Source organism: Pseudomonas sp. 18173 (genome assembly GCF_050432945.1).
Taxonomy (GTDB): Bacteria; Pseudomonadota; Gammaproteobacteria; order Pseudomonadales; family Pseudomonadaceae; genus Aquipseudomonas.
In genome coordinates this window covers 122,844-179,338 of sequence record NZ_JBKFTN010000009.1, presented here as the reverse complement: position 1 = coordinate 179,338, position 56,495 = coordinate 122,844, and the positions used below count along the sequence as shown (strand labels likewise).

Here is a 56,495-nt window from a genome sequence, read left to right as displayed (position 1 = left end):
ACAATCAGCGCCGAGTAGGGCTGGTCAAACAGTACCGGGCAATCGAAAAACTCCTCGTACTGCGCCAGCGTCGTGTCGGCGGGGCATGCATGTTCCAGCCAGACGGCGGCCGGCGACATTTGCGTGTCGGCGATCCAGCGCGCGTACTGCAGCCAGGAGCCGAGCACGTTTTCCACCAGGTGCCGGCGAATTCGCGGGCGTTGGTGGCGGCATGTCCAGATCAGGTGCACGCCATTGTCCTGCACCTCGGCACGGCTGACGCCCATGTCTCCCACCAGCTTCTCGAACGGCATGATGCGGCTCATGGCGTCGCCCAGTGTCGCGCAATTCATGGTGATGTAGCCCAGCACGCTCCAGGAGTTGGGCAACACGAAACGCGCGGCGTTGAGACCGAACAGCGCATCGCCCGAGTGTTCGCAGAAATAATCGAGCAGCCGTTCGTGGGCTTCACCCGGCAACCGCAGGCTGTTGTCGCTCAACTGCTGTGCCTGCAACCCGGCAGCCGCCAACGCAGGCTCGATGGCCATGCCCAGTTGTTCGGCATGACGCAGGTATTTGAGCAGCGGCGGAACTGAAGTGAAGCCCAGCGATTGCATGATCGTTTCCTTTGATCAGGGCCCGCGTGCGCGGATGAATGCCCTGAAAGGTAATTTGAAACCACGGCTAAAGTAAATGGCTGGTGCCTGCGCGACGTTTGACTCAATTGGCTACTCGAACTGGCCGGATGCGACCGTGACACTTTCGGGCGGCGCACTAGTATGGGGGCCTGAAATATCACTGATCAGAACCGCAAAAGGACACACGCATGCGACGCTGGAACGGCTGGGGAGATGCAACCACGGTGGTCGAGCTGCCGGCCCAGGGCGCGAGTTTTCTCGCCCAACGGCTGGGTGACGGTCGAGCGTTGCCCGATGCGACGCTTGAGACGGCATTGGCCCGCGTGCCGGCCTCGCGGTTGCAGCAACACCCCTTGTACAGCGTGGATGCCCATGATCGTTTGCTGCATGCCCGGGGGCAAAGCCTGCCGGACTGGCTGGCGTTGCGTGAAGGCGCGCTGGGCAATTATCCCGACGCCGTGGCGTTTCCCGAGAGCGCCGAGCAGATTCGCCAGTTGCTGGCGCTCGCTCATGAGCAGGACCTGTGCCTGATTCCTTATGGTGGCGGCACTTCGGTGGCCGGTCACATCAACCCGCCGAGTTCCGCGCGGCCGGTGGTCACGGTTTCCCTGGCCCGGATGAACCGCCTGCTGGACCTCGACGAAGAGAGCCTGCTGGCCACCTTCGGTCCCGGCACCAGCGGGCCGCAGGTTGAAAGCCAGTTGCGCGCCCGTGGCTACACCCTGGGACATTTCCCGCAGTCGTGGGAACTGTCGACCCTGGGCGGCTGGGTCGCCAGCCGCTCCAGTGGCCAGCAGTCATTGCGTTATGGGCGAATCGAGCAATTGTTCGCCGGCGGGACCCTGGAAACCTTCGCCGGCCCATTGGAAATTCCCTCCTTCCCGGCCTCGGCGGCCGGCCCTGATCTGCGCGAGGTGGTGTTGGGCTGCGAGGGCCGTTTCGGGATCATTTCCGAGGTCAAGGTGCGGGTCAGCGCATTGCCTGCCGATGAACGTTTCTACGGTGTGTTTCTGCCCGATTGGCCCAAGGCGCTGCAAGCCATCCGCCAGTTGGCCCAGGCGCGCGTGCCGCTGTCGATGCTGCGCCTGTCCAACGCGGTCGAGACCGAAACCCAGCTGGCGCTGGCCGGTCACCCGCAGCAGATCGCCTGGCTGGAAAAGTACCTGGCCCTGCGCGGCGCCGGTGCGGGCAAATGCCTGCTGACGTTCGGCGTGACCGGCAATCGTCGGCAAAATGCGCTGTCCCTGCGTCAGGCCCGGCAGCACCTCAAGGCGTTCGGCGGGGTATTTACCGGCACCTTGCTCGGCAAGAAGTGGGCGCAGAACCGTTTTCGTTTTCCCTACCTGCGCGAAAACCTGTGGAACGCCGGTTACGTGGTGGACACCCTGGAAACGGCCACTGACTGGAGCAACGTCGATAACCTGCTCACGCTTGTCGAAAACAGCCTGCGCGACGCCTTGGCTGCCGAGGGCGAACGGGTGCATGTCTTCACTCACCTTTCCCATGTCTACGGCGAAGGATCGAGCATCTACACCACCTATGTGTTTCGCCCGGCGGCGGACTACCCCGCCACCCTGGCGCGCTGGCAGGCACTCAAGCAGGCGGCCAGCCAGACCATCGTCGACAACCACGGCACCGTCAGTCACCAGCATGGCGTGGGCAAGGACCACGCGCCGTACCTGCGCCGGGAAAAGGGCGCGCTGGCGATGGACACCCTGCAGGCACTGAGCCGGCATTTTGATCCGGCCGGGCGCCTGAACCCTGGCACGCTGTTGCAGGAGTGACGGCCATGAGCCTGGACTGGAACGCGGCGTGGCGACAGCAGGTGCTGCCGACGCTGGCGGATGAAACCTGGGACCTGATCGTCATCGGCGGTGGCATCAGCGGCGCCGGTATCCTGCGCGAAGCCGCGCGTCGAGGTTGGCGTTGCCTGTTGCTGGAACAGCGCGATTTCGCCTGGGGCACCTCCAGCCGCTCCTCGAAAATGGTCCATGGCGGCCTGCGCTACATCGCCAAGGGCCAGTGGCGCCTGACCCGCGATTCGGTGCGCGAGCGCCAGCGCCTGCTCGACGAAGCGCCGGGGCTGGTGGAGCCGATGAGTTTCATGATGCCGCATTACCGTGGCGGTTTTCCCGGGCCGCGGGTGCTGGGTGGTTTGCTGTCCGTCTATGACGCATTGGCCGGGCGGCGCAGCCATTGTTTCCATGACGCGCAACAACTGCGTTATCTGGCGCCCGGGGTGAAGGAAGATGACCTGCTGGGCGGCACCTGTTTTGTCGATGCGCTGACCGATGACGCGCGCCTGGTGATGCGTGTATTGGGCGAGGCCCGGGCCGACGGCGCCATGGTGCTCAACGGTGTGCGCGTGCAGCAATTGCTGCGTGAAGAGGGGCGCGTTTGCGGCGTTCAGGTCGAGGACTGCGAGGGTGGCGCATTACTGACATTGCGTTGTGCTGTGCTGGCCGTGGCCACCGGCGCATGGGCCGAGCGCCTGCGTCCGCCCGATGCGTCTCGCCAGTTGCGCCCGTTGCGTGGCAGTCATTTGTTGTTGCCGGGTTGGCGGCTGCCAGTGGCGCAAGCCTTCACCTTTCTGCACGAGCGCGACCGTCGCCCGGTGTTCGTGTTCCCGTGGGAGGGGGGCACGGTGATCGGCACTACGGACCTCGATCATCACGGCGATCTCGACCAGAGTGCGAGCATCAGCCTTGATGAACTCGACTATCTGCTGGCCGCGTGCAACCAACAGTTCCCCCAGGCCGAGGTGGTCGCCGCCGATGTGCTGTCGACCTGGTCGGGAGTACGCCCGGTGGTGGGCAGCGCAGCAGGTGAACTCAAGCCATCGAATGAAACCCGTGAGCATGTGCTGTGGCAGGAGCCGGGTTGCGTGACCCTGGCTGGCGGCAAGCTGACCACCTTTCGCCCGCAGGCGATCGAAGTGCTCAAGGCCTGCGCGAGCATGCTCGACCGGCCCTTCAATGATGACGCCGCGCCGGTGTTCGCCGTCGTGCCGCCGCTGGCGATCCCGGGGCTCAGCGCCAACCGCTGGCGGCGCCTGGCCGGGCGGCATGGCCGTGACCTGCCGAGGCTGGCGAAGCTGATCGTCGAACTGGGCCATGACACCGTCGGCGGCACTGACACCTTGTGGGCAGAGCTGGCCGTTGCCTGCGAGGCGGAAATGGTCCTGCACCTGGATGACCTGTTGCTGCGCCGCACCCGCCTGGGCCTGTTGCTGCCTCGAGGCGCCGAAGATTACTGGCCGGCGATTCGCCGACTCTGCCAGCCGCGGCTGGGCTGGGACGATGAGCGTTGGCAGCAGGAGCAGCAGCGCTACCTGGCGTTGTGGCAACGCCATCATGGTTTGCCGGATGGCGTGCATTGATGCCCACTCAAGAGAGCTCCATGGATAACCACCCGAACAAGCGTTACCTGTTGGCCATCGACAATGGGACCCAGAGCGTACGCGCACTGCTCTTCGACCTGCAGGGCAATCTGCTGGGCAAAGGCAAGGTCGAGTTGCAGGCCTACTATTCGACACAACCGGGGTGGGCCGAGCAGGACCCGGAGTATTACTGGGCAAAACTGGGTGAGGCCTGCCAGCAGGTGTGGCAGCAAACCGGCATCGATCGTTCGCAGATTGCCGGAGTGTCCCTGACCACCCAGCGCGGCACGGTGATCAACGTCGATGCCCAGGGCAAGCCGCTGCGCCCGGCAATCCTGTGGCTCGATCAACGCCAGGCCGAAGTCGAAGGCGGTATCAAGGGACCGTGGGGCTGGCTGTTCAAACTGGTCGGTGCGCAAGCCACGGTGGACTACTTTCGTGCCCAGGCCGAGGCCAACTGGATCGCCCGCCACCAGCCGGATGTGTGGGCGGCGACCGACAAGTTCTTGCTGCTCTCGGGGTTCCTCACCCACCGCCTGTGCGGGCGCTTTGTCGATTCCGTGGGGTGTTGCGTCGGCTACTTGCCCTTCGACTTCAAACGCCTGAAATGGGCCGCACCCGCCGACTGGAAATGGCAGGCGCTGGCGGTGCGTCCCGAGCAACTGCCGAGCCTGCACAAGCCCGGTGAAACCCTCGGCTACATCAGCGCCGAGGCCAGCCGCCACACCGGCATTCCCAAGGGGCTGCCGCTGATCGCCGCCGGTGCCGACAAGGCCTGCGAAGTCGTGGGTTCCGGAGTCGTCGACGCCGGCACCGTGTGCCTTTCCTACGGCACCACGGCGACGATCACCAGTACCCGGTCGCGCTACCTGGAAATCGTCCCGTTGATTCCGCCTTACCCGTCGGCGGTGCCGGATCAATACAACTGCGAGGTGATGATCTATCGCGGCTACTGGATGGTCAGCTGGTTCAAGAACGAGTTCGGCCTGCGCGAGATGCAACAGGCCAAAGCCCAGGGTGTGGAGCCCGAGCAACTCTTCGATGCGCTGGTCGACGCCGTGCCGCCGGGCTCCATGGGCCTGATGCTGCAACCCTACTGGTCGCCCGGGATTCGCGAGCCGGGTGTGGAAGCCAAGGGCGCGATGATCGGCTTTGGTGACGTGCACACCCGCGCGCACATTTACCGGGCGATCCTCGAAGGCCTGGCGTATGCCTTGCGCCAGGGCATGGAGAAGATCGAGAAACGTTCGAAGGTCTCCGTCACGCGCTTGCGCGTCGCTGGTGGCGGCTCCCAGAGTGATGCGGCGATGCAACTCACGGCGAACATTTTCGGCCTGCCCGCCGAGCGTCCGCATGTCTACGAAGCGTCCGGCCTGGGGGCGGCCATTTGCTGCGCGGTGGGGCTGGGGCTGCACGCGGATTTTCCCACGGCGACGGCCGCCATGACCCGGGTCGGAGCGGTATTCATGCCGCAACCCGAGGCGCAGCAGATCTATGAGCGACTGTACAAGGAGGTCTACCTGCGCATGTATCGACAGCTCAAGCCGTTGTACCAAAGCATCCGCAAAATCACCGGTTACCCCGCCTGAAAAAACAGCGTAGATCCCCCCTGTGGGAGCGGGCTAGCTCGCGAAGGCGGAGTGTCAGTCAACATTGATTTCACTGACACACCGCCTTCGCGAGCAAGCCCGCTCCCACATTGGTCCGTGGTGTTCTTTGCACCCTGCATGTGGCGCTATCGGAGAACTTTTCTGGTGAGATCGGACAGTGTCAGGGGCAGGGTCGGTTGTTAGGCTCAACCCCCATGGCACATCCAATAAGAACCAGGCAATGAAACTGACTTTCCTTCTGTTGCTGCTCTGTGCAACGGCCCCGACAGCGTGGGGCTGGTCCAACCATACGGTGGGCAGCTATCTGGCGTTGCAGGACCTGCCGGCCTTGCGCGATGCACCACAGGTCGAAGTCGAACCGCTGGAACAGTTTCTCTCGCAACAATACGCGGCCGTGAGTGCGTTGCTCGACGAGCAGGAACGCTTCGCCCGCGAGCACTTCGCCCACTACCCGCCACGCCCCGACAACCTGCGCCTGCCCGCAGTGCCCGGGGACAATTTGCGGCATGACTTCCTCACCGCGTTGCGGATCAATCCGCAGATTCACCTGGCGATGGTCATCCAGCCGCTGCCCGGCAAGGATCTGCCCGAGCGTGAACACCTCAAGGCCGAGCAGGTCATGGTTGAGCAGACCCTGTCGCCGTGGAATCGCCAGCGCTTTATCCGCGTAGCTGATCACGAACAAGTCGCGCCCCTGGCCGTGTTGGCCAGTGCCGCCGATGAGCCTGATTACGGCCACGACATCAACCTGTTCAGCGACAACCCCGGCGAAGTTGGCGCGCTGTACGGCTTCGGCCCGCAGCCCTTTGGTGACGCACGGTTTCAGTACAGCTCCCAGGCACCGTTCCATATGGGCTTCTTCCATGAAAGCCCGGTGGTGTACGCCGCTGCCGGGTTTCTCGAACGCAGCTGGCCTGACTGGCGCGCCTACCAATACATGGGTCTGGCGCGACTGGCCTTTGCCACCGGTCATTCCTACTGGGGCTATCGCTTTCTCGGCTGGGGCCTGCACCACATCCAGGACCTGACCCAGCCTTATCACGCCAAGCCATTGCCCGGCGTCGACCTTGCCAGTCTTCTTCTGCTGGAAGGCAAGGCGCTGGCCGGTTTCGCTGCCGACAAGCAGGCATCCATCGAACGCGTTGCGACGCGGCACATGGAAGTGGAGAAGTATCAGTCGACATGGCTGCGTCGTTTGCTGCGCGCCGGTCAGCCCCATCCGATGCTCGACGCGTATGCCGATTCTGCCCGGGACGCCCATTACCCGCCGTACTCGGTGGACTACCTGCGCGAAGTGGTGAGTGCCGAGTCCGTCGACGAATCCGCAGCGTTCGATGAAGCCATCGGCCAGTGGCTGGACACAGCACCGATCACCAGCGATTTCAGCAGCGGCAATCAGCTGCAGCGCGAAGATTTCAACCATCCGGCACTCAACCGGCAGTTGTTCGAACTGCTGGGGCATTTCGGTGCGCACAGCCGGATTTATGCCACTGCGGGATTGGCGCCCTAGCCATCGCGGCCACATTGCCAGACCACAAAAACAATAAAACCAGGGAAAGGGGAACACATCATGAGCACTCGATTTCGCCTGTCTGGCGCAGCGCTACCCGGTGTAGGCCTGGCAGGGCTGCTGCAACTGTGCGCGGTCGACGGCGTGCAGGCCGGGGAGTTCAGTGTGCTGGACAACCAGGTCACCGGTTCATTCGACAGTACCTTGTCCTATGGTCGCCTGTGGCGGGTGCAGGGCCGGGACAAGACCAACGATGACGTCAACACCAACGACGGCAATCGCAACTTCGACACCGGGCTGGTTTCCGAGGTGTACAAGATCACCTCGGAGCTCGAGGCCAACTATCAGAACTACGGGATGTTCGTGCGCGGCACCGCGTTCTATGACACCCAACTGATGGACAAGCGCAACGATTACTTGCGCAACAACAACCCGTCGCAACCCAGTCAGAGTTTCCCGCAGGACGACCACTTCACCGACCAGACCCGCGATATCGCCGGCAGCCGGGTGGAGATGCTCGACGCCTACCTCTATGGCAACTGGGATGTAGCGCAGATGCCGCTCACGGCGCGTATAGGGCGTCAGGTGTTCAACTGGGGCGAGGGGATTTTCTACCGTGGCGGGATCAACACCACCAACCCGGTGGATGCGGCCAAGTACCGTCTGCCCGGGGCCGAAGTCAAGGAAGTGCTGGTGCCGGTGGAAGCGCTGAGCTTCAACATCGGCCTGACCGACAGCCTGACCATGGAAGGCTTTTACCAGACCAACTGGAAGGAAACCCGCATCGACCCGGTCGGCACGTTCTACTCGCAGACGGACCTGTTCGCCGACGGTGGCAACACCGGCTACAACAACTTCAGCGGTACCGCGCTGGACACCCCGGTGCCGGGGTTCGGCAACGTGATCGACCTGTACGGCGCACTGGGCAACAACCCGCTGCTCAACCAGGCCCTGAGGACTACCGGCCTGTACGCCGGCGGGGTTACCCCTGCCTTTGGCAACACCGTCAAGGTGGCCTCGGTCGGCAAGGATTTCAACGCGCGCAACGACGGCCAGTTCGGTTTCGCGTTTCGCTACATCGCGGAAGCACTCAACAGCACCGAATTCGGCTTGTACATGGTCAACTACCACGCCAAGGAACCGACCATTTCCGCCGATCTGGGAGGGTACAAGGGCATCGACATGAATGCCCTGACCAACCTGTTGGCCGGTGTCGCCGGCAGTCAGGCGGGGCAACTGGCCAACGGCCTGGCGACCGTGGATGTGCTGGGCAACATTCAGGCGCATCGGCGCTACGCCGAAGACATCCGCATGTACGGCTTCAGTTTCAACACCACCCTGGGCCAGGCGTCGGTGTTCGGTGAAGTGGCTTATCGACCGAACCTGCCCATCGGGGTCGCCGCCACCAACGACCTGATCGGCGACCTGGCCAACGGCGCTGCCGACGCGGCGGCCGGCCAGACCATCAACATTGGCGGGCAGCAGGTCACGCTCGCCAGCCAGATCAATAACGCCCAGCGGGTGGAGGCGTTCAACACCTCCGTTGGCACCATTTACAACTTCGGTCCGAGCCTGTCGTTCGATTCGATGTTTGGCGTATTCGAGCTGGCGTCCGAACACCTGCGCGGCAGCAGCCTGCAATACACCGCTTTTGACGGCAGTACCCGTTACTTCGCTGGCACCGGTAACTTTTCCTATGTGTCCGGCGGCGAGCGCGACGACCAGGTCAACCGCAACTCCTACAGCTACACAGCGATGCTCAACGGCACCTGGAACGACGTGTATGCCGGGGTCAACGTCTCGCCCTATGTCGTCTACAAGGATGACTTCGAGGGCAACAGCTATCAGGCGGGCAACATCATCGAAGGTCGCAAGGCCTACACCCTGGGGATCAAGGCCAACTACCAGAACAAGCTGGAGGCCGAGCTGCAATACACCGAGTTCTATGGCGGCGGGCAGGACAACGGCCTGCGTGACCGCGACAACGTTGGCTTCAACCTCAAGTACTTCCTTTGATTGCTACACGCCGACCCTGTGTGGGAGCGGGCTTGCTCGCGAAAGCGGTGTATCAGGCGACATCTGTGCTGGATGTGCCGCCCTATTCGCGAGCAAGCCTGCTCCCACAGGGGATCCGCTGTGTGCTGCAGGCCTGCTGCCTTTAATTCGGAGAACGATCATGTTTCACACGTCAAGACTGACCAAGACCACACTGGCACTGTTCCTGAGCCTGGCCGCCGGCAGTGCGCTGGCGGCAGTTACGCCCCAGCTGGCCGAGCAATTGAAAACCACGCTGACGCCGCTGGGCGCCGAGCGTGCCGGCAACGCCGCCGGGACCATACCGGCCTGGACCGGCGGCATCACCCAGGCGCCGGCGGGCTACAAGCCAGGCCAGCATCACCTGGACCCGTATGCGGCGGACAAGCCGTTGTTCACCATCACCAAGGCCAACCTCGACCAGTACAAGGCCCACCTCAGCCCGGGTCAGATCGCACTCTTCAACAGCTACCCCGACACCTTCCAGATGCCGGTCTATCCCTCCCGTCGCTCTGGTTCGGCGCCGCAGTGGCTGTATGACAACACCCTGAAAAATGCGACCTCGGCCAAGCTGCTCGATGGCGGCACCGGTTTTGCCGATGCCTATGGCGGTGTGCCGTTCCCGGTGCCCAAGGACGGGATCGAGGTGCTGTGGAACCACATCACCCGCTATCGCGGTATCTATGTGGTCCGGCGTGCCTCCGAAGCGCCGGTACAACGCAACGGCAGCTTCGCGCTGGTGACCTCGCAGCAAGAGGGACTCTTCAACTATTACCGCCAGGGCGGGCAGTTTGCCGACCTGAAAAACATCCTGTTTTATTACCTGGCGTTCGTGAAGAGTCCGGCCCGGCTGGCTGGCGGTGCGGCGTTGGTGCACGAGACCCTGGACCAGCTCAAGGACCCGCGCCAAGCCTGGGTCTACGACGCGGGCCAGCGCCGCGTGCGCCGGGCGCCGAACCTCGCGTATGACACCCCCATCGCCTCCTCCGACGGCCTGCGCACGGCGGACGATACCGACCTGTTCAACGGCTCGCCAGACCGCTACGACTGGAAGCTCAAGGGCAAGCAAGAGGTCTACATTCCCTATAACAATTACAAGGTCGGTAGCCCTGAGGTGAAGTACGCGCAGTTGCTCACACCGGGCCACCTCAACCCGCAATTCACCCGTTATGAGCTGCATCGGGTCTGGGTGGTCGAAGGCACGCTCAAGCCGGGCGCACGGCACATCTACTCCAAGCGCGTGCTGTTTCTGGACGAGGACAGCTGGGGCGCCGCACTGGTGGACCAATATGACGGGCGAGGGGAGTTGTGGCGGGTGTCGATGGCCTACCTGAAAAACTTCTACGACCTGCCCACCACCTGGAGTGCGCTGGACGTCTTCCATGACTTGCAGGCGCGTCGCTACTACGTGCAGAACCTGGACAACGAAGAGCCAGCCACCGTGGACTTCGCCCAACCGGTGCCGGAAGACGCGTACTTCATGCCGTCGGCGTTGCGCCAGCGCGGTACGCGGTGAGGGCGTAAGCCTTGGAAGGTTGTAGTCAGTCAGACCACGATCGCGGAAAACCGGTCCTGTAGGAGCGAGCTCGCTCGCGAAGTACCTGCCAGCGCCGCGATCATTCAGAATGCACGCGTTATCGTTGACCACCATCGCGAGCAAGCTCGCTCCTACAGGACGAGCCTGTTCGCGATTGGATGGTCGATTCAGCGAGCGCTGAAGGTCAGACGCGGAAGTGGCTCACCAGCTGCTGCAATTGACCACCCAGCCGTGCCAGTTCAACGCTGGACCTGGCGGTTTCATCGCTGGCGACCGCGGTCTGTTCAGACACGTCGCGCACGTTGATGATGCTGCGGCTGATCTCTTCGGCCACGGCGCTTTGCTGTTCGGCAGCGGCGGCGATCTGCTGGTTCATCGACTGGATATTGGACACCGTGCGGGTGATGTTCTCCAGTGACTCGCCGGCCTTGCGGGTCAGGGCCACGCTGCTGTCGGTGAGGGTGCGGCTGTTGTTCATCACGGCCGACACTTGTTGCGTGCCGTTCTGCAGGCCGGCCACCAGGCCTTCGATTTCCTCGGTGGATTTCTGCGTGCGCTGGGCCAGGCCGCGGACCTCGTCGGCCACTACCGCAAAACCACGACCGGCTTCCCCGGCGCGGGCCGCTTCGATGGCAGCGTTGAGCGCCAGCAGGTTGGTCTGCTCGGCCACGGCCTTGATCACGTCCATGACGCTGCCGATCTTGTCGCTTTCCTGTTGCAGCACACTCATGGCTTCGGTGGAACGCACCACTTCGCTGGCCAGGCGCTCGATCTGGGCAATGGCTTCGTTGACCACCTTGTCGCCTTCACGGGCTTCGCCATCCGCCGCCGCAGCGGCTTGCGAGGCTTCTTCGGCATTGCGCGCGACTTCCTGCACGGTGGCGGTCATCTCGTGCATGGCGGTCGCGACCTGATCGGTCTCGACTTTCTGACTGTTGACCCCGGCGCTGGTCTGCTCGGTCACGGCCGACAGCTCTTCGGCGGCGCTGGCGATCTGGGTCACGCCGTCGCGGATGCCGCTGATCAAGTCGCGCAGGGTCACGCCCATGCGTGCGATGCCTTGCTGCAATACGCCGAGTTCGTCGCGGCGGGTGACCAGCACGTTCTGGGTCAGGTCACCGCTGGCGATGCGGTCGACCACCGCCAGGGTTTCGCGCAATGGGCGGGTGATCTGGCGAGTGATGAGCACGGCGGCGATGACGCCCACCAGCAACGCCAACAAGGTGCTGACCAGTTGCAAGGTGCGCGCCCGGGCGCTTTCGGCGTCACGACGGTCGAGCTGGATCTGATACAGCTGATCGCTCTGGGACACGATCGCAGCGCCCTGGTCGGTCATTTCCTTGCGCGCTTGCACCGCGTCATTGCTGGCGGCCTTGTAGGCCTGCAAGGCGCTGCGGTAGTTGCCCAGTGCAGTTTCCAGCTGACGCAGGGCGTCTTGCCGGGTGTCGGAGAAATGCACGTTCAGCGGTTTCAGGCTGGCGATGGCGGCATCCAGTTGGCCGACCGCTTTTTGCTCGGTCTCGGCATTGGTACTGGCGGTGTAGCCGCGCACTTCGTAGCGGGCCAGCAGAAACGCCTCCCTGGCCGCCGTGATGGCCTGGAATTGATCGAAGCGCTGGTCGCTCGGCGGCATTTGCTGCACGCGGGTATTGATGTCATTGATCAGCGTGTTGGCGGTTTCGGCGTTGGCACTCATGGCGTCGCGGGCGCTGTTGCCGGCGCGGTAGGCGTTGCGCATTTTGTCCAGGGACGTCCTGTAGGCCTCGATGACGGCACCCTGTTCCCGGAGCAGCTTGAGGTTTTCCGGGCTCTTGAACTTCACCAGCAGGGCCTGTTGCTGGGCCGAGAAGGCATCAAGGGTGGTCTGCACGCTCTGTGCGGCGGTTTCGTCGCCGTTGGTGAGCATGTATTGCAGGCGAACCACGCGCAGCTTGGTCAGGCCGGCATTGAGCTGGGTGATGTCGCTCATCCAGTTGCTGCGGTCGATCAACCCGCCCAGGCTGGTCCAGCCGGTCAGGGCAAGGACGCAGGTCAGGGCCAGGACCAGGCCGAATCCCAGGCCCAGTTTCAGGTTCACGCTGATGTTGCCGAACCAGCTATTCATCAAATTCCTCCAGGAACGTAGTGCTTCTATTTCGTCGGTTGGCTGGAAGATTGTTTTTTTTGGGGGCCGCCAAGCTGTGTAAGCAGGATGTATCGGCAGCAATCCCGAGAGCTGAAAGGATTTTGTACGGAGAATTCTGTAACAAGGCTTTTGCAGAGTTTTAAGCTTTTTTTCACATGTCTTTCACCCGACGGCAACGCACGATTCTTTAACGTTTGCGGATCTAATGAGGTGGTCCGTGCCGGCGAGGCGGCTTGATGTGGAATTAAGACTGAGTCTTTTCGGGGTAAAACGCTCGATCGATCTGAGCCGCTTCGCCCGTTATCGCAACGCTGCGGTGGTATTGGCCTCGGCGCTGCTGGTCATCCCGCTGACCGTGTTTCTGCTGCGTCCTGCCACCGCGCCGGACCTGGCGCACGGCAACGTGGCCGGTGCACAGGCTTTGATGACGGGATGGGCCAAGGGCGACGTGATCGTGCTGGTGCGCCACGTCGAGCGCTGCGATCACTCCTCGGCGCCTTGCCTGATTGGCAACGATGGCATTACTGCGCGCTCTCGCAGTGTTGCCGAGAGCCTCGGGGCACAGTACAAGCATCTTGGCCTGGACAAGGCCGATATCTACAACAGCCCGATCCTGCGCACGGCACAGACTGCCAATTTCATGTTCAACAAGGTTGGCACGGGGGAAGACTGGCTGATCAGTTGCAAGGGCACCATGCTGCGCGACGCGCTTGCGCATAAGGTGGCCGGGCGTAACCTGGTGCTGGTGACCCATAGCGAGTGCATGGAGCAACTGGAAAAAGACCTCGACTTGCCGCCTTCGACACTGGGTTATGGCGCTTCGCTGTTTATTTCCGTCGAAACCCCGCAAACTCCGCGCATGCTTGGCTTCATCGATGCTTCCGACTGGAGCACGTTGAGCACTCATTGAGTTGTTCCCTCCTCTTTTTGAATCAGGATTCACAATGCAGACCGCTTCTCGCTACCGCTTTTACTGGGTGAATTTCGGTATTCCGCTGGCCTGCGCGGTCGCGGTGTTTCTGATGTTCGACATGACGAAAATCGACATCGCCTTCAACAATTACTTTTTTGATCCGGTGACGCAGACGTACCCGTTGGACCAATCCCATCTGTTCGAGAAAATTACCCATAAATGGGCGCGGATCATTCCGAACTGGACCGGCGAAATTGCGATTATCGGTGCCTTGCTGTCGTTTCTCTGGCCGCGCCTGAAGGCTGAAAAGCACTCGAAAATCATCGCGTTCCTGGAAAAAATCAAAGTCGCACCGGTACTGCGCTTTGCCACCCGCCACCGTCGGGACTTTCTCTACGTGGTGTTCGCGTTCTCCATCAGCACCGGGGTCATTCACTACCTCAAGGGCCACACCAGCGTGTATTGCCCGATCGAGACCACCCAGTACGGCGGCAAAATGGAGCACGTCGAGTGGTATGAAAATTTCGACCTGCTGAAAGTCGCCGGTGAAGGTCGCTGCTGGCCGGGCGGACATGCGTCGGGTGGTTTCACCATGCTGGCGTTGTACTTCGTGGCTCGCCGTTATCGCTGGCGCTATTCCAAGGCGATCATGTACGGCTCGCTGACCCTCGGCTTCATCTACGGCACAACGCGGGTGCTGCAAGGCTGGCACTACATGTCCCACACCCTCTGGGCCGGGATCTTTGTGTGGCTGGCGTGCCTGCTGACGGCGCTGGCGTTTTACGGACGGGCGAGGCTGGAACAGCCGGTACTCTCCAAAGCGCAACAAGCAGTGCCGGCTGCCCAGACTCAGCAAGTGAATTGAGCCCGCCTTGAACAGCAAAACCCGCAACCCGAAAGGGCTGCGGGTTTTTTATTGCCTGGGGAAATGTCAGCGGGTCATGTCTCACTGCGCAACGAAGTAGTAGGCCTGACGCCCCACCATCATTGTCTTGAGCACCTTCAATGGGGCGGCAGGTTCCGTGTCGCCGGAGAGCACCGCGATGTGATCGGGCGATGCGCCCAGGAATTCATGCAGCTGCGCCTCGGTATAGAGCCCTTTGAGCAGGCTGCGGGTATAGAACACGCTGGCGCCGCCCAATCGCTCATTGGCCTGGTACAGGGCCACTTGTTGCCCATTGGCCTGCATCGACTGGATCTGCTCGGTCAGCGGCAGGAAGGACAGCGTCCGGTCGGCATGGGGCATCGCCCATTGCGCTGCGGCGAAGTAACCGCAAATGACCACGGTCAGGGTGGCAACCGCCAGACCGTTGCGATACCCGGCCACGCGACCGATCCAGGTCGGTGAACCTGCCCGGGACTTCAGGCGCTCGAGCAGCACGCTCGCGTATTCGGCAGCGATCACCGCGGCTGCGGGCGTCAGCGACATCAGGTACACCGTACGTTTGCTCGACGCCAGCGTCAGCATCAAAAATTGCGCCAGCAACCACAGGCTGAAGAACAGCAAGTAACGGTTGGCCACCAGCTTTTTACGAAAATGCCACAGGCCCAGGTACACCAGAATGTTCCAGGGCAGGAAGGCCTGGGGCAGCTTGACCAGGTAGTAATAGTACGGCTCGTGATGCCCCGCTTCGACGAAGGAACCGCTGAAGCGACCGACACTGTTGGTCAACAGCAACTCGGTCACGGCATGAACACCGTCGCGCTGGTACAGCATCGCCAGCCAGATCATCAGCGGGACCAGCCCCAGCAGTGTCAGCAGGCCTGGCCGCAGCCAGCGCTCGACATCCAGGCGCTTGTCCATCAGGCTGGTGGCCAGCAGATACGCGAAGATCACCACACCCGGCATGGCCAGGCCCAGCACGCCCTTGCTCAGGGTCGCGATGGCGATCCCCGCCACAAATAGCAATCCGTTGCCGATGCCGGCTTGTCGTTGCCCTGCAAGGAACGCCAGCAGCGCTGTGCTCACGCCGAGGGCGAGCAACGCATCCTCACCGACACCACGCACGTTGCTCCAGTAGCTGGCCATGGTCGCCAGCAGAATCGCCGCCGTCCACGCGACACTGACAGGCCGGCCGAGTCGGCGCAGCATGGCGTACAGCAGCATCTCACTGAACAGCCCGGCGAATGCAGACGTCAGGCGCACAGCCCACGGTGTAGCGCCAAAGGCGCGAATTGCCCCGGCGCCGAGCCACAGGCTCAGGGGTGGTTTTTCCAGAAAGGGTTCGCTGAAAAGTCGCGGCGTCACCCAGTCATTATCCAGGTGCATTTCCATGGCGATTCCGGCGACCCGCGCTTCGGTGGAGCCTTGCAGCTGGTGGTTGCCAAGGGCGAAGAAAAACAGCAGGCAACACAGTGCAAACAGCAGTGGGACAGGGCGCGACATGACTTCTGGCTACCGCAAAAGGAAGGCCGAAAAAAGGCTGGAAAAAAAGTATACGGAACGCTTTCTTAACAAAGCGTGAACAACTGCTGTGATTTATTAGGGGTGAAGGTCGACCTTCATTTCGCCAACCAGTCTGGCATTCGATGCCCGGTGAGCCCCTGATTGAATCGCACAAATTCCCCCTCCAGATTTGCAAAACATCCGGTGCTCAGAAGGCTTGTGCCGGGCTCAGGCATTGCCTTCGCGCTACTGCTGATCGCGGGTGGTTACTGGCTGTTCATGCCACCGTCACCCTATGTTCCGTTGAGCGGCCTGGACCCCGCGTCGGTGTCGTTGATTGCGGTGGGCGATCAAGGCAGCGGTGACCTGCAACAGTGGCGAGTGGGGCAAGCCATGGAGCGTGTCGCGACCCGCGAGGGGCGCCTGGACATGGTGGTTTTCCTTGGCGACAACTTCTACGGCAAGCCATTGAGCGGTACTCGCGACTATCGTTGGGGAACCCGATTCGAGCGTGTCTATTGGGGGCACTGGCTCAGCCATGTGCCGTTCTACGCCGTGCTGGGCAATCACGATTATCCGCTGTCGCAAAAATACGAGATCGAGTACGGCCAGCAGCACCGGGGGTCGGGTCGCTGGCAGATGCCGGCCAATTACTACGTCAAGGATTTCGGCGAAGTCGACGGGCGGCCATTGATGCGGATGGTGTTCCTCGACACTTCGGCGCCACGTGAAAGTCTGCAGCAGCAAATCGACTTGATCGATCAGGCGTTCCAGGCGCCCGGACCGGCTCCGGTTTGGCGAATAGCCGCGTCCCATCACCCGGTGCGCAATGAAGGCGAGAATGGCGAGGAGCCGGACCTGGTCACACGGCTGTTGCCGGTGCTGCAACGCAACCACGTCGATCTGCTTTTGTCGGGCCATGATCACAACCAGCAATTGCTGCTGCGTGCAGGTGAGCCTGCGTGGGTGATATCCGGAGCGGGTGGCCAGAAGCTGGATGTCCTGCCAACGCCAGTACCGGACAGCACCTTTACCGCCTCGCGGGCGGGTTTCGCCAAGCTCGACCTGAGTGCCACCCAGCTCAGGCTGGGGTATTACAACGACCGGGGCGATCTGGAATCCGGTTATCGCTGGGCCAGAGACTGCCAGTGGATGGCCAAAGGCTGTTTGCTGCCCGAGCAACCGCAAGCGGCGCAGTGATAGACGGTCGGGGCGAGATAAAACCAACGGTGCCGCGAGACAAAATCGCAGGCAAAAAAAAGCCCGCGGGAGGGCGGGCAAACCGTAGTTTCTTGAATGAGCCAGGGCACTGTACAGGCAGGAACGCAACGGTGGGGTGAAGAAAAATTCATCTCGATCAAAGCCCCGTACCAGAGCTTGCGACACCGCTACGGCAAATGATCGGCGGCAAAGTCGGCTTCCGACCGTGCACGCAAACGGCCCTTGCGGCAGGCCTGCTGGAACTGCTCGAAATCGCGCTCGTTCTGCTCGGTATAACCCCGGGCATATTTGTAGAGCGCGTCGGCCAGTGCCTCGCTCTTGCCGATGTAGCCGCTGATCACCGCCGCGTGCCCGGACGACTTGGCATGGGCGCGAGCCAGGGCCCGCCCGCAGAGCCGGCCGTAGGCTGCGAATGCTTCACCGTCGAAGGTTTCGAGTTCGGCGGAGATTTTCATGTCGCGCAATTGCCGCACATAGAAATGCCGCCCGCTGGGGCCGGTGGTCCAGCCGAGGAACAGGTCGCTGGCCGATTGCATCAGCCGCTGACCGTCGACCACCCGCTGCCCTTCATGCCGCACCCGCGACTTGGCCTTCACGTAACCGGCGAGCACCGAGCGCCGCGCTTCCTTGAATTGCAGGAACAACGGAAACTCCTGATCGTCGGTCAACAGTGCCACCAGGCAACGGGTGCCGACACTGCCGACACCCACCACTTTGAACGCCATGTCCTGAACGTGAAACCGCGACACCAGATCACGACGGTCCGCTTGCAGGGTGCCACGATAGTCGCGCATGAAGGTGTCGTAGAGCGGACGCCAGTCCGAGAGACGCAACCAGTCATCATCGGCGTCCAGCAGCGTAGTGTTCTTGTGCAGGTGGAAAATTTCCGGCAAGTCATCACGAATGACCAGACGACCCTGGGCGTCGCGTTCGCTGATTTTTGGCAACAGTTCGGCATGGGTGCGACGCTCGGCTTTTTCGATCGCGCGCTGCACATGTTCCAGGGTGCTCTTGTTGGCCTGCGCCAGCATGTCGTCATAGCTGATGGATTCGTACCAGGTTTCCAGCGCACTCTGTTCGGCGCATTCGAGCATGGTTTTCTGATAGGCGCCCACGACCTCATGGCAAACCGTGTCTTCAACGGTTTCGCCATGACGCAGATCGCGAGCCGCCACCAGGAAACTCGCCACCAGACGTTTCAAGTCCCACTCCCACGGTCCGGGATGGGCTTCGTCGAAGTCGTTGACGCTGAACAGCAGGTTGCGCTCAGGCGTTGCGAACCCGCCGAAATTCATCAGGTGGCTATCGCCGCAGATCGGCGAAACCAGCCCCATGTTCGAAGTGCTCGCCAGGTCGTGCGCCTGCAACAGCGCATTGCCGCGATAGAAGGTGAACGGCGACACCAGCATGCGCCCATAACGCAACTCCACCAGCGATCTGACGCGCCCTTCACTCGACGCCTTGATCAGCGGTATCGGGTCGCGGGCGACATTGCCCAGGGATGCCTGCGAACCGCGCGAGCACTTCTTGCGCGCATCCTTGCCTTGCTTCAAGCGGTCGGTGAGGGTGGTCATGAGGGCCTATTCGACAGGTGTTGGAGGGCGTTTGCGAATTGAGTGTAGAAGGGCTTTGCGGGTTCATCCGAAGTGTTTGCCCAGCGACTAATCTGTCTGTCAGGCAACGACTCGATGCCACCACCCGGAAACAAGGAGGCCCGTGTTTTCATTACCGGTTTCACTGCTGCTGGCGTTCCTTATCGGCTGGGTGTCTCAGCGCATGGGCATGTGCCTGGTCAATGCCATGGGGCTTTTGCTCAAACGCCGGCCGACCCTGTTCGTGTCGCTGATCAGTTGCGGTTTGTTCGGTCTGTTGCTCGCGCCGGTCTATGCCTTGTCTGGCGTCAGTCAGCCGCTGTTCATCCCTGAGGTTGGCTATCTGGCACTGGTCGGTGGCGGAGTGCTGTTCGGCCTTGCCTCGGTGCTCAACGACGGATGCAGCGTCGGCACTCTCACCAAACTCGCCAGCGGCAATCTAAACAAGGCCTTCACCATCCTCGGCTGGGTGCTGGGGATCGTGCTGTGGCATCACCTGAACATGCTGACCGAACAGCGGGCGCTGCGAATGCCGATGATCACTGGCCGTCATTACTGGCTGGTCATCGGCATGGTGCTGCTGATTCTGCTGTTCCTGATCCGGATTCACGGCGACAAACACCTGGTGCTGTCGAGCCTGCTGCTGGGCGCACTGACCGGTGCCCTCTACACCTTCGAACCGCAGTGGACGCCCAGCGTGTTCTTCTACGATCTCTCGCAAATGTTCCGGGGCTCGGGCGATACCTCATTGACTACCCAGCGTGTGGCGGTGTTCGCCATGCTGATGCTGGGCATGCTCTGTTACACGTTGCATCGCCGTACGTTCAACTATCAGCGGTTCGCAGGGATGACCGCGGGCAGGCACCTGCTCGCGGGCGTGTTGATGGGGACCGGCGCATCGATGATGCTGGGTGGCAATGACTCGCAGATTCTGTTGGTGTTTCCGACGCTGACCTGGGTGGGAGTGGTGCCGTTGGCGTCGATTGTGTTGGGGATATTGGTGGGGGTTGGGGTGAGGCGGCTGCGTGGTTGATTGATCGCGGCTCTGGAGTTGGACGATCTCACTGAAACCGTCCATTTTTCAAGGATCACACCTGCATCTGCAACCGCCGCCCAATCACATCCAGCTAGTCAAGTGGCGCGACGTTGTCCAGTGCCCGATTCACCAGCAATTGCGCCAACACAGCCAACTGCTGGATTGCCAGGGCGATGTTGCGACGCGAACTTTCAAGATCACAGGCAAGGTCGGTGCTCATGACGTTGAGCGAGGCGAGGGTTTCGCTGGCGTGGGTGAGCAGGGACGGCGTGTCGATGTCGGGGCGGAGGGTGAAGACGTGGCTGATGGGGTCGAGGTGAGTGGGGTTGCGGAGGCGGGCGCTGATGGTGGGTTCGGTGGTTTTGGAGAGGTTGGATAAGTCGATTGAGTCTTCACTTGAATCGGCTGGGGATCCCGGGGGATTGGGGCTGTTCTTTTTCAAGTTGGCATTCCTCACACTGTTTAGAGAAGCTGCCACCCCCTGCTGTCAAACAGGACTGGGTGGCAGCTATACGCGGGTTGACAGACCGGAAGTGTGAGAACCCGGTGCACCCGAAGGTGCCCCGCGCACAGCCGCCATAATCGTGACTACATACGTGAATGCATGCTGTTTGATCTGGGAGGTGTGAAGGGTACACTTTTCAGCCTGTCAAAGCCGATCGCTGATGTGCAGCGACCCCTGAAGGCTATCGTCGAGAAGAAGCGCCCGCCAGTTCATGAAAGGCGATGCGTTTTGCGGGAAATGTCCTAGGACGCGATGAAGTCGTTGCACCGATCACAAGTCACTCGATCTCACCGTGTGCTTGAAATGATGCTCCCAAAGCCTGACCCCCAACCCACCCGTCCGGTCCAGCGACGAACCCACCGTCAAATCCGTAATCAACGTCGGCTGCAAACCCGCATCAAACAACGCAAACCCCGCCGCCAGGCAGCAGGTCTCGGTCTGCAGGCCGCAGACCAGCACGCGCTCGACGTTCAGGCTTTTCAGGTAGTCGATGGTTTGCGCTGTCGGCGCATAGCCGTGCTTGATGAAAATGCGGTCAGCGGCGATCAGGCTGTCATCGTCCGGCGCGGGGTGCCAGCCGAGTTGTTTTGCGAAAGGGGTGATGGACTCGTCATGACGCTCGACCGTGGCGGCACTGGGCAGGGTGCCGATGAGTGCCTGGATACCGTCGATAAGCCACTGCGGCGGGGCGAAACTGGGTTGGACGTCAATGATCAGAAGGGCTTGGCGCATGAGCTTCTCGGGGGAGTTGACCGTGAGATAGGAGGGCTGTGGGGGCAGCCTATTCTGGAGGGGCTCGCAGGCCTCTTCGCGGGCAGACCGGTTGCAAAGTTTGCTCGTTAGCGATGTCCATATTGCAATCATGCACATAACAACCATTGCGCGACCGCCGATGCGACCCTATCGTCAGATTTTACGTACCACAACAGGTTTTCGTGAGTTGTGAGCGTACGATGTAATGCACGTTTTCGCTGGGTTCTTCGGTGAGTGAACGAAGCGATTGAGCGGTATGGAACTGGAGAAAAATCATGATTCGCAAGCACTACCTGAAAGCCCTGGCAATGCTGCTTGTCGCCGCTGGCGTGCAGTGGGTGACGCTACCCGCGTACGCGACCGAGCAGGGTCAACAACGGCGTGAAGCCCGCGATACCAGGCAGGAAGGGCGCTCCACCGCCCGGCAAACCAAGGATCAATGCAGAAAGGGCAATGATAAGAGCAATGTTGAATGCCGCCAGGACAAGCGCAGTACCAAGCAGGATACCCGTCGTACGGCGCGGGATATCAAGTACTGATCGGTTGGCGTGAGGCCTGTTTCAGACTGTTGTAAGGCTTGCGATACGCCCAGAAACAAGAAAGCCCGCAGAGGGCGGGCTTCGTTGGTGTCTCAATTGGTGGAGCCGGGGGGATTTGAACCCCCGTCCGCCAGTACTCCGCTGTCGGTACTACATGCGTAGCCGTGTCTATTAAGTTAACCCTCAGCGACCCGACGGGCAGGGTGCTTTGGGCGAGTTGTGTAAGTTTTAGCCGCTTCGTCCACAACGTACTGCACGGCGATTCTGTTCTATATGACAATCACTTTGGGTTTACAGACATCCCCTGGTGATTGCTGGACCCGAAGGTACCAGAAGCTCAGGGCTAAGGCTGCTTACGCAGCGAGAGCGAATTCCTGGCCGTAGTTTTCGTCATTGGCAACTATAAGAAGTTGCAACAGTGGATTTACGAGTTCTGTTACCAACTCGGCATGCACCTAAAGTTTCGCAACCGGCGTCGAATCCTAAACGGCCCCGAGCCTGATGCTCTGTGAATCAAGTGAGCAGCAGGCATATGTAGTGTACGTCATCGCGCCCCGGAAGGCCAACCCGAAGGTTGGCCACCACACATCATGGGTTGGGCTCGTTGCTCTGTTTGTCAGCGAGCGCCAAGGCCTGGGTGGCCTCGGTGACGCATTTTCTGTCGTCGCCGGAAGCTTGTGAGGCTTCGGCGCTGGACATCAGTCTCTTGATCTCCATTGAAGTGTTTCCGGAGGTCGCCGGCAGCGCATTCACTTTGCCCTTGAGCTCTTGCAGCTTGCTCGTACAAAGGTTGTTGTCCGCAGCAAATACGGGGGAGGCCAGCATTGCAGCTGAAATGAACAGGCCAGCGAGTGCGGTACGTTTCATGGGTATCTCCTGGGGCGGGTGTTCTCGGTGCTGACGTATGAGCGGGCGGCCAGGCCGAGCCCGAGAACAGCCACGATCGATGGGGTCTATCTAAAAGACTGCGACGCAACGCAATAATTCGGTTTTTCCAGACTACGTGCCGGGCTTTTTCCAGCGATGCGCACGGTCACATATTTCCAGACCCCGGATGCAACAAAACCCGCTACTGGCGGGTTTGGGTTTGCTTCGTATCGGACACAGTCGTTGTTGATGTACGCCAACAACACCCGGAAGGCCAGCCCGAAGGCTGGCCCTGAGCTGAGAGTTACTTCCCGCCTTTGCTCGCGTTCTTGAGGTCCTGGATGGTCTGGTTGGTCTCGGCGACACAATCATCCATGCCTTGTTTGGTGCCTTTTGCATGGTCAGCTTTGGCTTTCTCGACAGAGTCCGCTACTTGTTCAGCCATTTCGGGAGGAATCTGTGCCTTTGCGTTTTCGATGGTTTGCAGATTGACCGCGCACAGGTCTTTTTCAGCGGCAAACGAGGGGGAAGCCAGCATTGAGGCAGTAACGAACAGACCAAACAGTACAGAACGTTTCATGAGTATCTCCTTGAACTGAGTGGCCAGGCATCGCTGACCATCAGGACGGGCTGCCGAGTGTAGGAAAAGTCCTGCGTTTGCAGGACTTGATCTGTGGACTGCGGTGGCACGTCAGGGTTCTGTTTTTTGCGGTAATGCTGTCGGTTCTGGCAGCAAGCACAAAGAAGGCGCATGAATGCGCCTTCTGTGGGGTTCTGCTCAAGTCGCCCTAGCCAGGGTAACGCGGTCCACCAGATAGACTAGCCCGTGGTAATCAATGCCGCCATGTTGCGTCAGGCCGATCTCACAAGTGCGACTGGTGGAAATCCCCTCGCTGCACTGCTGCACCGCGTCCTTGAGCGTGCGCAGCGAATGGGCGTTCAACTGCGGCGTAGTAAAGCCCTTGTCGCCAGCGAAGCCGCAGCAGTGAATGCCTTCGGGAATGACCACGTTTTTGCTGCACTTGCGCGCCAGGTCGATCAACGCCTGGCTTTCCCCCAGGTGTTGGGTGCTGCAGGTCACGTGCACGGCGATCGGTGCCTCCTGAGGCGTGAACTCCAGGCGATCCATCAGGTGTGTGCGGATGAAGCGCACCGGGTCGTACAGGTCCAGGCGGGTTTCGCCCAGGTCCTGGACCAGGCGCAAGGTGCAGGGGCTGGTGTCGCAGTAGATCGGGTCGAGCCCGCCGCGGCTGGCGTGCAGCAAGGCGCCAATCAGTTCCTGGCGTTTGTGTTCGGCTTGCTCGGCATAGCCTTTTGACGCGAACGGCTGGCCGCAGCACAGGCTGTCCAGGTTGTCCGGGTAAACCACTTGATATCCGGCCTTTTCCAGCAGGCCGCGGGTCTTGTCGTGCAGCGACATTTGCTCCTTGTCGCCCGCCGCCGGGCCCATGGCCCGTGACACGCACGCGGCCAGGTACACCACGCGCGGACGTTCATCGCTGATCGCCGGGCTGAAGCGAATCGGCCGTTCAGGCTGAGGCATGGCGTTGGTCCACTGCGGGATTTGCCCTTTGGACAGTTTGCTCAGGGTTGCGGAAAGCTTTGTCAGTCGCGGCGCTCCCAGCAACAGGCGTGCACCATTGGCGACGTGCAGGGTGAAACGCGCCCCTTGCAGTGCCGTGGCGAAATGTCCTTCAAGCCAGCTGGCGGTTTTCGTATGCGTTGCCTTGCGGCTGCGCAGCTTTTTCACCAGCTCGCCGGTATTGATGCCCACCGGGCAGCGTTGCGCGCACAGGCCGGTGGCGGCACAGGTGTCGATGCCCTGGTATTCGTACGCGGCCTCGAGTTCGGTGGTATCGATGCCAGCGCGTTTTTTCGCCTGAATGTCGCGCCAGATCACAATGCGCTGGCGCGGGCTCAAGGTCAGGCCTTTCGACGGGCAGACCGGTTCGCAGAAGCCGCATTCGATGCACTTGTCGACAATCTCGTCGGCAGCCGGCAATGGCTTGAGGTGCTTGAGATGGATCTGCGGGTCTTCGCTGAGCACCACGTCCGGGTTGAGAATGCCGTTGGGGTCGAGCAGACGCTTGAGTTGCCACATCAACTGGTAGGCATCGCTGCCCCATTCGAGCTCGACGAACGGCGCCATGTTGCGCCCGGTGCCGTGTTCGGCTTTCAGCGAGCCGCCGAACTCCACCGCTACCAGTTGCGCCACGTCATCCATGAACGCCTGATAGCGTGCGACTTCTTGCGCGTTGTTGAAGCCTTGGGTGAAGACGAAGTGCAGATTGCCTTCCAGTGCGTGTCCGAAAAGGATCGCTTCGTCGTAGTGATGTTTGTCGAACAGCTCGATCAGGCGGTTGACGCCGATGGCCAGTTGTTCGACCGGGAAGGTGACGTCTTCGATGATCACCGTGGTGCCGGTCTTGCGCACGGCGCCGACGGCAGGGAAGGTGTCTTTGCGGATGGCCCAGAGGCGGGCGTTTTCCTGTGGGTCTTCTGTGAAGTCGACCTGCTTTTCCACCGGGAACGCCTGCAGCGACGCCATGATCTGTGCCAGTTGTTCGTGCAGCAAGGTGGTCGACGCGGCGCGAGACTCGATCAGCAAGGCGCAGGCATTGTTCGACAGATGCTGTACGAAAGGCGGCATGCCGGGTTTGTCCTGCACTGAACGCAGGCTACGTCGGTCCAGCAGTTCCACGGCCGATACCGGCTGGCTTTTCAATACGGTGACGGCGTTGCAGCAGGTCTCGACATCCGGGAACACAATCAGGGCCGAGGCCTTGTTCGGGTGGTCGATCACTGTGTCGTAGGTCACCGCACTGATGAACCCGAGCGTGCCCTCGGAGCCCACCAACAAGTGGCTCAAGATATCCACAGGCTCGTCGAAATCCACCAGGGCATTGAGTGACAGGCCGGTGGTATTTTTCAGACGGTATTTGTGGCGGATTCTCGCAGCCAGCTCGGCGTTGGCGCGGGTCTCGCGGCCCAGCGTCGCCAGGCGCTCCAGCAGGGCGGCGTGGCTTTGGCGAAACGCCGTGACGCTGGCGGCATCTTCAGTATCGAGACGACTGCCATCGGCCAGCACCAGGCGAATGCCGGCCAGGGTGTGATAGGTGTTTTGCGCTGTGCCGCAGCACATGCCGCTGGCATTGTTGGCGACGATGCCGCCGATTTTGCAGGCGTTGATCGAGGCCGGGTCCGGGCCGATCTTGCGGCCGAACGGCGCTAGCCAGGCGTTGGCCTGGGCACCGATCACGCCGGGTTGCAGGCGGATTTGCGCACCCTGGCCACGGATCTCGCGACTGTTCCAGTTATCCCCCAGCACGATCAGCACCGAATCGCTGATCGCCTGACCGGACAAGCTGGTACCGGCGGCGCGGAAGGTCACCGGCACCCGGTCGCGTTGTGCCAGTTGCAGCAGTGCCACCACTTCGTCTTCGGACTCGACGCGGATCACCAGTTGCGGAATCAAACGATAGAAGCTGGCATCGGTGCCGAAGGCCAGGGTCGACAGCGGGTCGTCGAAACGTCGCTGTTGAGGAATCAGTTGCTGTACATCACGCAGGAACGCGGCCGGTAGACTCATTGGTCCTCCAGGATCAACACCACCAGGTCTTTCGGGCCGTGGGCGCCGTACGCCAGCACTTGCTCGATGTCGGCGGTTTTCGACGGGCCGGACACCAGCAGTGCATTGGTCGGCATGCCCTGCGCCCATTCGAACTCCTGCTGCACCTGATAGAAGTTGTCGCGGATTTCGCTGGCCTTGAGCAGGGCGAAATGCACCGGTGGCGCGAGGCTCATCAAGCGCGGTTCTTCCCGGGTCGGCCAGATAATCAGGCTGCCGGTTGCCGCGATGGCGCCGAGGGTGCCGGTCAGGCTCGCCGGCGTGTCGTTGAACAGCTCGGCTTTCCATTCCTCAACCGGGCGGTCGTAAGCCTTGAGCATTGGCAGGCCGGGATTGTTCGCCCAGTGCCGGGTGATCCGTTGACCGTGGGGCGTGGTCGGTGCGATCAGCAGGCTCGGCAACTGGCGCTCCCGCAGCAATTGCGCGAGCAGCGTCGGCCACTCTTCGGCGGACGTCAGATGGATTTCCGTGTGCACCGCTTCCATCAGTTTGCGCAGCTGCGCAATGCGTTGCTCGGGCGCGTAGGTGTAAGGCTGGGTCACCAGATCGACATCAAAGTTGTCAGCCACCGGCGTGGTGCCTGTCAGACTTTTACGCAGTTTGGCGAGGATATTTTGCTTGGCGCTCATCAGCGGTCTCCCTGTTTGGCCAGATGCTCGCGGGCCATGTCATGCAGTGAGCGGGCGGCGGGTTTGGGTGCGCTGTGGTTTTGCGTCCAGGGGCCGACATTGCTCGGCGTGAGGGCGCGCAAACGGGTGGCGAAGAACCCGAACAGGCGATACAGCGTCGGCGAACTGTTGAGCTTCGCCCACGCGTTCCAGATGAACCGCTCCTTGCGCGAATACTTGCTGCCCTGGCCGCGCATCACTTGATTGGGGCTGTCCGGGGCCTTGACGTTTTCTTCCCGCAGGCGCCGCAGCAGCGCAGGGATCGGGATTTTGACCGGGCAGACTTCCCCGCAGGCACCGCACAGCGAAGACGCGCTCGGGTGATCCGGGACTTTCGCCAGGCCAACCATGTGCGGGGTGACGATTTTTCCGATAGGGCCGGGGTAAACCTCTCCATAGGCATGGCCGCCGATTCGGGTATACACCGGGCAATGATTCATACAGGCGCCACAGCGGATGCAGTTCAGGGTCTGGCGCAATTCGCTGTCGGCAAAGGCCTGGCTGCGACCATTGTCGAGCAGCACGAGGTGCACTTCCTGCGGGCCGTCGAGCTCATGTTCCTTGCGCGGGCCGGAGATCATGTTGACGTAAGTGGTGATCGGGATGCCCAGGGCTGAACGGGTCAGCAGCGACAGCAGCGGCACCACGTCGCGCAGGTTTTCCACGACTTTTTCGATACCGGTGACAGCGATGTGCACCGGCGGCACTGTGGTAGTCATGCGGCCGTTGCCTTCGTTTTCCACCAGTAGCAGGGTGCCGGTTTCGGCCACGGCGAAGTTGACACCGGAGACGCCGATGTCCGCTTCGAAGAATTTCTGCCGCAAGACTTTGCGACCGATCTGAATGAGTTGGTCAACGTCCTTGGTGTATTCCACCCCAAGTTTGTCGTGGAACAAGGACGCGACCTGACCGGCATTCTTGTGGATCGCCGGCATGATTATGTGTGAAGGCTTCTCGTGGTCGAGCTGGACGATGTATTCCCCCATATCGGACTCCAGGCATTCAATGTCTTGAGCCTCGAGGAAATGGTTCATCTCCATCTCTTCGCTGACCATCGATTTGCCCTTGATCACTTGCCGCCCCTCGTGAGCGCGGATGATCGAGAGGACGATGCCATTGGCTTCGTCCACCGTTTCCGCCCAGTGCACTGTCACACCGTTGCGGGTCAGGTTCTGTTCCAGTTGCTCGAGCAGCTCGGGCAACTTGGATAACGCACGAGCGCGGACGGCATTGCCCAGCGCGCGCAAATGTTCTCTTTCATGGGCATCGCTGAAAGCCGCTGCCCGTTTGCTCATCAGTGAATCCATCGCCTTGCGAAAGTTGTTTCGCAATTGCGCATCACCCAACGCCTGGTGGGCGCGGGTGCGGAAATCTTCTTCTACGGCAACCGTAGGAATAATCGTGGAAGTGCTCATCGGGCACCTCCGGTACGCTGCCAGAGGAAACTGGCCAGGTGCTGGCCGCGCAACGCTTCCTGCTGTTTTTCCAGCGAGCCGTTGATGTTCATCAAGCAACCGCAATCGGCACTCAACACCTTGTGCGCGCCGGACTCCTTCAATGCCCGGGTCTTGTCAGCCACCATCGCGCCGGAAATGTCTGGCATACGGACGCTGAATGTCCCGCCAAAGCCACAGCACTCACTTTCGTGGTCGTGATTGACCCGCTCCACATTGCTCAACTGCGACAACAACTCGCGGCCGTGCAGGTGGGTGTTCATTTCACGGCGCGCCGAGCACGACGTGTGAAGCGCCACTTTTACCGGTTCGCCGCTGTCCTTGAACTGCACCTTGCAGACAAACAACAGGAACTCGGCCAATTCATAGGTTCTGGCAGCCAGCGCCTTGACCTGTTTCAACGTGTCCGGCTCGTCCTTGAACAGGTCGGCGTAATGCTCGCGCAGCATGCCTGCGCAGGAACCCGACGGCACCACCACCGGATAGTCGCCAGCGAACAGCGCCAGTTGCGAGCGCGCCACGGTCCGTGCCTGCTCGGTGTAACCCGAGGTGTAGGCCGGTTGGCCGCAGCAGCTTTGCCCTTGCGGGTACTCGACACGAATGCCTTCGCGCTCCAGCAGGTGGATAGCGTCCATCCCGGCTTCGGGGTAGAACAGATCGACCACGCAGGTCCCGAACAGGTAGACCCGTGACGGTTTCTCGCTGGGGTATTGCCGAGGCTCGGGCAGTGGCGGGGCGACACGGGTCGCGTTCGGCACAGCGTTGTAAAAAAGCTCGCTCATCAGGCGTGTCTCCGGGTGGGCCCGGTTATCCGTCCGCTGAGGCTGCTGAATATAGAGAGAGTTGCTTTCAGCAGCCTTACAGACCGGGTTGTGAATTGCTGACGCCGGAATCACGGACCGGCGTCGGTTATTTCCATGTCGCTTGTGGTCTTAGTGCACCAGCATGCCGGTGAACCAGTAGGCCTGGGCCAGGGTGATCAAGCCGACAATCGTTGCAAAGAATAGGCTGTGCTTGAGGGTGAAGCGGAACAGATCCGATTCTTTGCCCACCAGGCCGGTCGCGGCGCAGGCCACGGCGATCGACTGTGGCGAGATCATCTTGCCGGTCACGCCGCCGCTGGTGTTCGCCGCCACCAGCAAGGTGTCGTTGACACCGATCTGGTGCGCGGTGGTCGCTTGCAGCGAACTGAACAGGGCGTTGGACGACGTATCGGAACCGGTGAGGAACACGCCCAGCCAACCAAGGAACGGTGAGAAGAACGGGAACGCCGCGCCCGTCGCTGCCAGTACCAGAGCCATGGTCGAGGACATGCCCGAGTAGTTGGTCACGAAGGCAAACGCCAGCACCATGCCGATCGACAGGATCGGCCAACGCAGTTCGTAGAAGGTCTCTTTCAAAGTGGTCAGACCAGTTTTGAAATTGACCTTCAGTACCAGCATCGAGATCAGCGCCGAGAAGAAAATCGCCGTGCCGGTGGCGGATATCGGGTCCAGTTTGAACACCGCCGGGATGGCGGTTGGCGTCGCCACGATCGGCGCGGTCTTGATGACCAGTTGATCCAGATGTGGAATGGCAAAGTTGAACACGAAGCTGTACATCGAGCCGCCGGCGGCAAACATGGCCTTGAACGGCTTCAGGGTCCAGATGGTGACCAGTACGGTGAGGATCAGGAACGGCGACCAGGCCTTGAAAATTTCCCCAAGGCTGTAGGGCGATGCCACGGTGGTGCGCTTCTGGCCGAAACCACCGACGCTGGCGCTTACTACCGAGGCCGATACCGCGCCCACGATGTGTTGGCCGGCAGCGCGTTTCGGTTGCCAGACTTTCAGGAACAGGGTCAGGGCAATCAGGCTGGCCAGGGCCGAGGTGATGTCCGGCAGTTCCGGACCGATGAAGTTCGAGGTGAAGTACTGGGTCACGGCAAAGCTCAGTCCAGCTACCAGGGCTGCCGGCCAGGTTTCCCGCACGCCGCGCAGGCCATCCATCATGAACACCAGCCAGAACGGCACGAACATCGACAGCAGCGGCAGTTGGCGACCGGTCATGGCGCCGATCTTGAAGGCGTCGATACCGGTCACTTGCCCGGCAACGATGATCGGAATGCCCAGGGCACCGAAGGCGACCGGCGCGGTGTTGGCGATCAGGCACAAGCCGGCGGCGTACAACGGATTGAAACCCAGTCCTACCAGCAGGGCCGCGGTAATCGCCACCGGTGCGCCAAAACCGGCTGCACCTTCGAGGAAGGCGCCGAAGCAGAATCCGATCAGCAGGACCTGCAGGCGCTGGTCATCGGTGATCGACAGCACCGAACTGCGGATGACTTCGAACTGGCCACTCTTGACCGTCAGTTTGTAGAGGAACACCGCTGCCACAATGATCCAGGCAATCGGCCACAGGCCATAGGCGAAGCCATACCCGGCGGCGGCGAACGCCATATCGACCGGCATCTGGAAGGCGAAGATCGCCACCAGAATCGACAAGGCCAGGGTGATGCTGCCGGCGACATGCCCCTTGAGGCGGAACACGGCCAGGGCCAGGAAGAAAAATACGATGGGGATGACGGCTGCGAGTGCGGACAGGCCGAGGCTGCCGAGCGGGGTATAGAGCTGTTGCCAGGTTTGCATATGGGGTGGCCCCTAATTGTTGTTGGTCAGGCACTGATCAGCGTTCTTGGATAATTGGTAAGACCAATTTACAATCGCTGTTGGCTAGGGTAAAAGCCTTGTAGGCGGTGTGTCAATTTGCCGCCCTAAAACTTTTGTCGAATGCAAAGTGCGCAGGTCGTCTGCCTGGTATGACGCAAATGCGTTGTTGCAGGTGCTGGCGCGGCGCCGATAGGCCAGAATAGAGCCCCGGCGAGCCGTCGGATCGTGGAGAAATCGAGTTATGGGGTTTGATCAGATTCGTCAGCGCCGTTTGTCTGACGATATTGTCGAGCAGCTTGAGGGCATGATCCTTGAGGGCACGTTGAAGGCGGGTGAGCGTTTGCCGGCCGAGCGTGCGTTGGCCGAACAATTTGGCGTGTCACGCCCTTCGTTGCGTGAAGCCATTCAGAAATTGACCGCCAAGGGGTTGCTGGTCAGTCGCCAGGGCGGCGGCAACTATGTGGTGGAATCACTGGGGAGCACCTTCAGTGATCCCTTGTTGCATCTGCTGGAAAGCAACCCCGAGGCGCAACGCGATCTGCTGGAGTTTCGCCATACGCTGGAAGCGTCCTGCGCCTACTACGCGGCGCTGCGTGCCACTGATGTGGATCGCGAGCGACTGACCGCGGCATTCAATGAATTGCAGGACTGCTATTCGCGTCACGAAGAGGTGAGCCGTGCCGAAGAGGGGGCTGCGGACGCAAGCTTTCACCTGGCGATCGCCGAGGCCAGCCACAATGCCGTGTTGCTGCACACCATTCGCGGACTGTTCGACCTGCTCAAGCGCAACGTGGTGACCAACATCGGCGGCATGTACAAGCAGCGCACTGAAACCCGCGACATGTTGATCACGCAGCATCGGGAGTTGTATCAGGCGATTATCGAAGGGCGGGCGGAACAGGCGCGGGAGGTTTCCAGCCGACACATTTTGTATGTGCAGGAAGTGCTGGAAGAGGTGCGTCAGGAAGTGCAGCGCATGGCCCGGGCGGAACGGCGCAAGGGGATGTAGTCGGTCGATTTTGTATGGCTTGTGGGATGGCTTTCGCGGGCAAGCCCGCTCCCACAGGTACATCGAAAGCCTGTGGGAGCGGGCTCAAGGCGAAAGAATCAGTCTTCCTTGCCCTTGTTGCGTACCGCTCGCTGCAATTCGCGACCGGCGTCACGTTCGCGCTCGGTATCACGCTTGTCGTATTCCTTCTTGCCCTTGCCCAGGGCGATCTCGCACTTGACCATGTGCTTGCTCCAGTACCAGGACAGGCACACGCAGGCGTAGCCCTTTTGCTGCACGGCAGCGGAGAGCTTTTCCAGCTCGCGCCGATTGAGCAGCAGTTTACGCGTGCGCACCGGGTCAGCGATGACGTGGGTACTGGCGGTCGTCAGGGGCGTGATGTGACTGCCAAGCAGCCAGGCTTCGCCATCCTTGAGCAGTACGTAGCTGTCGACCAGCTGCAACTTGCTCGCCCGCAGACTTTTTACTTCCCAGCCGGCCAGGACCAGACCAGCCTCGAACCGATGCTCGATGAAGTAATCGTGTCGCGCCTTTTTATTTTGCGCGATGGTCCCTGTTGGGTGTTTCTTCTGTTTAGCCATAGGGGCGGCATTATAGGGAGTTGCGCGCGAGTCGGCTACGGTGTTGCTGCGTGCTTGAGCAGGTTGATTGAATCCCGGACAATGCGGCCTCTTTTTTGAACGCTGGGCGTGATAGCGATGTCGACAGACAAGGTTTCAGTCCACGGCAGTTGGGCTAGCCGCTGGGTCTTCATACTCGCTGCGACCGGTTCGGCTGTGGGGCTGGGTAGTATCTGGAAATTCCCCTACATGGTCGGCGTCTATGGCGGCGGCGCCTTTGTGCTGATGTTCCTGGTTTGCATCGCACTGATTGGCGTGCCGGTCATGCTGGCGGAAACCCTGATCGGCCGGCGTGCCCGGCAGAGCCCGGCCAATGCCTTGAAGGCGCTGGCGATCGAGGCGGGGCACTCGGGCAAATGGTCCTGGGGCGCATTTGCCGGGATGATCACGGCGTTGCTGATCCTGTCTTTCTACAGTGTGGTGGGCGGCTGGTCGCTGGACTACATCATCGACATGGGGCGTGGCGACTTCCAGGGCGTGACGCCGGATCAGGTGGGCGCTTACTTCGGCAATGTGATCGCCGACCCCTGGCGCCTGACACTCTGGCACACGATTTTCATGCTGTTGTCGGCGGTGGTGATCGCCAAGGGTGTGGTTGCCGGGCTTGAACGCAGTTTGCGCATCATGATGCCCTTGTTGTTCGTGATGGTCCTCGTGTTGCTGGGTTACAGCATGACCACCGGCCATTTCATGGACGGTGTGCATTTCATGTTCGACTTCCATCCGGAAAAGGTCCTGGACGGTTTGTTGCCCGCGATGGGCCATGCGTTCTTTTCCCTGAGCGTGGGTGTCGGCTCGATCATGATCTACGGCGCCTACATGCCGAAGGACTCGTCGATATCGGGGACTGTCGTAGGCGTGGCGCTGCTTGATACCTTCGTGTCCCTGGTGGCCGGCCTGGCATTGTTTCCGATTGTTTTCGCGGCGGGCCTGAACCCGAGCGAAGGGCCGGGGCTGATGTTCGTCAGCCTGCCGTTTGCCTTCGGCAATGTGGCGTTCGGGCAACTGATGGGTGTGGTGTTCTTCGTGCTGGTGGCAGTCGCTGCCTGGAGTTCGGCGATTTCCCTGCTTGAACCGATGGTGGCCTACCTGGTCGAGCGCACTAAAGTCAGTCGTGCGTGGGTCACCTTCTGGTTGGCTTTCAGCTGCTGGTTTGTTGGCCTGGGCACGGTGTTCTCCTTCAATATCTGGAAGGAGGCCAGGTTTTTCGTGAACGAAGGCGGTATGTTCCACCTCTACCAATGGGGCGCAACCGGTGGTCTCGACTTCTTTGGTGTGATCGATTTCTTTACCTCGCGACTCATGCTGCCGCTTGGCGGTTTGTGTTTCGTGGTGTTTGCGGGCTGGATCATGGGGCGTGAAGCGGTACGCGACGAGTTGTCGATTCGCAACCCTGCGCTGTTTGGTCTGTCCTTGTTCTTGATGCGCTATGTGGCGCCCCTCGGCATCCTCGTAGTGTTTGCCGCCCAGCTGTGGAAGTAACGCTGACATGACAACACACATTTCACGTTCGGCCTTGCTGCCGTATCCGGCACAAGCGCTGTATGACCTGGTCAACGACGTGGCTCGCTATCCGGAGTTTCTGCCATGGTGCTCGGCGGCCGAAGTCCTGGAGAGCTCGCCTGAGCATATGCGGGCGAGCGTTGGCGTGGCGAAGGGCGGCCTCAGCCAGCATTTCGTGACGCGCAATACCCTGGTTCCTGGCCAGTCGATCGAAATGAACCTTGAGGAAGGCCCGTTCACTCAGCTGCACGGTATCTGGGTGTTCAAGGCATTGACCGACAAGGCTTGCAAGATCAGCCTGGACCTTTCATTCGATTACGCAGGGCCGATTGTTCGCGCGACCCTGGGACCCTTGTTCAATCAGGCGGCCAATACGCTGGTGGATGCATTCTGCCAACGGGCCAAGCAAATACATGGTTGAGGCCGATATCGGGGTTGAGGTGGTGTATGCCGCTGTTGATCGCCAGGTGCTTGTGCCGGTGAAAGTGCCAGCAGGAACGACTGTTCGTGCGGCCTTGTTGAAATCCGGTATCGGTCAGGCGTTTCCCGAGCTGGATCTGGCCGGGTGTCCTGTGGGGATCTTCGGCAAGGTCGTTGTCGATCCCGACAGCCGTCTGGTCCAGTCGGGGGATCGCATCGAGATTTATCGGCCGTTGCTGGCTGATCCGAAAGAGGTTCGCCGGCTTCGTGCGGCCAAGGCTGCCGAGGCGAAAGCCCGGAATCAGTAAGTTGCCGAACGCCAGACATTAAAAAGCCCGGGCATGCCGGGCTTTTTATTGCGTCGCAAATTATTGCGGCGAGGTTTCCAGTGGTTGCGGCGTCGGGACCGGAACGGTTTCCGCTTTGTCGACGTCTTTCTGGATCTGGTCCAGCAACGAACCTGGCTTGGCCGGTTTTTCCGGTTTTGGCTTCTCGACGTTTTCTGCCGGGGCAGCCACTGTCGTGCCGCTGTCCTTGCCGAGAATGGCTTCGTCGCGGCTCACGCCTGGCATGAAATCGCCAGAGAGGCTGACAAGCTGGTCATTTGGGTTGAAGATAACGCTAATGCGTTCTTGTTGGCGTTCACCGCCACCGGGTTGCAGGCTGTACAGATAATCCCAGCGATCGGCATGGAACGTGTCAGTCAGCAGAGGGTTGCCCATGATAAACCGTACTTGCTTGCGGGTCATTCCCGGGCGTAACTGGTCTATCATGTCCTGCGTGACGACATTGCCCTGCTGGATGTCGATTTTGTAAACCCCGGGGAATGAACAACCGGCGAGTGCGAGCAGTCCCACAAAGGTGAAACTGGTTAGCAAGAGCTTGGTGTTTTGCATCGGTGGGCGACTTCCACTATCTTGGCTGGGACAACGTAAACGCCGATCATACCCGCATTAAGAGAAGCTGCGAAGCAGCATCGCGAGAAAGCTGACCATGGTTGAAAATAGCGAACTACGCAAAGCCGGCCTCAAAGTGACCCTGCCACGGGTCAAAATTCTGCAAATGCTCGACTCCGCCGAGCAGCGCCACATGAGTGCCGAGGATGTCTACAAGGCCCTTATGGAGGCTGGTGAGGACGTCGGTCTGGCCACGGTTTACCGTGTTCTGACCCAGTTCGAGGCAGCTGGCCTTGTGGTGCGGCACAACTTCGACGGAGGCCATGCGGTCTTCGAACTGGACGACGGAAAGCATCACGACCATATGGTCAACGTCGAAACCAGCGAAGTGATCGAATTCTTCGACGAGGAAATCGAGCGGCTTCAGAAAGCAATCGTCGACAAGTATGGCTTCGAGATGGTTGATCACAATCTGGTGCTGTACGTGCGCAAGAAAAAGTAAGCATGTCGCGCGAACATCCGTTCGCGAAACGAGCGAAGGCGACCCCAGGGTCGCCTTCGTGCTTTCTGCCTCTTTCTATTCAAGCTTTTGCGGCAACCACCATTTTTTTGGCGTGCGCCAGGGATTCCTTGGTGAGATCGATGCCGCCCAGCATCCGTGCGACTTCTTCGACGCGGTCGTTTTTGCTCAGTCTGGAAACGGCCGTGCGGGTGGCATCCTCACCGCGCACCTTGTGCACAAATAGATGCTGATGACCTTGCGCTGCCACTTGCGGCAAGTGGGTCACGGTCAGTACCTGTCCGCGCTCGCCGAGCCTGCGCAGCAACTGGCCGACGATTTCTGCGGTCGGGCCGCCAATGCCGACGTCGACTTCGTCGAATACCAGGGTCGGGACACGGGAGGTCTGTGCGGTGATTACCTGGATCGCCAGGCTGATCCGCGACAGTTCGCCGCCGGACGCTACTTTCGCCAGGGCCTTCAGCGGCTGACCAGGGTTGGCGCTGACCAGCAGTTCTACCTGTTCCAGGCCATTGGGCAGAAGTTCATCGCTGCTGTTGGGGCGCAGTTCAATGGTAAAGCGCCCGCCAGGCATGCCCAGGCGCTGGATTTCCTGCTCCACGGCGCTGGCCAGGCTGTTCGACGCCTGGTGCCTCAGGTCGCTCAGTTCCCGGGCCCTTTCCTGATAGTGTCGGGCATAGGACGACAACTCATCGCTCAGTCGCTCGATGGACTCGTCGTTGGCGTTCAGGGTCTCGATTTCATCCAGCAGCTTCTGTTGCATCTCGGCGACTTCGGTTGGCTGGATGCGGTGTTTGCGTGCCAGGGTGTAGATCGCGTCGAGGCGTTCTTCAAGGTATTGAAGGCGTGACGGGTCGGCGTCGAAATTGTCGAGGAAGCGGTTCAGTTCACCTACGGCCTCTTCAACCTGGATCTGTGCACTGGTCAGCAAGCTGCTGGCTTCGCCCAGTGCACCGATCGAGCTGTTCACGCTCGACAGGCGGTTGAGGCTGGCGGTGAGGGCGTTTAGGACATTCCCCGAATCACTTTCACTGCATTGCTCTACGACTTGCCGGCAGATGCCCAGCAGGGTTTCGGCGTTGGTCAGGTTCTTGTGTTCCTGTTCCAGCTGCTCCAGCTCGTTGTCGCCAAGGCCGAGGTTTTCCAGCTCTTCGAGTTGATAGCTGAGCAGCTGATGGCGGGCGCGTTGCTCGTCGCCGGAGTTGGAGAGTCGCTCCAGCTCCTGGCGGGTCTGGCGCCAGCGTTGGGCGGCGAGTTGAACCTGGCGGGCAAGATCCGTTGCGCCGGCATATTCGTCGAGCAGGCGACGGTGGGTATCGGTCTTGAGCAGGGATTGGTGTTCGTGCTGGCTGTGGATGTCGATCAGCAGCTCGCCCAGCGCCTTGAGGTCGCCAAGCGGGCAGGGCGTGCCGTTGATGTAGCCACGCGAGCGTCCTTCGGATGTGATCACCCGGCGCAGGATGCACGGGCCGTCGTTTTCGAGGTCGCGTTCGGCCAGCCAGGCGCTGGCTTCCGGAATGTCGGCCAGATCAAAGGTGGCCAGGATATCGGCCTTGTCGGCGCCGGGGCGGACCACGCCGCTGTCGGCGCGATCACCCAGGGTAAGGCCCAGCGCGTCGAGCATGATCGACTTGCCCGCGCCGGTTTCCCCGGTGATCACGCTCATCCCGCGATCGAGTTCGAGATCGAGATGTTCAACGATGGCGTAGTTGTGTACGGACAGGTGCACCAGCATATGGGCCGCTCCCAGGTGTTAGGTCTGGTTATTTATACAGTGTTTTGTTTCTGGCTGACAATGCCCCTCGTTAGCTCGATTGGCTTGGTCCGACGAAAGCCTTATCGCGGACGGGAATGACAATGCGGTTGTTTTTTGTAGGGTTAATGCTTGGGCCCCCTTGAAGCCGGATTTTGCGGCCCCATATAGCTGGGCAGAAGCGCGAGTCGAGCTCGCGGACGATATTGAAAGGAGAAATCTATGGCTGACGAACAGACAGTGGATACGCAAAACCCAGACGCCAACCAGGCGCCCGAGGCTTCGGGTGAAGACCTGGCGGCTCGTGTACAAGTGCTCGAAGAGCAACTGGCAGGCGCTCAGGATCAGGCTTTGCGTGTAGCCGCCGATCTGCAGAACGTCCGCCGTCGCGCCGAGCAGGATGTAGAGAAGGCTCACAAGTTCGCGCTGGAAAAGTTCGCCGGCGACCTGCTGCCGATCGTCGACAGCCTGGAGCGCGGCCTTGAGCTGTCCAGCCCGGACGACGAAAGCATCCGTCCGATGCGCGAAGGCATCGAGCTGACCCTGAAAATGTTCCACGACACCCTCAAGCGTTATCAGCTTGAAGCGATCGATCCGCATGGCGAACCGTTCAATGCCGTTCAGCATCAGGCAATGGCCATGCAGGAAAGCGCCGATGTCGAGCCAAACAGTGTTCTGAAGGTGTTCCAGAAGGGCTATCAGCTCAATGGTCGCCTGCTGCGCCCGGCCATGGTCGTGGTCAGCAAGGCGCCTGCGCCGGTTTCGCCCTCGATTGACGAGCAGGCTTGAAATCTGCCGCAAGGCCCCCATTTATAAGTCAAGCGTTTAAGTGCTACCGCAGTTAGCCACCACTGCTGCGGCAACCAAATCCAAAGTTTCGGGAGAGTGAACATGGGCAAAATTATCGGTATCGACCTGGGGACTACCAACTCCTGCGTCTCCGTGCTGGAAAACGGCAAGGCAAAAGTTATTGAAAACGCTGAAGGCGCGCGTACCACGCCGTCGATCATCGCTTACGCCAACGATGGCGAAATTCTGGTTGGCCAGTCGGCCAAGCGTCAGGCCGTGACCAATCCGCACAACACCCTGTATGCGGTGAAGCGTCTGATCGGTCGTCGTTTCGACGAAGAAGTCGTGCAGAAAGACATCCAGATGGTCCCTTACAAGATCGTCAAGGCTGACAACAGCGACGCCTGGGTTGAAGTGAACGGCCAGAAAATGGCACCGCCACAAATCTCGGCTGAAATCCTGAAGAAGATGAAGAAGACCGCCGAAGACTACCTCGGCGAGACCGTGACTGAAGCGGTGATCACCGTTCCGGCCTACTTCAACGACAGCCAGCGTCAAGCGACCAAGGACGCCGGCCGCATCGCCGGTCTGGACGTAAAACGTATCATCAACGAACCAACCGCAGCTGCTCTGGCTTACGGTATGGACAAGGCGAAGGGCGATCACACCGTGATCGTTTACGACCTGGGCGGCGGTACCTTCGACGTTTCCGTGATCGAGATCGCTGAAGTCGATGGCGAGCACCAGTTCGAAGTACTGGCCACCAACGGTGACACGTTCCTGGGCGGTGAAGACTTCGACATTCGTCTGATCGACTACCTCGTCGACGAATTCAAGAAAGAAAGCGGCATGAACCTCAAGGGTGACCCGCTGGCCATGCAGCGCCTGAAAGAAGCTGCTGAAAAAGCCAAGATCGAACTGTCCTCGAGCCAGTCGACCGACGTGAACCTGCCGTACATCACTGCAGACGCCACCGGTCCTAAGCACCTGAACGTGAAGATCTCCCGCGCCAAGCTCGAAGCATTGGTGGAAGACCTGGTTCAGCGCACCATCGAGCCTTGCCGCATCGCGATGAAAGATGCCGGTATCGACGTTGGCGCGATCAACGACGTGATCCTGGTAGGCGGTCAGACCCGTATGCCACTGGTTCAGAAGCTGGTAACCGAGTTCTTCGGTAAAGAAGCTCGTAAAGACGTGAACCCGGACGAAGCCGTTGCCATGGGTGCAGCTATTCAGGGCGCGGTACTGGCCGGTGACGTGAAAGACGTTCTGCTGCTCGACGTCAGCCCGCTGACCCTGGGTATCGAAACCATGGGTGGCGTGATGACCGCGCTGATCGAGAAAAACACCACGATTCCTACCAAGAAATCGCAAGTGTTCTCGACTGCCGACGACAACCAGGGCGCCGTGACCATTCACGTGCTGCAGGGCGAGCGTAAGCAAGCCGCACAGAACAAGTCCCTGGGCAAGTTCGACCTGGCCGACATTCCACCAGCTCCACGTGGTGTGCCGCAGATCGAAGTGACCTTCGACATCGACGCCAACGGCATCCTGCACGTAGGTGCGAAAGACAAGGCTACCGGCAAGACTCAGTCGATCGTGATCAAGGCCAACTCCGGTCTGTCCGATGAAGAGATCGAGCGCATGGTGCGTGATGCCGAGGCGAATGCCGAGGAAGACCGCAAGTTCGAAGAGCTGGCCACTGCCCGTAACCAGGGCGATGCACTGGTTCACTCGACGCGCAAAATGGTTGCCGATGCCGGCGACAAAGTGACCGCTGAAGAGAAGACTGCAATCGAAGCGGCAGTGGTTGCCCTGGAAGCCGCCGTTAAAGGCGACGACAAGGCTGCTATCGAAGCCAAGGTTGAAGAGCTGTCGAAAGTTTCCGCTCCAGTGGCGCAGAAGATGTACGCCGAACAGGCTCAGCCAGCTGAAGGCGCGGCACCGCACGACGACAAGGCGGAAAAGGCTGACGACGTTGTCGATGCCGAGTTCGAAGAAGTGAAAGACCACAAGTAAGTTGTTGGTCGGCCGGTTGACTGCCTTTGGGCGGTGACTGGTAGGATGTCGCCGCGCGGGAGCTTGCTCCCGCGTTGGCGTGTCTGGAATACGCGAATTTTTACAGTATGCGACAACGTTCGTGTACTGGTGGTATGGCCGGGAATGCTCCTGCTTTTCGAGCCGCAAGTACCGCATTGAATCAAAGACCAGGATCGTTGAATTGACGTGAGTTGGGTCCGGGCCTGTATTGGGGCTCAACGAGTTCGGCAAACTCAGGAGGGTTTTGTCGGACGTCCTCAAGAGTGCAAAGACTTATGGCAAAGCGTGACTATTACGAAGTGTTGGGTGTTGAGCGTGGCTCAAGCGAAGCGGACCTGAAAAAGGCCTACCGTCGCCTGGCGATGAAGCATCACCCGGACCGTAATCCGGATGACAAGGCGTCGGAAGAGATGTTCAAGGAGGCCAACGAGGCCTACGAGGTGCTGTCCGATTCCAGCAAGCGCGCGGCATACGACCAGTACGGTCATGCCGGTGTCGACCCGAGCATGGGTGGCGGCGGTGCCGGGTTCGGTGGTCAGAACTTCTCCGATATCTTTGGCGATGTCTTCAGTGATTTCTTCGGTGGTGGACGCGGCGGTTCCCGTGGTGGCGCTCAGCGCGGCAGTGACTTGCGCTACACCCTGGAGCTGGATCTCGAGGAAGCGGTGCGCGGTACGACCGTGAACATCCGCGTTCCGACGCTGGTCAATTGCAAGCCTTGCGACGGCTCCGGTGCCAAGAGAGGCTCTTCACCGGTGACCTGCCCGACTTGCGGCGGTATCGGCCAGGTGCGCATGCAGCAGGGTTTCTTCTCGGTGCAGCAGACCTGCCCGCGCTGCCATGGCCAGGGCAAGATCATTTCCGATCCGTGCGATTCCTGCCACGGCGAAGGTCGTGTCGAAGAGTACAAGACCCTGTCGGTGAAAGTGCCGGCCGGTGTCGATACCGGTGACCGCATTCGCCTGTCCGGCGAAGGCGAGGCGGGTGCTCAGGGTGGCCCGACTGGCGACTTGTACGTGGTGATCAATGTGCGTGAGCACGCGATCTTCCAGCGTGACGGCAAGCATCTGTTCTGCGAAGTGCCGATCAGTTTCGTCGACGCTGCACTGGGTGGCGAGCTGGAGATTCCGACCCTCGATGGTCGCGTCAAGCTGAAGATCCCTGAGGGGACCCAGACCGGCAAACAGTTCCGCGTTCGTGGCAAGGGTGTTGCACCCGTGCGCGGCGGCGGTGCCGGTGACCTGATGTGCCGCGTGGCGGTCGAGACTCCGGTCAACCTGAGCCGTCGCCAGCGCGAAATGCTCGAGGAGTTCCGTAGCTCCCTGGCGGACGACAATAGCCATTCGCCAAAAACCACTGGCTGGTTCGAAGGCGTCAAGCGCTTCTTCGGCGATCTGTAAGGAGTCGGCATGCGACGTATTGCTGTGATGGGCGCTGCCGGGCGCATGGGTAAAATCCTGGTCGAGGCCGTGCAGCAGCGCGCGCCCCTGACCGGTCTGACGGCCGCCGTTGTGCGCCCTGGCAGCACGCTGATTGGCGTGGATGCGGGCGAACTGGCTTCGCTGGGGCGCATTGGTGTGCCGCTGACCGGAAGCCTGGAGTCCGTGGCGGAAGAGTTCGACGTGTTGATCGACTTTACGCTGCCGGAAGTCATGCTGAAAAACCTGGCCTTCTGCCGCAAGGCGGGCAAGGCCATGGTGATCGGCACCACCGGGCTGGACGCTGCGCAGAAGCAGTTGCTGGCGGAGGCGGGCAAGGATATTCCCATCGTGTTCGCAGCCAACTTCAGCGTTGGTGTCAACCTGTCGTTGAAATTGCTCGATATGGCTGCACGCGTGCTGGGTGATGAGGCGGATATCGAAATCATCGAAGCGCATCACCGTCACAAGATCGATGCGCCGTCCGGTACGGCCCTGCGCATGGGTGAAGTGATCGCTGGCGCGCTGGACCGTGATCTGCAGAAAGTCGCGGTTTATGGTCGTGAAGGCCATACCGGTGTGCGTGAGCGTGAAACCATCGGCTTTGCCACCGTGCGCGGTGGTGATGTGGTTGGCGATCACACAGTGCTGTTTGCCTGCGAAGGCGAGCGCCTGGAAATCACCCATAAAGCCTCCAGCCGCATGACCTTCGCCAAGGGTGCGGTGCGAGCTGCATTGTGGCTGGACGGGCGCGAGCCTGGCCTTTATGACATGCAAGACGTGCTCGACCTGCGTTAAGATGCACCCGAAATCGGGCTCGCGCACAGCGTTTGAGCCCGGTTTTATTCCGCCAAGCGACGTCCTGTCGCATTCTCCAGCCTTTAAGGCTCATTGGCGGTAGACCAAAAATGCCTTTTTCTGTAAGCTACAGCTTTAGTGTGTCCACTAAAAGCGCGCAGAATAATTCAGTGAAGAAGCGGGGTGACGTGTCCATACGTCACTCCGCTTTTTTACAACCTGCGATCGCCCTTTCAGGCTTTATTTACGGGAGGTCTTCTTGACTAAGCCAGCCATACTCGCCCTTGCTGATGGCAGCATTTTTCGCGGCGAAGCCATTGGAGCCGACGGTCAGACCGTTGGTGAGGTGGTGTTCAACACCGCAATGACCGGCTATCAGGAAATCCTTACCGATCCTTCCTACGCCCAACAGATCGTTACCCTGACTTACCCGCACATCGGCAATACCGGCACCACGCCGGAAGACGCCGAGTCCAACCGCGTCTGGTCTGCCGGCCTGGTCATCCGTGACCTACCACTGGTGGCGAGCAACTGGCGTAACACGATGTCCCTGTCCGACTACCTGAAGGCCAACAATGTTGTGGCCATCGCCGGTATCGACACCCGCCGCCTGACGCGCATCCTGCGTGAAAAAGGCGCGCAGAACGGCTGCATCATGGCCGGCGACAACATTTCCGAAGAAGCCGCCATCGCCGCCGCCCAGGGTTTCCCTGGCCTCAAGGGCATGGACCTGGCGAAAGTCGTCAGCACCAAGGAAAGCTACGAGTGGCGCTCGACTGTCTGGGACCTGAAAACCGACAGCCACGCGACCCTCGAAGCCTCCGAGCTGCCGTACCACGTCGTGGCCTACGACTACGGCGTCAAGGTGAACATCCTGCGCATGCTGGTCGAGCGCGGTTGCCGCGTGACCGTGGTGCCTGCGCAAACGCCAGCTGCCGATGTACTGGCGCTGAAGCCGGACGGCGTGTTCCTGTCCAACGGCCCTGGTGATCCGGAGCCTTGCGACTACGCGATCCAGGCGATCAAGGACGTGCTGGAAACCGAAATTCCGGTCTTCGGTATCTGCCTCGGTCACCAACTGCTGGCCCTGGCCTCCGGCGCCAAGACCCTGAAAATGGGTCACGGCCACCACGGTGCCAACCACCCCGTCCAGGATCTGGACAGCGGCGTGGTGATGATCACCAGCCAGAACCACGGTTTTGCCGTAGACGAAGCGACCCTGCCAGCCAACGTTCGCGCGATCCATAAGTCGCTGTTCGACGGCACCCTGCAAGGTATCGAGCGTACCGACAAGAGCGCCTTCAGCTTCCAGGGTCACCCTGAAGCCAGCCCTGGCCCGAACGACGTAGCGCCATTGTTCGATCGCTTCATCAACGAGATGGCCAAGCGACGCTGATCGCTCGCCCTTGATGTAGCACGGCTTGAGGGTGGCCCCGATACCGGTGCCCCCCTCAAGTCAGAGATTGAACAAGACGGCTTGCCGACTGACCTGCGGATTTGAGTGACAAACCCATGCCAAAACGTACAGACATTAAAAGCATCCTGATTCTTGGTGCCGGCCCGATCGTGATCGGCCAGGCCTGCGAATTCGACTACTCCGGCGCCCAGGCCTGCAAGGCCCTGCGCGAAGAGGGTTACCGCGTCATCCTGGTGAACTCCAACCCGGCCACCATCATGACCGACCCGGCCATGGCCGACGCCACCTACATCGAGCCGATCAAGTGGCAGACCGTTGCCAAGATCATCGAGAAAGAGCGTCCGGACGCGCTGCTACCGACCATGGGTGGCCAGACCGCCCTGAACTGCGCCCTGGACCTGGAGCGCGAAGGCGTCCTGGAGAAGTTCGGCGTAGAGATGATCGGCGCCAATGCCGACACCATCGACAAGGCTGAAGATCGCTCGCGTTTCGACAAGGCCATGAAATCCATCGGCCTGGCGTGCCCGCGTTCCGGTATCGCCCACAGCATGGAAGAGGCCAATGCGGTCCTCGAGAAGCTTGGCTTCCCGTGCATCATTCGTCCGTCCTTCACCATGGGCGGCACCGGTGGAGGTATCGCCTACAACCGTGAAGAGTTCGAAGAAATCTGCGCCCGTGGCCTGGACCTGTCGCCGACCAAGGAACTGCTGATCGACGAATCGCTGATCGGCTGGAAAGAGTACGAGATGGAGGTTGTCCGCGATAAGAAGGACAACTGCATCATCGTCTGCTCCATCGAAAACTTCGACCCGATGGGCGTGCACACCGGCGACTCGATCACCGTGGCTCCTGCACAGACCCTGACCGACAAGGAATACCAGATCCTGCGTAACGCCTCCCTGGCGGTATTGCGCGAGATCGGCGTGGAAACCGGCGGTTCCAACGTTCAGTTCGGTATCTGCCCGAACACCGGCCGCATGGTCGTGATCGAGATGAACCCGCGTGTATCGCGTTCCTCGGCACTGGCCTCGAAAGCCACCGGTTTCCCGATCGCCAAGGTCGCGGCCAAGCTGGCTGTGGGCTACACCCTGGACGAACTGTCGAACGACATCACCGGCGGCAAGACCCCGGCGTCCTTCGAGCCGTCCATCGACTACGTCGTCACCAAGCTGCCACGCTTCGCCTTCGAGAAGTTCTCCAAGGCTGACGCGCGCCTGACCACTCAGATGAAGTCGGTCGGTGAAGTCATGGCCATCGGCCGTACCTTCCAGGAATCCCTGCAGAAAGCCCTGCGCGGCCTGGAAGTCGGTGTTTGCGGCCTGGACGAGAAAGTTGACCTGGGCAACCCGGAAAGCATGAGCGTGCTCAAGCGCGAGCTGACCGTGCCGGGCGCAGAGCGTATCTGGTACGTGGCGGACGCAATGCGCGCCGGCATGAGCGTCGAAGACATCTTCGGCATGACCATGATCGATCCTTGGTTCCTGGTGCAGATGGAAGACCTGATCAAGGAAGAAGCGAAGGTCAAGACCCTGGGCCTGACCAGCATCGACCGCGACCTGATGTTCCGCCTCAAGCGCAAGGGCTTCTCCGATCAGCGCCTGGCCAAGCTGCTGGGTGTGACCGAGAAGAGCCTGCGCGCTCACCGTCACAAGCTGGAAATCTTCCCGGTCTACAAGCGCGTCGACACTTGCGCCGCCGAGTTCGCCACCGACACCGCCTACCTGTACTCGACGTACGAGGAAGAGTGCGAGGCCGCGCCATCGGGTCGCGACAAGATCATGATCCTGGGCGGCGGTCCGAACCGTATCGGCCAGGGCATCGAGTTCGACTACTGCTGCGTACACGCGGCACTGGCCCTGCGCGATGACGGGTACGAGACCATCATGGTCAACTGCAACCCGGAAACCGTATCCACCGACTACGACACCTCCGATCGCCTGTACTTCGAACCAGTGACCCTGGAAGACGTGCTGGAAATCGTTCGCGTCGAGAAGCCGAAAGGCGTGATTGTCCAGTACGGCGGCCAGACCCCGCTGAAACTGGCTCGCGCCCTGGAAGCCGCTGGCGTGCCGATCATCGGCACAAGCCCTGATGCAATCGACCGTGCTGAAGACCGTGAGCGCTTCCAGCAGATGGTCCAGCGCCTGAACCTGCGTCAGCCGCCAAACGCCACCGTGCGCAGCGAAGACGAAGCCATTCGCGCTGCCAGCAAGATCGGTTACCCGCTGGTGGTGCGTCCGTCCTACGTACTGGGCGGTCGTGCGATGGAAATCGTTTACGAAGAGGAAGAACTCAAGCGCTACCTGCGTGAAGCGGTTCAAGTGTCCAACGACAGCCCGGTGCTGCTGGACCACTTCCTCAACTGCGCCATCGAAATGGACGTGGATGCGGTCTGCGACGGCAAGGACGTAGTGATCGGCGCGATCATGCAGCACATCGAGCAGGCCGGTGTTCACTCCGGTGACTCCGCGTGCTCGCTGCCGCCATACTCGCTGCCGGCGCACATCCAGGACGAGATGCGCGAACAGGTCAAGAAAATGGCCCTGGAACTCGGCGTGGTCGGCCTGATGAACGTTCAGTTGGCGCTGCAAGGCGAAGACATCTACGTCATCGAAGTCAACCCGCGTGCTTCCCGTACCGTACCGTTCGTGTCCAAGTGCATCGGCGTCTCCCTGGCGATGATCGCAGCACGCGTGATGGCCGGTAAAACCCTGAAAGAGCTGGGTTTCACCAAGGAAATCATCCCGAACTTCTACAGTGTGAAAGAGGCGGTGTTCCCGTTCGCCAAATTCCCTGGCGTTGACCCGATCCTCGGCCCTGAGATGAAGTCCACCGGTGAAGTGATGGGCGTGGGTGACACCTTCGGTGAGGCGTTCGCCAAGGCCCAGATGGGTGCCAGCGAAGTGTTGCCGACCGGCGGTACTGCGTTCATCAGCGTACGTGACGACGACAAGCCGCTGGTTGCGGGCGTGGCCCGTGATCTGATCAACTTGGGCTTCGAAGTGGTTGCCACTGCCGGAACTGCCAAGCTGATTGAGGCTGCAGGCCTGAAAGTGCGCCGTGTGAACAAGGTGACCGAAGGTCGTCCGCACGTGGTCGACATGATCAAGAATGACGAAGTCACGCTGATCATCAACACCACCGAAGGTCGTCAGTCGATCGCTGATTCGTACTCCATTCGTCGTAATGCCCTGCAGCACAAGATTTACTGCACCACCACCATTGCTGCTGGCGAAGCCATCTGCGAAGCGCTGAAGTTCGGTCCCGAGAAGACCGTGCGCCGCTTGCAGGATCTACACGCAGGATTGAAGGCATGAGCATAACGAAGTACCCAATGACCGTTCAGGGCGCTCGCGCCCTGGAAGAAGAGCACATTCACCTGACCAAGGTCGTTCGTCCGAAGCTCAGCCAGGACATCGGGACGGCCCGCGAGTTGGGTGACCTGAAGGAAAACGCCGAATACCACGCTGCCCGCGAGCAGCAGGGTATGGTCGAGGCGCGGATCCGTGATATCGAAGGCCGCATGCAGAATGCGGTGGTCATCGATGTGACGACCATTCCTCACACCGGCAAGGTGATTTTCGGCACGACCGTCGAAATCGCCAACGTCGAAACCGATGAAAGCGTGACTTACCAGATCGTTGGTGAGGACGAGGCTGACATCAAGCTCGGCAAGATCTCTGTCGGCTCGCCGATTGCCCGCGCCTTGATCGCCAAGGAAGAGGGTGATGTGGTTGCAGTCAAGACGCCTGGCGGCGTTATCGAGTACGAGATTGTCGAAGTTCGCCACATCTGAAGGCCGGCGCCCGCTTCGTGCGGGCGCCATGCTTTGGCAGCTGGCCCAGATGTTGTGGGTCGGCGGCTTGTGGTTGTTGCAAATCGGTCTGTTGCCGGTGTTGGGGCGAATTGGCCTGGCGCCGCTACTGATCGACGAAATCGCAGGCACGCTCAATGCGCTGGTAGCGGGATTCGCTACGGCGTGTGTGATTTTCCAGGCTTTGGTGCTGATTGAGGCCGAGGGCCTTGTCAGTCTATGGCGGGATATTCGCGGGCAACTGCTGTTGATGGCGCTGTGCGCGTGCGCGATGTACTTCGCGGTGCGTTTTGGCTGGCCGGATGCCGTGCGTTGGCAGGCGTTCAGCTATCTTGTTCTGGGCTTTACCGGAGTGGTGCTGGTGCTGCAGCCGGTGCCGGGATGGAGTGGCAGGGTGCGCGAAGCACACCCTTGACCCTTGCCATCACTTGAAGCGATGGACGTTCGACAGCTGCTTGTTGACGCTGAAGTTCTTGCGGTAGATCAGTGCCATCTTGCCGATGACCTGAACCAGATCCGCTTTGCCGACCTTGCAGAGCTCTGCAATGGACGCCAGGCGCGATTCGCGATCGAGGATGTTGAGCTTGATCTTGATCAGCTCGTGATCCGCCAAAGCGCGTTCAAGTTCGGCTAACACACCTTCAGTCAAACCATTGTCTGCCACAATCAAAACTGGTTTCAGATGGTGGCCAATGGATTTGTACTGTTTCTTCTGCTCTTGAGTGAGCGGCATAATCTGACCCCTGCGTCTGATCTTGTAAAAAGCGGCGGCCAGTTTACCCGAGCGAGTCCGGGACCGCCCAGTTAATCACGACCCGTTTTATTTCCGAGGTATCCCGTGGCCCGTTCCAAGACAAGCCTTAACTGGCTGAAAGAGCATTTCAACGACCCATTCGTCAAAATGGCACAAAAAGACGGGTACCGTTCCCGCGCCAGCTACAAACTGCTGGAGATCCAGGAAAAGGACCGTCTGATTCGTCCAGGCATGAGCGTAATCGACCTCGGTGCAGCTCCCGGTGGTTGGTCCCAGGTGACCAGTCGTCTGATTGGCGGGCAGGGGACGCTGATCGCTTCTGACATTCTGGAAATGGACAGCATCCCGGACGTGACCTTCATTCAGGGCGACTTTACCGAGGATGCCGTGCTGGCCCAGATCCTCGATGCGGTCGGAAATAAAGAAGTAGACCTTGTGATTTCCGACATGGCCCCCAATATGAGTGGATTACCGGCTGTCGACATGCCGCGAGCGATGTTCCTGTGCGAGTTGGCACTGGATCTTTCGACCCGGGTGCTCAAGCCCGGTGGTGATTTTTTGATCAAGATCTTCCAGGGCGAAGGCTTCGACGAATTCCACAAGAGCGTTCGCCAGCAGTTCGAGAAGGTGCAGATGCGCAAGCCGACGTCGTCGCGCGACCGTTCTCGCGAGCAGTACCTGCTAGGCCGTGGTTTCCGCGGACGCAGTGAGGAGTGAGTGAATTTTCGATCGGGGTGATAGGATTTTTGTATTACGCCTTGTCAGAATTAGCGAATATTGTGTAGGAAGTGTTTCACAAAGGGTTACAGACGGCGCCTGCCAAGTTGTAGGTAATGTAGTAAGTTAGGCCGGTGAATATCATGCGAAGCGCGCGCCAGTAGCGGAGCTTGCTTCAGAGGGTAGTTAATTGAACGATATGGCAAAGAATCTGATCCTGTGGTTGATCATCGCGGCTGTCCTGGTGACGGTGATGAACAACTTCTCCAGCCCTAACGAGCCGCAGACCCTCAACTATTCCGACTTCATCCAGCAGGTCAAGGATGGCAAGGTCGAACGCGTAGCGGTTGATGGCTACGTGATTACCGGCAAACGCAACGATGGCGACAGCTTCAAGACCATTCGCCCGGCGATCCAGGACAATGGCCTGATCGGCGACCTGGTGGATAACCACGTCGTGGTCGAAGGCAAGCAGCCTGAGCAGCAAAGCATCTGGACCCAGCTTCTGGTCGCCAGCTTCCCGATCCTCGTGATCATCGCCGTGTTCATGTTCTTCATGCGGCAGATGCAGGGCGGTGCGGGTGGCAAGGGTGGCCCGATGAGCTTCGGTAAAAGCAAGGCGCGCCTGCTTTCCGAAGATCAGGTGAAAACGACCCTGGCTGACGTTGCCGGTTGCGACGAAGCCAAGGAAGAAGTTGGTGAACTGGTCGAGTTCCTGCGCGATCCGGGCAAGTTCCAGCGCCTGGGTGGCCGCATTCCTCGCGGCGTGCTGATGGTGGGGCCTCCGGGTACCGGTAAAACCCTGCTGGCCAAGGCCATCGCTGGCGAAGCCAAAGTGCCGTTCTTCACCATTTCCGGCTCCGACTTCGTCGAAATGTTCGTCGGTGTGGGTGCCAGCCGCGTTCGCGACATGTTCGAACAGGCCAAGAAACACGCACCATGCATCATCTTCATCGACGAAATCGATGCGGTTGGTCGCCATCGTGGCGCTGGCATGGGTGGTGGTCACGACGAGCGCGAACAGACTCTCAACCAGTTGCTGGTCGAGATGGACGGTTTCGAAATGAATGACGGCATCATCGTGATTGCCGCGACCAACCGTCCTGATGTGCTGGACCCTGCGTTGCTGCGTCCAGGCCGTTTCGATCGTCAGGTTGTGGTCGGTCTGCCGGACATCCGTGGTCGCGAACAGATTCTCAAGGTTCACATGCGCAAAGTGCCGATGGGCGACGACGTTGCTCCGGCCGTGATCGCTCGTGGTACCCCAGGCTTCTCCGGTGCTGACCTGGCCAACCTGGTGAACGAGGCATCGTTGTTCGCTGCCCGTGCCGGCAAGCGCATCGTCGAGATGAAGGAATTCGAGCTGGCGAAAGACAAGATCATGATGGGCGCCGAGCGCAAATCCATGGTCATGTCCGAGAAGGAAAAACAGAACACGGCTTATCACGAAGCGGGCCACGCCATTGTGGGGCGCGTCGTGCCTGAGCATGATCCGGTGTACAAGGTGTCGATCATCCCGCGCGGTCGTGCGCTGGGTGTCACCATGTTCCTGCCGGAAGAAGATCGCTATAGCCTGTCCAAGCGTGCGTTGATCAGCCAGATCTGCTCGCTGTACGGCGGTCGTATCGCTGAGGAAATGACCCTGGGCTTCGATGGCGTGACCACCGGTGCTTCCAACGACATCATGCGCGCCAGCCAGATTGCGCGGAACATGGTGACCAAGTGGGGTCTTTCGGAAAAACTCGGTCCGTTGATGTACGCCGAAGAAGAGGGTGAAGTGTTCCTCGGTCGCGGCGGTGGCGGGCAGAATGCAAGCTTCTCTGGTGAAACGGCCAAGCTGATCGACTCCGAAGTGCGCAGCATCATCGACCAGTGCTATGGCACGGCGAAGCAGATTCTCACGGACAACCGTGACAAGCTCGACGCCATGGCCGATGCCCTGATGAAGTACGAAACCATCGATGCCGAGCAGATCGACGACATCATGGCGGGTCGCACACCTCGCGAGCCACGCGACTGGTCGGGCGGCACAGGTACTTCCGGCACCCCTCCGGTGGTGCAGGATGAGCGTCCGGAAACACCGATCGGTGGTCCTGCTGCTGACGTATAAGGTTTGAAATGACTTCTGTTCAGTCCTCGACCCGGTTGCCTTGCGGCAATCGGGTTCTTGATTTGGCCCAGACGCATGTCATGGGCATTCTCAATGTCACTCCTGATTCATTCTCCGATGGTGGCCAATACAGCCAGCTCGACGCGGCCATGCGCCACGCCGAAGCCATGGTGGCGGCCGGCGCGACGCTGATCGATGTCGGTGGCGAGTCCACCCGCCCTGGTGCCAGGGCGGTGTCGCCGCTGGAGGAGCTGGAGCGCGTGGCGCCCATTGTCGAGCGCATCAATCGCGAGCTCGACGTCATCATCTCGGTCGACACCTCCACGCCAGCCGTCATGCGTGAAACTGCGCGCCTGGGTGCCGGGTTGATCAATGACGTTCGTTCATTGCGTCGCGATGGTGCGCTGGATGCCGCAGCCGCCACCGGGCTGCCGGTTTGCCTGATGCATATGCTGGGAGAGCCGGGCGATATGCAGGACAATCCGCAGTATCGGGACGTTACAAGGGAAGTCGGTGAGTTTCTCGCCGAGCGCATGGTCCAGTGTTCATTGGCAGGTATTGCGGCTGAGCGGATCATTCTTGACCCCGGCTTCGGCTTCGCCAAAACCCTGCAGCACAATCTAAGCTTGTTCAAGCATATGGAGGCCCTGCATGCCTTGGGGCGGCCTCTGTTGGTCGGGGTTTCGCGCAAGAGCATGATTGGCCAGGCATTGAATCGTCCGGTGGGAGACCGACTGTACGGTGGTTTGGCGCTTGCAGCGCTGGCTTCGGCGAAAGGCGCGCGTATATTGCGCGTCCATGATGTAGCCGAGACAGTGGATGTGGTGCGGATGATCGCCGCAGTGGAATCAGCCGAATAAGAATGATGGAGCACCTATGAGCAAAAAATATTTTGGCACCGATGGTATCCGTGGACGAGTCGGGCAATACCCGATTACTCCTGATTTCATGCTCAAGCTCGGCTGGGCCGCAGGCATGGCGTTCCGCAAGTTGGGCGCCTGCAAGGTCCTGGTAGGCAAGGACACCCGGATCTCCGGCTACATGTTCGAGTCTGCGCTTGAGGCGGGGCTTACCTCCGCAGGTGCCGATGTAATGCTCCTGGGCCCGATGCCGACTCCGGCGATTGCCTACCTGACGCGCACCTTTCATGCCGAAGCCGGCATCGTGATCAGTGCGTCGCACAATCCGCATGATGACAATGGCATCAAGTTCTTCTCCGGCAAAGGCACCAAGCTGCCGGATGAAGTCGAGCTGATGATTGAAGAGTTGCTCGATACGCCAATGACCGTGGTGGAGTCGAGCAAGATCGGCAAAGTGTCGCGAATCAACGACGCGTCGGGACGCTATATCGAATTCTGCAAGAGCAGCGTGCCGACCGGCACCAGCTTCTCGGGTCTGAAAATCGTGATCGATTGCGCTCACGGTGCGACCTACAAAGTGGCGCCGAGTGTGTTTCGCGAGTTGGGCGCGGAAGTCGTTGTACTGTCGGCGCAGCCGAATGGATTGAACATCAACGACAATTGCGGTTCGACCCATATGGGGCCGCTGCAGGCTGCCGTCGTGGCTGAGCAGGCCGACCTGGGGATTGCCTTCGATGGTGATGGTGATCGGGTTCAGATGGTCGATCACACGGGCGCGGTGGTGGATGGCGACGAATTGCTGTTCATCATTGCCCGAGACCTGCATGAGCGCGACAGGCTGCAGGGTGGCGTGGTCGGAACCCTGATGAGTAACCTGGGGCTGGAACTGGCCCTGGCTGACCTGGGCATTCCATTCGTGCGGGCCAATGTCGGTGACCGCTATGTCATTGCCGAGCTGTTGGAGCGCAACTGGGTCGTGGGGGGTGAAAACTCCGGCCATGTCGTGTGCTTCAGTCACACCACCACGGGTGATGCGATCATTGCCGCGCTGCAGGTGTTGATGGCGCTGCGCAGGCGTGATGAAGGCCTGGCACAATCCCGGCAGGCGCTGCGCAAGTGTCCTCAGGTACTGATCAACGTACGTTTCGGTGGCGGCGCAAGCCCTCTCGATCATCCGTCGGTCAAGGAGGCCAGCGAGCGTGTGACCAAGGCCATGGCGGGGCGCGGGCGTGTGCTGTTGCGCAAGTCCGGAACCGAGCCGCTGGTACGTGTGATGGTCGAGGGTGAAGACGAAACACAGGTTCGCGGCTATGCCGAAGAGCTGGCAAAACTGGTTACTGAAGTTTCTGCCTGAATTCGGCTTGCCAGCCATGATTGTGTTGGGTAACATCTGCGCCCACTTTGACCGACGAGGTACAGCATGCGTCGCCCTATGGTAGCTGGTAACTGGAAGATGCACGGTACCCGCGCCAGCGTCGCTGAGCTGATCAACGGCCTTCGTGACTTGGCCTTGCCGAGCAGTGTTGATGTCGCGGTATTCCCGCCTTTCCTGCATATCAATCAAGTGATTGATAGCCTGGAAGGAAAGTCGATTTCGGTCGGCGCGCAGAATTCTGCGGTGGAAGCCGGGCAGGGTGCGTTGACTGGTGAAGTTGCACCGAGTCAGTTGGTGGATGCAGGTTGTTCCCTGGTGCTTGTCGGGCACTCCGAACGCCGCCAGATCATGGGCGAGCAGGACGGAATGCTGATCCGCAAGTTCGCAGCGGCACAGGCATGTGGCTTGATTCCGGTGTTGTGCATAGGGGAAACCCTTGAGCAGCGTGAAGCCGGAAAGACTCTTGAGGTTGTCTCGCGTCAGCTGGGCAGTATCATTGAGGAGCTTGGTGTCGGTGCCTTTGCCAAGGCAGTGATCGCTTACGAGCCGGTCTGGGCCATTGGCACCGGGCTGACTGCAACGCCGCAACAGGCGCAGGATGTGCACGCAGCCATTCGCGCGCAGTTGGCGGCAGAGAATTCTGAAGTCGCACAAGGTGTGCGGCTTCTATACGGCGGCAGCGTGAAGGCGGCCAATGCGGTCGAACTGTTCGGCATGCCGGATATCGATGGGGGCCTCATTGGTGGGGCTTCCCTGAATGCAGATGAGTTCGGTGCGATTTGTCGCGCCGCGGGAAACTGAAAAAATGCTGGAAACAGTCGTAGTCGTTTTTCATCTGCTGGGTGCATTGGGCGTAGTAGCTCTGGTTTTGCTGCAGCAGGGTAAAGGTGCGGACGCTGGCGCGTCTTTCGGAGCAGGTGCTTCAAATACTGTGTTCGGAAGCCAAGGTTCCTCTACCTTTCTTAGTAAGTTTACTGCTATACTTGCCGCAGGTTTTTTCATAACCAGCTTGGGGTTAGGTTACTTTGCTAAAGAGAAGGCTCACCAGCTGACTCAAGTAGGTCTCCCAAATCCAGCGGTACTGGAAGTTCCAAAGCAACAACCGGCTTCTGATGATGTCCCGGTGCTTCAAGAGCAAAAGTCGGCTACTCCAGCGACTGACGTGCCTCCAGCTCAAGAGCAGAAGTAAGAAGGGTTTCAAACGTAGTATTGCCGAGGTGGTGGAATTGGTAGACACGCAACCTTGAGGTGGTTGTGCCCATAGGGTGTAGGGGTTCGAGTCCCCTTCTCGGTACCAATTAGTCAGGAGAGCCCGCTGTTGCGGGCTTTCTTGCAGGTGGAAGGTTACATTGACCCTGTAGGGGATCGGTCGTATACTTCCGCCCCAGCTTTGTCGCGGGGTGGAGCAGTCTGGTAGCTCGTCGGGCTCATAACCCGAAGGTCGTCGGTTCAAATCCGGCCCCCGCAACCAGTTTAAGGAGCCCCTTTTAAGGGGCTTTTTGTTAGCTGGACACTTTCAACGCCGCTGTTCGACGGCGTTTCAAGGATGGGCGTTTAGCCCATTTTTTTATTTTGCATAGCATGCACATACATGCACTAGGGGGTTCAGGTGTCGAGCAAGCTAGAAGAGTTGCAGGCCTTGCTGGCCCCGGTGGTCGTGGCCCTAGGCTATGAATGCTGGGGTATTGAGTTTTCGGCCCAGGGTCGCCACTCAATGTTGCGCGTTTATATCGATAAAGAAGGCGGCGTGCTGGTGGACGATTGCGCCATCGTCAGCCGTCAGATCAGCGGTGTACTGGATGTTGAAGATCCAATCTCCGTTGAATACACCCTTGAAGTTTCCTCGCCTGGCATGGAACGCCCTCTGTTCACTCTTGAGCAGTTTGCAAAATTTGCCGGTGAACAAGTGAAGATCAAGCTGCGCTCGCCTTTTGAAGGACGACGCAACTTTCAGGGCCTTCTGCGCGGCGTAGAAGAGCAGGATGTCGTGGTGCAGGTAGAAGACCATGAGTTCCTGTTGCCGATCGATATGATCGACAAGGCCAACATTATTCCCAGTTTTGACTGAGGCGTGCCAGATACTGCGGATCCCGCGGATCCAATGGCTTGCGAAAGGCGAGGCGTACGATGAGCAAAGAAGTACTGCTGGTTGTTGAGTCGGTATCCAACGAAAAGGGTGTACCGGCAAACGTTATTTTTGAAGCGCTGGAGCTGGCCCTGGCCACTGCTACCAAAAAGCGTTTCGAAGACGAAGTTGATCTGCGTGTGGAAATCAATCGCCACACGGGTGCATACGAGACATTCCGTCGCTGGACGGTCGTCGAGGAAGCAGACCTGGACGATCCGGCCATCGAAACCTGGCCGAGCAAGGTTGCCGAAACGCACCCTGGCGCCAAGGTCGGTGACGTCGTAGAAGAGAAAATCGAGTCCATCGAGTTCGGCCGCATTGCTGCACAGACTGCCAAGCAAGTCATCGTGCAGAAAGTTCGCGAAGCCGAGCGCGCTCAGGTTGTTGACGCTTACCGCGAGCGCCTGGGTGAAATCATCTCCGGCACCGTGAAAAAAGTGACCCGCGACAACGTGATCGTTGATCTGGGCAACAACGCTGAAGCGTTGCTGGCCCGTGAAGACATCATTTCCCGCGAAACTTTCCGGGTTGG

At 60.2% G+C, this 56,495-nt stretch carries 49 protein-coding genes, 2 tRNA genes, 1 other RNA gene and 1 pseudogene (2 of these 53 cut by a window edge); 34 read left to right on the top strand and 19 right to left on the bottom strand.

Features of this window, described 5'->3' with window-relative positions:
- Positions 1–596 carry the 5' portion of an AraC family transcriptional regulator ligand-binding domain-containing protein gene (locus ACLD1X_RS12975; protein ID WP_429368133.1) on the bottom strand. It extends 433 nt beyond the left edge of the window, so 596 of the gene's 1,029 nt are visible here — the first part of the coding sequence; it begins with the start codon at positions 594–596; its stop codon lies beyond the left edge, outside the window.
- 209 nt (positions 597–805) lie between these two features.
- Here ACLD1X_RS12975 and ACLD1X_RS12970 point away from each other — a divergent pair, with 209 nt between their 5' ends.
- From ACLD1X_RS12970 to ACLD1X_RS12945, 6 genes are all read left to right on the top strand, one after another.
- Complete coding sequence (locus tag ACLD1X_RS12970) at positions 806–2,401, top strand: FAD-binding oxidoreductase (protein WP_429368131.1); 1,596 nt, start codon at positions 806–808, stop codon at positions 2,399–2,401.
- A gap of 5 nt (positions 2,402–2,406) precedes the next feature.
- Entirely contained in the window at positions 2,407–3,996 is a 1,590-nt protein-coding gene (locus tag ACLD1X_RS12965; protein WP_429368129.1) for a glycerol-3-phosphate dehydrogenase/oxidase, read from the top strand.
- Positions 3,997–4,016: 20 nt separating this feature from the next.
- A complete protein-coding gene (locus ACLD1X_RS12960) occupies positions 4,017–5,585 on the top strand; it encodes an FGGY-family carbohydrate kinase (protein ID WP_429368127.1) in 1,569 nt (522 codons plus the stop codon).
- A gap of 241 nt (positions 5,586–5,826) precedes the next feature.
- On the top strand, positions 5,827–7,116 hold the full coding sequence (locus ACLD1X_RS12955) for a phospholipase (protein WP_429368125.1): 1,290 nt from the start codon (positions 5,827–5,829) through the stop codon (positions 7,114–7,116).
- Between the two features lie 60 nt (positions 7,117–7,176).
- The gene (locus ACLD1X_RS12950) at positions 7,177–9,132 is read left to right on the top strand and encodes a DUF1302 domain-containing protein (protein WP_429368123.1); all 1,956 of its coding nucleotides are present in this window, start codon (positions 7,177–7,179) and stop codon (positions 9,130–9,132) included.
- 160 nt (positions 9,133–9,292) lie between these two features.
- A complete protein-coding gene (locus tag ACLD1X_RS12945; RefSeq protein WP_429368121.1) occupies positions 9,293–10,666 on the top strand; it encodes a DUF1329 domain-containing protein in 1,374 nt (457 codons plus the stop codon).
- Positions 10,667–10,871: 205 nt separating this feature from the next.
- On the opposite strand, the gene ACLD1X_RS12940 is transcribed toward ACLD1X_RS12945, so the two are convergent.
- Positions 10,872–11,735 carry a methyl-accepting chemotaxis protein gene (locus tag ACLD1X_RS12940; RefSeq protein ID WP_429368183.1) on the bottom strand — a complete coding sequence of 288 codons (864 nt, stop codon included), beginning with the start codon at positions 11,733–11,735 and terminating at the stop codon, positions 10,872–10,874.
- Positions 11,730–12,656: pseudogene (locus ACLD1X_RS12935) on the bottom strand (methyl-accepting chemotaxis protein); the annotation flags it as partial. The pseudogene ACLD1X_RS12935 and the gene ACLD1X_RS12940, both read right to left, overlap by 6 nt.
- Positions 12,657–13,050: 394 nt before the next feature.
- On the opposite strand from ACLD1X_RS12935, the gene ACLD1X_RS12930 reads away from it, so the two are divergent.
- Together ACLD1X_RS12930 and ACLD1X_RS12925 are read left to right on the top strand one after the other, a co-directional pair.
- A complete protein-coding gene (locus ACLD1X_RS12930; RefSeq protein ID WP_429368119.1) occupies positions 13,051–13,722 on the top strand; it encodes a histidine phosphatase family protein in 672 nt (223 codons plus the stop codon).
- Between the two features lie 34 nt (positions 13,723–13,756).
- A complete protein-coding gene (locus tag ACLD1X_RS12925; protein ID WP_429368117.1) occupies positions 13,757–14,590 on the top strand; it encodes a phosphatase PAP2 family protein in 834 nt (277 codons plus the stop codon).
- A gap of 81 nt (positions 14,591–14,671) precedes the next feature.
- Here ACLD1X_RS12925 and ACLD1X_RS12920 read toward each other — a convergent pair whose 3' ends face one another.
- Positions 14,672–16,111 (bottom strand): ArnT family glycosyltransferase, encoded by a 1,440-nt coding sequence (locus tag ACLD1X_RS12920; RefSeq protein ID WP_429368115.1) that lies wholly within the window; start codon positions 16,109–16,111, stop codon positions 14,672–14,674.
- A 219-nt stretch (positions 16,112–16,330) separates the two neighbouring features.
- Here ACLD1X_RS12920 and ACLD1X_RS12915 point away from each other — a divergent pair, with 219 nt between their 5' ends.
- Positions 16,331–17,311: a metallophosphoesterase gene (locus tag ACLD1X_RS12915; protein WP_429368113.1), complete on the top strand. Its 981-nt coding sequence runs from the start codon at positions 16,331–16,333 to the stop codon at positions 17,309–17,311.
- A 188-nt stretch (positions 17,312–17,499) separates the two neighbouring features.
- Here the strand turns inward: ACLD1X_RS12915 and ACLD1X_RS12910 are convergent, their stop codons facing one another.
- Entirely contained in the window at positions 17,500–18,906 is a 1,407-nt protein-coding gene (locus ACLD1X_RS12910; RefSeq protein WP_429368111.1) for a DUF2252 domain-containing protein, read from the bottom strand.
- A gap of 142 nt (positions 18,907–19,048) precedes the next feature.
- Here ACLD1X_RS12910 and ACLD1X_RS12905 point away from each other — a divergent pair, with 142 nt between their 5' ends.
- Positions 19,049–19,957 (top strand): YeeE/YedE thiosulfate transporter family protein, encoded by a 909-nt coding sequence (locus ACLD1X_RS12905; protein WP_429368109.1) that lies wholly within the window; start codon positions 19,049–19,051, stop codon positions 19,955–19,957.
- Between the two features lie 94 nt (positions 19,958–20,051).
- Here the strand turns inward: ACLD1X_RS12905 and ACLD1X_RS12900 are convergent, their stop codons facing one another.
- Both ACLD1X_RS12900 and ACLD1X_RS12895 read right to left on the bottom strand, forming a co-directional pair.
- Positions 20,052–20,402 carry a DUF6124 family protein gene (locus ACLD1X_RS12900; protein WP_429368107.1) on the bottom strand — a complete coding sequence of 117 codons (351 nt, stop codon included), beginning with the start codon at positions 20,400–20,402 and terminating at the stop codon, positions 20,052–20,054.
- Positions 20,403–20,735: 333 nt separating this feature from the next.
- Positions 20,736–21,197 (bottom strand): cysteine hydrolase family protein, encoded by a 462-nt coding sequence (locus ACLD1X_RS12895; protein WP_429368105.1) that lies wholly within the window; start codon positions 21,195–21,197, stop codon positions 20,736–20,738.
- Between the two features lie 296 nt (positions 21,198–21,493).
- Here ACLD1X_RS12895 and ACLD1X_RS12890 point away from each other — a divergent pair, with 296 nt between their 5' ends.
- Positions 21,494–21,757, top strand: coding sequence for a hypothetical protein (locus ACLD1X_RS12890; protein WP_429368103.1), 264 nt, complete (start codon positions 21,494–21,496; stop codon positions 21,755–21,757).
- A gap of 97 nt (positions 21,758–21,854) precedes the next feature.
- On the opposite strand, the gene ssrA is transcribed toward ACLD1X_RS12890, so the two are convergent.
- From ssrA to ACLD1X_RS12850, 8 genes are all read right to left on the bottom strand, one after another.
- Positions 21,855–22,251, bottom strand: a transfer-messenger RNA (tmRNA) gene (ssrA, locus tag ACLD1X_RS12885).
- A 94-nt stretch (positions 22,252–22,345) separates the two neighbouring features.
- The gene (locus ACLD1X_RS12880) at positions 22,346–22,624 is read right to left on the bottom strand and encodes a hypothetical protein (protein WP_429368102.1); all 279 of its coding nucleotides are present in this window, start codon (positions 22,622–22,624) and stop codon (positions 22,346–22,348) included.
- 304 nt (positions 22,625–22,928) lie between these two features.
- Positions 22,929–23,204 (bottom strand): hypothetical protein, encoded by a 276-nt coding sequence (locus ACLD1X_RS12875; protein WP_429368101.1) that lies wholly within the window; start codon positions 23,202–23,204, stop codon positions 22,929–22,931.
- Positions 23,205–23,402: 198 nt separating this feature from the next.
- Positions 23,403–26,213, bottom strand: a complete 2,811-nt coding sequence (locus ACLD1X_RS12870) for an FAD-binding and (Fe-S)-binding domain-containing protein (RefSeq protein ID WP_429368099.1) — start codon at positions 26,211–26,213, stop codon at positions 23,403–23,405.
- Positions 26,210–26,881, bottom strand: a complete 672-nt coding sequence (locus tag ACLD1X_RS12865; RefSeq protein WP_429368097.1) for a LutC/YkgG family protein — start codon at positions 26,879–26,881, stop codon at positions 26,210–26,212. Before ACLD1X_RS12865 ends, ACLD1X_RS12870 begins: the two co-directional genes overlap by 4 nt.
- Positions 26,881–28,335 carry a LutB/LldF family L-lactate oxidation iron-sulfur protein gene (locus ACLD1X_RS12860; protein WP_429368095.1) on the bottom strand — a complete coding sequence of 485 codons (1,455 nt, stop codon included), beginning with the start codon at positions 28,333–28,335 and terminating at the stop codon, positions 26,881–26,883. Before ACLD1X_RS12860 ends, ACLD1X_RS12865 begins: the two co-directional genes overlap by 1 nt.
- Positions 28,332–29,156 (bottom strand): (Fe-S)-binding protein, encoded by an 825-nt coding sequence (locus ACLD1X_RS12855; protein WP_429368093.1) that lies wholly within the window; start codon positions 29,154–29,156, stop codon positions 28,332–28,334. The genes ACLD1X_RS12860 and ACLD1X_RS12855 overlap by 4 nt, the downstream gene beginning before the upstream one ends.
- Before the next feature lie 150 nt (positions 29,157–29,306).
- Positions 29,307–31,001, bottom strand: coding sequence for a lactate permease LctP family transporter (locus ACLD1X_RS12850; protein ID WP_429368091.1), 1,695 nt, complete (start codon positions 30,999–31,001; stop codon positions 29,307–29,309).
- Positions 31,002–31,263: 262 nt separating this feature from the next.
- Between ACLD1X_RS12850 and ACLD1X_RS12845 the strand changes: the two genes are divergently transcribed.
- A complete protein-coding gene (locus ACLD1X_RS12845) occupies positions 31,264–32,031 on the top strand; it encodes a GntR family transcriptional regulator (protein ID WP_057396627.1) in 768 nt (255 codons plus the stop codon).
- Positions 32,032–32,129: 98 nt separating this feature from the next.
- Here ACLD1X_RS12845 and smpB read toward each other — a convergent pair whose 3' ends face one another.
- Entirely contained in the window at positions 32,130–32,612 is a 483-nt protein-coding gene (gene smpB / locus ACLD1X_RS12840) for an SsrA-binding protein SmpB (protein ID WP_027619335.1), read from the bottom strand.
- A 117-nt stretch (positions 32,613–32,729) separates the two neighbouring features.
- On the opposite strand from smpB, the gene ACLD1X_RS12835 reads away from it, so the two are divergent.
- The 3 genes from ACLD1X_RS12835 to ACLD1X_RS12825 are packed head-to-tail and all read left to right on the top strand — an operon-like array spanning position 32,730 to position 34,882.
- Positions 32,730–34,133, top strand: coding sequence for a sodium-dependent transporter (locus ACLD1X_RS12835; protein WP_429368088.1), 1,404 nt, complete (start codon positions 32,730–32,732; stop codon positions 34,131–34,133).
- 7 nt (positions 34,134–34,140) lie between these two features.
- Positions 34,141–34,575 (top strand): type II toxin-antitoxin system RatA family toxin, encoded by a 435-nt coding sequence (locus tag ACLD1X_RS12830; protein WP_413421623.1) that lies wholly within the window; start codon positions 34,141–34,143, stop codon positions 34,573–34,575.
- Positions 34,568–34,882 carry an RnfH family protein gene (locus ACLD1X_RS12825; protein WP_429368085.1) on the top strand — a complete coding sequence of 105 codons (315 nt, stop codon included), beginning with the start codon at positions 34,568–34,570 and terminating at the stop codon, positions 34,880–34,882. Before ACLD1X_RS12830 ends, ACLD1X_RS12825 begins: the two co-directional genes overlap by 8 nt.
- A gap of 60 nt (positions 34,883–34,942) precedes the next feature.
- On the opposite strand, the gene ACLD1X_RS12820 is transcribed toward ACLD1X_RS12825, so the two are convergent.
- Positions 34,943–35,470 carry an outer membrane protein assembly factor BamE gene (locus ACLD1X_RS12820; RefSeq protein WP_429368083.1) on the bottom strand — a complete coding sequence of 176 codons (528 nt, stop codon included), beginning with the start codon at positions 35,468–35,470 and terminating at the stop codon, positions 34,943–34,945.
- Positions 35,471–35,567: 97 nt separating this feature from the next.
- Between ACLD1X_RS12820 and fur the strand changes: the two genes are divergently transcribed.
- Positions 35,568–35,972, top strand: coding sequence for a ferric iron uptake transcriptional regulator (gene fur, locus ACLD1X_RS12815; RefSeq protein ID WP_003197684.1), 405 nt, complete (start codon positions 35,568–35,570; stop codon positions 35,970–35,972).
- 79 nt (positions 35,973–36,051) lie between these two features.
- Here the strand turns inward: fur and recN are convergent, their stop codons facing one another.
- Positions 36,052–37,725 carry a DNA repair protein RecN gene (gene recN, locus ACLD1X_RS12810; protein WP_429368081.1) on the bottom strand — a complete coding sequence of 558 codons (1,674 nt, stop codon included), beginning with the start codon at positions 37,723–37,725 and terminating at the stop codon, positions 36,052–36,054.
- A 240-nt stretch (positions 37,726–37,965) separates the two neighbouring features.
- On the opposite strand from recN, the gene grpE reads away from it, so the two are divergent.
- The 8 genes from grpE to ACLD1X_RS12770 all read left to right on the top strand — a co-directional run bounded on the left by grpE (position 37,966) and on the right by ACLD1X_RS12770 (position 48,434).
- On the top strand, positions 37,966–38,532 hold the full coding sequence (grpE, locus tag ACLD1X_RS12805; protein ID WP_007988694.1) for a nucleotide exchange factor GrpE: 567 nt from the start codon (positions 37,966–37,968) through the stop codon (positions 38,530–38,532).
- A gap of 102 nt (positions 38,533–38,634) precedes the next feature.
- Entirely contained in the window at positions 38,635–40,551 is a 1,917-nt protein-coding gene (dnaK, locus tag ACLD1X_RS12800; protein ID WP_111280792.1) for a molecular chaperone DnaK, read from the top strand.
- A gap of 296 nt (positions 40,552–40,847) precedes the next feature.
- A complete protein-coding gene (gene dnaJ, locus ACLD1X_RS12795) occupies positions 40,848–41,972 on the top strand; it encodes a molecular chaperone DnaJ (RefSeq protein WP_429368078.1) in 1,125 nt (374 codons plus the stop codon).
- Positions 41,973–41,981: 9 nt separating this feature from the next.
- Positions 41,982–42,788, top strand: a complete 807-nt coding sequence (dapB, locus tag ACLD1X_RS12790; RefSeq protein WP_429368076.1) for a 4-hydroxy-tetrahydrodipicolinate reductase — start codon at positions 41,982–41,984, stop codon at positions 42,786–42,788.
- A gap of 259 nt (positions 42,789–43,047) precedes the next feature.
- Entirely contained in the window at positions 43,048–44,184 is a 1,137-nt protein-coding gene (carA, locus tag ACLD1X_RS12785) for a glutamine-hydrolyzing carbamoyl-phosphate synthase small subunit (RefSeq protein WP_429368074.1), read from the top strand.
- 116 nt (positions 44,185–44,300) lie between these two features.
- A complete protein-coding gene (carB, locus tag ACLD1X_RS12780; protein ID WP_429368072.1) occupies positions 44,301–47,522 on the top strand; it encodes a carbamoyl-phosphate synthase large subunit in 3,222 nt (1,073 codons plus the stop codon).
- Between the two features lie 2 nt (positions 47,523–47,524).
- Complete coding sequence (gene greA / locus ACLD1X_RS12775; RefSeq protein WP_085718693.1) at positions 47,525–48,001, top strand: transcription elongation factor GreA; 477 nt, start codon at positions 47,525–47,527, stop codon at positions 47,999–48,001.
- Between the two features lie 28 nt (positions 48,002–48,029).
- Positions 48,030–48,434, top strand: coding sequence for an MFS transporter (locus tag ACLD1X_RS12770; protein WP_429368070.1), 405 nt, complete (start codon positions 48,030–48,032; stop codon positions 48,432–48,434).
- Positions 48,435–48,443: 9 nt separating this feature from the next.
- Here ACLD1X_RS12770 and ACLD1X_RS12765 read toward each other — a convergent pair whose 3' ends face one another.
- Positions 48,444–48,752, bottom strand: a complete 309-nt coding sequence (locus ACLD1X_RS12765) for a YhbY family RNA-binding protein (protein WP_007942889.1) — start codon at positions 48,750–48,752, stop codon at positions 48,444–48,446.
- Between the two features lie 105 nt (positions 48,753–48,857).
- Between ACLD1X_RS12765 and rlmE the strand changes: the two genes are divergently transcribed.
- From rlmE to nusA, 10 genes are all read left to right on the top strand, one after another.
- Positions 48,858–49,490, top strand: a complete 633-nt coding sequence (rlmE, locus tag ACLD1X_RS12760; RefSeq protein ID WP_429368067.1) for a 23S rRNA (uridine(2552)-2'-O)-methyltransferase RlmE — start codon at positions 48,858–48,860, stop codon at positions 49,488–49,490.
- A 199-nt stretch (positions 49,491–49,689) separates the two neighbouring features.
- Positions 49,690–51,600, top strand: coding sequence for an ATP-dependent zinc metalloprotease FtsH (gene ftsH, locus ACLD1X_RS12755; protein ID WP_033047686.1), 1,911 nt, complete (start codon positions 49,690–49,692; stop codon positions 51,598–51,600).
- A gap of 8 nt (positions 51,601–51,608) precedes the next feature.
- Entirely contained in the window at positions 51,609–52,460 is an 852-nt protein-coding gene (gene folP / locus ACLD1X_RS12750; RefSeq protein WP_429368065.1) for a dihydropteroate synthase, read from the top strand.
- Between the two features lie 16 nt (positions 52,461–52,476).
- On the top strand, positions 52,477–53,814 hold the full coding sequence (gene glmM / locus ACLD1X_RS12745; protein WP_429368063.1) for a phosphoglucosamine mutase: 1,338 nt from the start codon (positions 52,477–52,479) through the stop codon (positions 53,812–53,814).
- A gap of 66 nt (positions 53,815–53,880) precedes the next feature.
- On the top strand, positions 53,881–54,636 hold the full coding sequence (gene tpiA / locus ACLD1X_RS12740) for a triose-phosphate isomerase (protein WP_429368061.1): 756 nt from the start codon (positions 53,881–53,883) through the stop codon (positions 54,634–54,636).
- Between the two features lie 4 nt (positions 54,637–54,640).
- Entirely contained in the window at positions 54,641–55,024 is a 384-nt protein-coding gene (secG, locus tag ACLD1X_RS12735) for a preprotein translocase subunit SecG (protein ID WP_017336473.1), read from the top strand.
- A 22-nt stretch (positions 55,025–55,046) separates the two neighbouring features.
- Positions 55,047–55,132 (top strand) — tRNA-Leu (locus tag ACLD1X_RS12730).
- Between the two features lie 97 nt (positions 55,133–55,229).
- A tRNA-Met gene (locus ACLD1X_RS12725) sits at positions 55,230–55,306 on the top strand.
- Between the two features lie 138 nt (positions 55,307–55,444).
- Entirely contained in the window at positions 55,445–55,903 is a 459-nt protein-coding gene (rimP, locus tag ACLD1X_RS12720) for a ribosome maturation factor RimP (RefSeq protein WP_007973115.1), read from the top strand.
- A gap of 59 nt (positions 55,904–55,962) precedes the next feature.
- A protein-coding gene (gene nusA, locus ACLD1X_RS12715) for a transcription termination factor NusA (RefSeq protein WP_047537517.1) crosses the window boundary here: on the top strand, positions 55,963–56,495 show its 5' end (the start). It continues 949 nt past the right edge of the window; the window shows 533 of its 1,482 coding nt (coding positions 1–533); the start codon lies at positions 55,963–55,965; the stop codon falls past the right edge of the window.

What these genes read in the sequence shown, in the direction of transcription:
- ACLD1X_RS12970 (WP_429368131.1), top strand. Translation starts at nt 806, where the DNA reads ATGCGACGCTGGAACGGCTGGGGAGATGCAACCACGGTGGTCGAGCTG.
- grpE (WP_007988694.1), top strand. Translation starts at nt 37,966, where the DNA reads ATGGCTGACGAACAGACAGTGGATACGCAAAACCCAGACGCCAACCAG.
- dnaJ (WP_429368078.1), top strand. Translation starts at nt 40,848, where the DNA reads ATGGCAAAGCGTGACTATTACGAAGTGTTGGGTGTTGAGCGTGGCTCA.
- smpB (WP_027619335.1), bottom strand. Translation starts at nt 32,612, where the DNA reads ATGGCTAAACAGAAGAAACACCCAACAGGGACCATCGCGCAAAATAAA.
- ACLD1X_RS12890 (WP_429368103.1), top strand. Translation starts at nt 21,494, where the DNA reads ATGATTCGCAAGCACTACCTGAAAGCCCTGGCAATGCTGCTTGTCGCC.
- fur (WP_003197684.1), top strand. Translation starts at nt 35,568, where the DNA reads ATGGTTGAAAATAGCGAACTACGCAAAGCCGGCCTCAAAGTGACCCTG.
- ACLD1X_RS12960 (WP_429368127.1), top strand. Translation starts at nt 4,017, where the DNA reads ATGGATAACCACCCGAACAAGCGTTACCTGTTGGCCATCGACAATGGG.
- ACLD1X_RS12825 (WP_429368085.1), top strand. Translation starts at nt 34,568, where the DNA reads ATGGTTGAGGCCGATATCGGGGTTGAGGTGGTGTATGCCGCTGTTGAT.
- carB (WP_429368072.1), top strand. Translation starts at nt 44,301, where the DNA reads ATGCCAAAACGTACAGACATTAAAAGCATCCTGATTCTTGGTGCCGGC.
- ACLD1X_RS12895 (WP_429368105.1), bottom strand. Translation starts at nt 21,197, where the DNA reads ATGCGCCAAGCCCTTCTGATCATTGACGTCCAACCCAGTTTCGCCCCG.
- ACLD1X_RS12835 (WP_429368088.1), top strand. Translation starts at nt 32,730, where the DNA reads ATGTCGACAGACAAGGTTTCAGTCCACGGCAGTTGGGCTAGCCGCTGG.
- ACLD1X_RS12880 (WP_429368102.1), bottom strand. Translation starts at nt 22,624, where the DNA reads ATGAAACGTACCGCACTCGCTGGCCTGTTCATTTCAGCTGCAATGCTG.
- ACLD1X_RS12845 (WP_057396627.1), top strand. Translation starts at nt 31,264, where the DNA reads ATGGGGTTTGATCAGATTCGTCAGCGCCGTTTGTCTGACGATATTGTC.
- secG (WP_017336473.1), top strand. Translation starts at nt 54,641, where the DNA reads ATGCTGGAAACAGTCGTAGTCGTTTTTCATCTGCTGGGTGCATTGGGC.
- ACLD1X_RS12950 (WP_429368123.1), top strand. Translation starts at nt 7,177, where the DNA reads ATGAGCACTCGATTTCGCCTGTCTGGCGCAGCGCTACCCGGTGTAGGC.
- ACLD1X_RS12830 (WP_413421623.1), top strand. Translation starts at nt 34,141, where the DNA reads ATGACAACACACATTTCACGTTCGGCCTTGCTGCCGTATCCGGCACAA.
- ACLD1X_RS12770 (WP_429368070.1), top strand. Translation starts at nt 48,030, where the DNA reads ATGCTTTGGCAGCTGGCCCAGATGTTGTGGGTCGGCGGCTTGTGGTTG.
- glmM (WP_429368063.1), top strand. Translation starts at nt 52,477, where the DNA reads ATGAGCAAAAAATATTTTGGCACCGATGGTATCCGTGGACGAGTCGGG.
- ACLD1X_RS12925 (WP_429368117.1), top strand. Translation starts at nt 13,757, where the DNA reads ATGCAGACCGCTTCTCGCTACCGCTTTTACTGGGTGAATTTCGGTATT.
- ACLD1X_RS12855 (WP_429368093.1), bottom strand. Translation starts at nt 29,156, where the DNA reads ATGAGCGAGCTTTTTTACAACGCTGTGCCGAACGCGACCCGTGTCGCC.
- recN (WP_429368081.1), bottom strand. Translation starts at nt 37,725, where the DNA reads ATGCTGGTGCACCTGTCCGTACACAACTACGCCATCGTTGAACATCTC.
- tpiA (WP_429368061.1), top strand. Translation starts at nt 53,881, where the DNA reads ATGCGTCGCCCTATGGTAGCTGGTAACTGGAAGATGCACGGTACCCGC.
- ftsH (WP_033047686.1), top strand. Translation starts at nt 49,690, where the DNA reads ATGGCAAAGAATCTGATCCTGTGGTTGATCATCGCGGCTGTCCTGGTG.
- ACLD1X_RS12860 (WP_429368095.1), bottom strand. Translation starts at nt 28,335, where the DNA reads ATGAGCACTTCCACGATTATTCCTACGGTTGCCGTAGAAGAAGATTTC.
- ACLD1X_RS12875 (WP_429368101.1), bottom strand. Translation starts at nt 23,204, where the DNA reads ATGAAACGTTCTGTACTGTTTGGTCTGTTCGTTACTGCCTCAATGCTG.
- ACLD1X_RS12870 (WP_429368099.1), bottom strand. Translation starts at nt 26,213, where the DNA reads ATGAGTCTACCGGCCGCGTTCCTGCGTGATGTACAGCAACTGATTCCT.
- ACLD1X_RS12965 (WP_429368129.1), top strand. Translation starts at nt 2,407, where the DNA reads ATGAGCCTGGACTGGAACGCGGCGTGGCGACAGCAGGTGCTGCCGACG.
- ACLD1X_RS12945 (WP_429368121.1), top strand. Translation starts at nt 9,293, where the DNA reads ATGTTTCACACGTCAAGACTGACCAAGACCACACTGGCACTGTTCCTG.
- dnaK (WP_111280792.1), top strand. Translation starts at nt 38,635, where the DNA reads ATGGGCAAAATTATCGGTATCGACCTGGGGACTACCAACTCCTGCGTC.
- dapB (WP_429368076.1), top strand. Translation starts at nt 41,982, where the DNA reads ATGCGACGTATTGCTGTGATGGGCGCTGCCGGGCGCATGGGTAAAATC.
- ACLD1X_RS12955 (WP_429368125.1), top strand. Translation starts at nt 5,827, where the DNA reads ATGAAACTGACTTTCCTTCTGTTGCTGCTCTGTGCAACGGCCCCGACA.
- ACLD1X_RS12865 (WP_429368097.1), bottom strand. Translation starts at nt 26,881, where the DNA reads ATGAGCGCCAAGCAAAATATCCTCGCCAAACTGCGTAAAAGTCTGACA.
- ACLD1X_RS12920 (WP_429368115.1), bottom strand. Translation starts at nt 16,111, where the DNA reads ATGTCGCGCCCTGTCCCACTGCTGTTTGCACTGTGTTGCCTGCTGTTT.
- folP (WP_429368065.1), top strand. Translation starts at nt 51,609, where the DNA reads ATGACTTCTGTTCAGTCCTCGACCCGGTTGCCTTGCGGCAATCGGGTT.
- ACLD1X_RS12910 (WP_429368111.1), bottom strand. Translation starts at nt 18,906, where the DNA reads ATGACCACCCTCACCGACCGCTTGAAGCAAGGCAAGGATGCGCGCAAG.
- ACLD1X_RS12820 (WP_429368083.1), bottom strand. Translation starts at nt 35,470, where the DNA reads ATGCAAAACACCAAGCTCTTGCTAACCAGTTTCACCTTTGTGGGACTG.
- ACLD1X_RS12940 (WP_429368183.1), bottom strand. Translation starts at nt 11,735, where the DNA reads ATGGGCGTGACCCTGCGCGACTTGATCAGCGGCATCCGCGACGGCGTG.
- ACLD1X_RS12850 (WP_429368091.1), bottom strand. Translation starts at nt 31,001, where the DNA reads ATGCAAACCTGGCAACAGCTCTATACCCCGCTCGGCAGCCTCGGCCTG.
- ACLD1X_RS12765 (WP_007942889.1), bottom strand. Translation starts at nt 48,752, where the DNA reads ATGCCGCTCACTCAAGAGCAGAAGAAACAGTACAAATCCATTGGCCAC.